Annotated in this window: 37 protein-coding genes, 1 tRNA gene, 1 pseudogene and 2 riboswitches (2 of these 41 only partly in view); of the genes and pseudogenes, 11 read left to right on the top strand and 28 right to left on the bottom strand. The window is 56.7% G+C overall.

Annotated elements, in window-relative coordinates; translation table 11 throughout:
• The 4 genes in view from GH656_RS01465 to GH656_RS01450 are tightly spaced (at most 5 nt apart) and all read right to left on the bottom strand, a layout consistent with a single transcriptional unit that may run on beyond the window.
• Positions 1–720, bottom strand: partial view of a DNA topoisomerase gene (locus GH656_RS01465; RefSeq protein WP_153074262.1) — the 5' portion only. Its footprint begins 288 nt before the window's first position; only the first 720 of its 1,008 coding nucleotides appear in the window; its start codon is at positions 718–720; its stop codon lies off the left edge, out of view.
• Between the two features lie 5 nt (positions 721–725).
• Positions 726–1,193, bottom strand: coding sequence for a hypothetical protein (locus tag GH656_RS01460; protein ID WP_153074261.1), 468 nt, complete (start codon positions 1,191–1,193; stop codon positions 726–728).
• A complete protein-coding gene (locus tag GH656_RS01455; protein ID WP_153074260.1) occupies positions 1,190–2,029 on the bottom strand; it encodes a hypothetical protein in 840 nt (279 codons plus the stop codon). The genes GH656_RS01460 and GH656_RS01455 overlap by 4 nt, the downstream gene beginning before the upstream one ends.
• Positions 2,026–6,672 (bottom strand): AAA domain-containing protein, encoded by a 4,647-nt coding sequence (locus tag GH656_RS01450; RefSeq protein WP_153074259.1) that lies wholly within the window; start codon positions 6,670–6,672, stop codon positions 2,026–2,028. The genes GH656_RS01455 and GH656_RS01450 overlap by 4 nt, the downstream gene beginning before the upstream one ends.
• A 646-nt stretch (positions 6,673–7,318) precedes the next feature.
• On the opposite strand from GH656_RS01450, the gene GH656_RS01445 reads away from it, so the two are divergent.
• A complete protein-coding gene (locus tag GH656_RS01445) occupies positions 7,319–7,777 on the top strand; it encodes a type II toxin-antitoxin system HicB family antitoxin (RefSeq protein WP_153074258.1) in 459 nt (152 codons plus the stop codon).
• A 191-nt stretch (positions 7,778–7,968) separates the two neighbouring features.
• Positions 7,969–8,238 (top strand): annotated as a pseudogene (locus GH656_RS17975) (tyrosine-type recombinase/integrase); the annotation flags it as partial.
• A 53-nt stretch (positions 8,239–8,291) separates the two neighbouring features.
• Here the strand turns inward: GH656_RS17975 and GH656_RS01435 are convergent.
• A tRNA-Arg gene (locus GH656_RS01435) sits at positions 8,292–8,367 on the bottom strand.
• Between the two features lie 406 nt (positions 8,368–8,773).
• On the opposite strand from GH656_RS01435, the gene GH656_RS01430 reads away from it, so the two are divergent.
• Positions 8,774–9,658, top strand: coding sequence for a c-type cytochrome (locus GH656_RS01430; protein WP_153074256.1), 885 nt, complete (start codon positions 8,774–8,776; stop codon positions 9,656–9,658).
• A 92-nt stretch (positions 9,659–9,750) separates the two neighbouring features.
• Here GH656_RS01430 and GH656_RS01425 read toward each other — a convergent pair whose 3' ends face one another.
• The 9 genes from GH656_RS01425 to GH656_RS01385 form a co-directional block, all read right to left on the bottom strand.
• Entirely contained in the window at positions 9,751–11,265 is a 1,515-nt protein-coding gene (locus GH656_RS01425) for a TolC family protein (protein WP_174769671.1), read from the bottom strand.
• Positions 11,255–12,706, bottom strand: coding sequence for an HlyD family type I secretion periplasmic adaptor subunit (locus tag GH656_RS01420; protein ID WP_153074254.1), 1,452 nt, complete (start codon positions 12,704–12,706; stop codon positions 11,255–11,257). The genes GH656_RS01425 and GH656_RS01420 overlap by 11 nt, the downstream gene beginning before the upstream one ends.
• A 3-nt stretch (positions 12,707–12,709) precedes the next feature.
• Positions 12,710–14,935, bottom strand: coding sequence for a type I secretion system permease/ATPase (locus GH656_RS01415; RefSeq protein ID WP_153074253.1), 2,226 nt, complete (start codon positions 14,933–14,935; stop codon positions 12,710–12,712).
• Positions 14,936–15,056: 121 nt separating this feature from the next.
• The gene (locus GH656_RS01410) at positions 15,057–18,662 is read right to left on the bottom strand and encodes a calcium-binding protein (protein WP_174769670.1); all 3,606 of its coding nucleotides are present in this window, start codon (positions 18,660–18,662) and stop codon (positions 15,057–15,059) included.
• Between the two features lie 739 nt (positions 18,663–19,401).
• Positions 19,402–19,938, bottom strand: coding sequence for a hypothetical protein (locus tag GH656_RS01405; RefSeq protein ID WP_153074251.1), 537 nt, complete (start codon positions 19,936–19,938; stop codon positions 19,402–19,404).
• 1,262 nt (positions 19,939–21,200) lie between these two features.
• Complete coding sequence (locus GH656_RS01400) at positions 21,201–21,566, bottom strand: hypothetical protein (RefSeq protein ID WP_153074250.1); 366 nt, start codon at positions 21,564–21,566, stop codon at positions 21,201–21,203.
• Complete coding sequence (locus GH656_RS01395) at positions 21,563–22,000, bottom strand: hypothetical protein (protein WP_153074249.1); 438 nt, start codon at positions 21,998–22,000, stop codon at positions 21,563–21,565. The genes GH656_RS01400 and GH656_RS01395 overlap by 4 nt, the downstream gene beginning before the upstream one ends.
• A complete protein-coding gene (locus GH656_RS01390; RefSeq protein ID WP_153074248.1) occupies positions 21,988–22,548 on the bottom strand; it encodes a hypothetical protein in 561 nt (186 codons plus the stop codon). Before GH656_RS01390 ends, GH656_RS01395 begins: the two co-directional genes overlap by 13 nt.
• Positions 22,549–23,145: 597 nt before the next feature.
• On the bottom strand, positions 23,146–25,245 hold the full coding sequence (locus tag GH656_RS01385) for a UvrD-helicase domain-containing protein (protein WP_153074247.1): 2,100 nt from the start codon (positions 25,243–25,245) through the stop codon (positions 23,146–23,148).
• A 385-nt stretch (positions 25,246–25,630) separates the two neighbouring features.
• Between GH656_RS01385 and GH656_RS01380 the strand changes: the two genes are divergently transcribed.
• The 7 genes from GH656_RS01380 to GH656_RS01350 all read left to right on the top strand — a co-directional run bounded on the left by GH656_RS01380 (position 25,631) and on the right by GH656_RS01350 (position 36,516).
• Positions 25,631–26,692 (top strand): oxidoreductase, encoded by a 1,062-nt coding sequence (locus GH656_RS01380; RefSeq protein WP_153074246.1) that lies wholly within the window; start codon positions 25,631–25,633, stop codon positions 26,690–26,692.
• A 184-nt stretch (positions 26,693–26,876) separates the two neighbouring features.
• Positions 26,877–26,979, top strand: a riboswitch (glycine riboswitch).
• Between the two features lie 44 nt (positions 26,980–27,023).
• A riboswitch (glycine riboswitch) is annotated at positions 27,024–27,148 on the top strand.
• Between the two features lie 83 nt (positions 27,149–27,231).
• A complete protein-coding gene (gene gcvT, locus GH656_RS01375; protein WP_153074245.1) occupies positions 27,232–28,350 on the top strand; it encodes a glycine cleavage system aminomethyltransferase GcvT in 1,119 nt (372 codons plus the stop codon).
• A 104-nt stretch (positions 28,351–28,454) separates the two neighbouring features.
• Positions 28,455–28,835 (top strand): glycine cleavage system protein GcvH, encoded by a 381-nt coding sequence (gcvH, locus tag GH656_RS01370; protein ID WP_153074244.1) that lies wholly within the window; start codon positions 28,455–28,457, stop codon positions 28,833–28,835.
• A 116-nt stretch (positions 28,836–28,951) separates the two neighbouring features.
• Positions 28,952–31,909, top strand: coding sequence for an aminomethyl-transferring glycine dehydrogenase (gcvP, locus tag GH656_RS01365; RefSeq protein WP_153074243.1), 2,958 nt, complete (start codon positions 28,952–28,954; stop codon positions 31,907–31,909).
• 276 nt (positions 31,910–32,185) lie between these two features.
• The gene (locus GH656_RS01360) at positions 32,186–33,187 is read left to right on the top strand and encodes an alginate lyase family protein (RefSeq protein ID WP_425495870.1); all 1,002 of its coding nucleotides are present in this window, start codon (positions 32,186–32,188) and stop codon (positions 33,185–33,187) included.
• Between the two features lie 29 nt (positions 33,188–33,216).
• Complete coding sequence (locus tag GH656_RS01355) at positions 33,217–34,605, top strand: L-serine ammonia-lyase (protein ID WP_153074241.1); 1,389 nt, start codon at positions 33,217–33,219, stop codon at positions 34,603–34,605.
• 186 nt (positions 34,606–34,791) lie between these two features.
• Positions 34,792–36,516 carry a thiamine pyrophosphate-binding protein gene (locus tag GH656_RS01350; RefSeq protein ID WP_153076507.1) on the top strand — a complete coding sequence of 575 codons (1,725 nt, stop codon included), beginning with the start codon at positions 34,792–34,794 and terminating at the stop codon, positions 36,514–36,516.
• 112 nt (positions 36,517–36,628) lie between these two features.
• Here the strand turns inward: GH656_RS01350 and GH656_RS01345 are convergent, their stop codons facing one another.
• The 10 genes from GH656_RS01345 to hemE all read right to left on the bottom strand — a co-directional run bounded on the left by GH656_RS01345 (position 36,629) and on the right by hemE (position 51,639).
• Complete coding sequence (locus GH656_RS01345) at positions 36,629–37,120, bottom strand: hypothetical protein (protein WP_153074240.1); 492 nt, start codon at positions 37,118–37,120, stop codon at positions 36,629–36,631.
• A 233-nt stretch (positions 37,121–37,353) separates the two neighbouring features.
• Positions 37,354–37,842 carry a hypothetical protein gene (locus GH656_RS01340; protein ID WP_153074239.1) on the bottom strand — a complete coding sequence of 163 codons (489 nt, stop codon included), beginning with the start codon at positions 37,840–37,842 and terminating at the stop codon, positions 37,354–37,356.
• 328 nt (positions 37,843–38,170) lie between these two features.
• Positions 38,171–38,641 carry a hypothetical protein gene (locus GH656_RS01335; RefSeq protein ID WP_153074238.1) on the bottom strand — a complete coding sequence of 157 codons (471 nt, stop codon included), beginning with the start codon at positions 38,639–38,641 and terminating at the stop codon, positions 38,171–38,173.
• A 237-nt stretch (positions 38,642–38,878) separates the two neighbouring features.
• Positions 38,879–39,328 (bottom strand): hypothetical protein, encoded by a 450-nt coding sequence (locus GH656_RS01330; protein ID WP_153074237.1) that lies wholly within the window; start codon positions 39,326–39,328, stop codon positions 38,879–38,881.
• Positions 39,329–39,414: 86 nt separating this feature from the next.
• Positions 39,415–39,789 (bottom strand): hypothetical protein, encoded by a 375-nt coding sequence (locus GH656_RS01325; RefSeq protein WP_153074236.1) that lies wholly within the window; start codon positions 39,787–39,789, stop codon positions 39,415–39,417.
• A 424-nt stretch (positions 39,790–40,213) separates the two neighbouring features.
• Positions 40,214–41,362: a branched-chain amino acid ABC transporter substrate-binding protein gene (locus GH656_RS01320; protein WP_153074235.1), complete on the bottom strand. Its 1,149-nt coding sequence runs from the start codon at positions 41,360–41,362 to the stop codon at positions 40,214–40,216.
• A gap of 89 nt (positions 41,363–41,451) precedes the next feature.
• A complete protein-coding gene (putA, locus tag GH656_RS01315; protein ID WP_153074234.1) occupies positions 41,452–45,381 on the bottom strand; it encodes a trifunctional transcriptional regulator/proline dehydrogenase/L-glutamate gamma-semialdehyde dehydrogenase in 3,930 nt (1,309 codons plus the stop codon).
• 143 nt (positions 45,382–45,524) lie between these two features.
• Positions 45,525–47,564: an ankyrin repeat domain-containing protein gene (locus tag GH656_RS01310; protein WP_153074233.1), complete on the bottom strand. Its 2,040-nt coding sequence runs from the start codon at positions 47,562–47,564 to the stop codon at positions 45,525–45,527.
• A gap of 112 nt (positions 47,565–47,676) precedes the next feature.
• Positions 47,677–50,061, bottom strand: coding sequence for a primosomal protein N' (locus GH656_RS01305; protein WP_153074232.1), 2,385 nt, complete (start codon positions 50,059–50,061; stop codon positions 47,677–47,679).
• A gap of 474 nt (positions 50,062–50,535) precedes the next feature.
• Positions 50,536–51,639 carry a uroporphyrinogen decarboxylase gene (gene hemE / locus GH656_RS01300; RefSeq protein ID WP_153074231.1) on the bottom strand — a complete coding sequence of 368 codons (1,104 nt, stop codon included), beginning with the start codon at positions 51,637–51,639 and terminating at the stop codon, positions 50,536–50,538.
• 424 nt (positions 51,640–52,063) lie between these two features.
• On the opposite strand from hemE, the gene GH656_RS01295 reads away from it, so the two are divergent.
• A complete protein-coding gene (locus GH656_RS01295; RefSeq protein ID WP_153074230.1) occupies positions 52,064–52,843 on the top strand; it encodes a transporter substrate-binding domain-containing protein in 780 nt (259 codons plus the stop codon).
• 317 nt (positions 52,844–53,160) lie between these two features.
• Here the strand turns inward: GH656_RS01295 and GH656_RS01290 are convergent, their stop codons facing one another.
• From GH656_RS01290 to atpG, 4 genes are all read right to left on the bottom strand, one after another.
• Positions 53,161–54,888, bottom strand: coding sequence for an AMP-binding protein (locus GH656_RS01290; RefSeq protein WP_174769669.1), 1,728 nt, complete (start codon positions 54,886–54,888; stop codon positions 53,161–53,163).
• Positions 54,889–55,092: 204 nt separating this feature from the next.
• Entirely contained in the window at positions 55,093–55,512 is a 420-nt protein-coding gene (locus GH656_RS01285; RefSeq protein ID WP_153074229.1) for a F0F1 ATP synthase subunit epsilon, read from the bottom strand.
• Positions 55,513–55,661: 149 nt separating this feature from the next.
• Positions 55,662–57,056 carry a F0F1 ATP synthase subunit beta gene (gene atpD, locus GH656_RS01280; protein ID WP_153074228.1) on the bottom strand — a complete coding sequence of 465 codons (1,395 nt, stop codon included), beginning with the start codon at positions 57,054–57,056 and terminating at the stop codon, positions 55,662–55,664.
• Positions 57,057–57,139: 83 nt separating this feature from the next.
• Positions 57,140–57,671, bottom strand: partial view of a F0F1 ATP synthase subunit gamma gene (gene atpG / locus GH656_RS01275; RefSeq protein WP_153074227.1) — the 3' portion only. Its footprint extends 353 nt past the window's final position; the window shows 532 of its 885 coding nt (coding positions 354–885); the start codon falls outside the window, past its right edge — the gene reads right to left on this strand; it ends in the stop codon at positions 57,140–57,142.

Here is a 57,671-nt window from a genome sequence, read left to right as displayed (position 1 = left end):
TCCTTCCCGCGCTTCGTAGGTGAGCGCGGCGAGATCGCCTTCGATCTGCAGGGTATCTAGCCAGTCAGTTGCATGGTTGGCGTGCTCGACGGACAGCCATCCGGCAAGCGCTTTGGCCGTGGAGAGTGCACCGGATTCGATGGCATCAAGGTCGTTAAGGAACTTCCGGCAAAACGCTGCGTTGAACCGCGCGGCTGAGCTTGCGCGAATTCCGGCAAGGAGCTTGTGTCCACGTCTGGACAAGCGAACATCATTCGAGCCTTCGATTAGCCCAGTCTTCAGCAAATTCTGCGCGTGCCTTGCATAAGTCGAAGGGCGTCCAAGTCCAGCCTTCTCCATGTGGACGATGAAATCCCCAAGGCTCAGCTTCATCTGGGCGACATCAGCATAGCCATGCCAGACGAGTGTTGCCTCGCCCGGGTGGATTTCACCGGGCCCTGGCGAGGGTAAGCCGGTTGATGGCAATGAGATATGGGCAAGGGACGCTACAGCCCGCCAGCCAGGTTCTAGTGCCAAACGCGATTCCGCACCAAAGAGCAGGCTTCCTGCTGCTACGAGATAACGGGTGACTTGCCAGACGGGCGGCTCACTCGCGTAGCCATCCATCATGTCGTACACCACGGTGAACACTCGACGAGTAGTGGCATCGAAAGCCGCCAGCTCAGGGGCATCCCGCGCGACGTGCGGCAGGATCATGGGATGTGGATTAAGCGTACCCATCAGCTTCAGTCTTTGGGTGGGATGTGACTGATGTTCTCGTGCAAACCGGTGCGAATCTGCTCAAGGCGCTGGTCGCGTGGCACGGCATCGAGAAGATATTGAACCAGGCTAAGCATCGCTTCCCAATCCGGTTCGGCTTGCGTGCGCCAAATCTTGCTCCAGCGAAAATCCATCTCAGTGGTGTACCGGGCATCGGTGTGTATCTGGTCGATTAGGAAATCCAGGTAGCGCGCGTAGGCAACCACCATGCCGGTGTCATTCCAGTTTCGGGGCACAGGTGGACACGCCTGCAAGTGCGTCTCAAGCACATAGATCCATTGATCCAGCGGCCCAACTGACAACGAAGCCGGTGAATATCCAGCGGCTATCGCACGCTTCGCCTCGTTCTGCTGCATCTCTTTGAGCGCAGACTGCAGCAGGACAAGGTGCTCACGCAAAGAGTCCGCGCTTTGGGCAAGAGCTTGAGCGCTCACGATTGATTCCAGGCCGAACGTTGGATCGGAATAAAAGCGAAGAAGGTCTTGGCCTCAGGCGAGGTATCTAACCGGCGTGCATCTACGATCAATTGTTCTGCACCGCCAGGGAAGTAATGTCCAGGTGCCATGCTTGATTGAGGCGCGGTCTGCCCATACAGCCCATCACGAAAGATGCTGCGAACAGGCATCGGCAAATCGCCCAGCCTGAAAGCAACGTAGCCGCCATCGCCATTCCACGTGCCGGGAATAGCGCACGACGAGCGCCAGTGAGCTTCACTGTGAGGAATCGGCCCGATGCCCCAGAAGTCACCGCCTATCTTGTTGCAGGTAAAGGCAGTGCGGCCATCTTTCTGCGGCGTGTAGTTCGCGCCAATGAAGCGCCATACCACGGTGTCATCAGAGAGTTCCTGTGCTGAGCGAATGTTGTGCTGGAACGTATTGAGCAAACGCTCGTGCACATCGCCTTTGCGCTTGGGATCATCAAAACGAAACAGGCTACGCATAGCCTCAGAAGTTTCATTAACGCTGGAATCGAGCGCAAACGAATACACCGGCACGCTGCCAGCTTGTGCACCCGGTTCAGGAAACCCGCGCAGGGCCGCGTCATCATCGTGAATGAACGCATCCCTCACTTCGGCAAATTTCTCAGGGGAAACATAGGCCCGCACGAGAAACTCCTTGCCAGGATTCGCGGCAGCAAAAGCATCACGCCTGTGGCGCTCACGGGCAATGACGCGTGAGCGAAGTGGCTCCGGCAGGTTGGCAAACGCAGCGCGAGGCACATCGCCGAGTGTTGTCCCCTCTGTGCGGGGATAGCTGACAAGACCGTTCATGCGTTGTCTGTGCCTTCGACTTCGACTTCGTCTTCAGATTGGCTAGCGTCTGGCTCACCGGTGTAAAGCACCTGCAGGACATCCATCGCCTGGGCGGGTTCCAGATGCAAATCATCGACGAGGCGGCGCAGCACCTCGGCCGTGGTCGTTTGAGGGGCATCTGGCTCTTCCCACGTAAGAGAAATTGCCTCGACCTCAACGCTCATTCCAGCAGCAACTCCCGTGTGACTCGACAGGTTCCCGGCAGCGGGAATGCCGCAAGCCTGGCCGAGTGGCTCGTCATTATCCAGACGTACCAGGCGAACCAGACCATCGCGCTCAGGAAGCGACACGTCAATGGCTTCGATCTTTCTCGGCGCAGTGCGCTCGATCTCCAGATGATCAATTTCATCGAGCAACGCGGAAGAAACACGGCCGCTGCGCGTGCCCGTGGCCGCTTCAATCTCACGTGCGATATAAGCGTCCGCGATCGCACGGGAAAGAGCGGCACGCACGCGTTGCGGATCAACCCCCATCGAACCGAATGCCATTCCCTCTCGCATCGCCTCGGGCGACATCGCATAGAAGCGCATGCGCCTGAAGACGGACTGAGCCACATCGGGAAGCGATTTCCGCGCGAGATCCATCACATGCCAGGCGATCGCCTCGCCTTCGCGGTCGTCGTCTGTGGCAAGCCAGATCTGGTCGTAGTGGCGCGGGCCGTAACCGGTAAATGCCTGCAACGCAGCAAGCAGCGTTTCGGCGTTCGGCTTTGGCGTCCACGATGGCGTGCCGTCTGCGCGAATATCGACTTCGCGCAAATGGCCCCCCGTGGAAATACCTTGAGCGAGAAGACCAAAGGCTTGCTGCACCAGCGGGACCTTCGACGGGCTTTCAAGCACGACAAGATCACGCGGATAAAGCCTCCAGCCATGCTCGCGTAGATAGCGGCCGAGTACCCCGCCCGGGAGCATGCCGCGTTTCAGGATCACATCGGGATGACCGAAAGCGATGAAGCTGTGCTTCGCTCGGGACACAGCGACGTTGAGCATGGATTTCTTGCGATCAATAAACGCGGACTTGCCTGTTCCGTCGTTAACGGCCGAGAAGATCACCACCTCTTTTTCGGCACCTTGCAAAGAATGGACCGTGCCGACCACCATCGTGTCATCGGCACTTTCGCGCGAAACGCTGGCCGTTTCAGCGGGTGCGGCATTGGCGGGCTGCTTCGGGTCCTGGACGTTTAAACCCAGTTTGCGTAGTTCGGTACGCAAGCGGGCAACCTGCGCGCCATACGGTGCAATAACGGCAACGGCCCGCTCAACCTTGCCGTAGCGCCTGGCGATTGCAGCGCCATTTTCCTTGAACCAACCAACGATGGCGTCGACCTCAGCGAGGTTGACCTGGCTATCGTTCGACGGCGTCTGCCTGCCCACTACAGCGACAAAACCCATTGGCGGCAGTAATTCCTCATCGGCCACAGCCTCTTCCGGCGAGCGGGCAAAACGTTTGGCATCGGGAATCATCGGCACGAGCGGATCAATCGCGCCATAAACCAGTTGATTGCAGAACTCGATGATCGTCTTGCGGCAACGATAGTGATACTTGAGCATGACGCCGAAGCGACCCTGCTCAACGTCTTCGTGCCGCGCCGCCGCGTACTGGGTAACCGCCATGAAGTTGCCACGCTCCACATCCAGATGATCGCGCTCATGCACGTTCGTCAACGCGTTGAGATCATGGCGATGGCGCAAGTCGAGGTTGCTACGGCGATCGACTTCGACGACAGGTTCGAGTTGCTCTACGTCACCCACCACCAGCGCCCGGCGAGCCAGACCCGCGATTGGCACAGCAAGATGGGGCGGCACCTGGCCCGCTTCATCAACGATCAGCCAATCCGCAAGCTGCGTTAGATAACGTGGGCTCGTATTCGCATCGAGATAGAGCGCCAGCGCAGGAATTGTCTGGACCGTAGCGACCGTCACCGGCGACAACATCGCGGCACGTTCAAGCGCCACACGCAATTCATCCTCGGGCCTGTCCGGCAGAGGCTTCGATGCCTCCTCTAACCAGCGCGCTTCCCAATAGCGCATCGAGAGATGAAATGCTTCATAGCGCAGCGTGAGATCGAGCACACATTCGATCTGATGACGCACCTTCTCAAGGCTCTCGGGATTGTCAGGACGAGCGTCACCCAGGAGTGTATGAAGCGTTTTACCAAGAGCGAATATCGGCGTACCGTCAAACGGCGACGACTGATGCTGTTTAAAGCCCGCAGTAAACGCGTCAGAGAAGTCCTTACCGCGATGCCTGCGCGCGAGTTTCCCAAGATGACTGAGCGTTTCATAAAACTGATCTGCGTCGGCCAAGCGTTCGGCAAGGCCAGCGAGTTGGGCATGACGAGTCTTTTCAACCAAAGTGCGCAGGCTCTGCCAGCGGGTCCATCGCGCACGCCGCGCTTCCAGCGCACTGATCTGCTCGCTCAGAGAGCCGAGCCGCTCAGCGCCCGCTTTAACGAGCGCAATCCGGTCCGTGGCGGGGATCGTGCCGGGATCAAGATCAATCAGGATCCGGCGCAAACGCGTGAGGAGATTAAGCTCACGCGTGTACGACGCGCGCCAGGTACGAGGGACGATTTTCTCGATCAGACGATCAATCAAGGTCTCAGCAGGAGGATTGAAGAGCGCGGCAAGCAAGGCCTTGATGTTTGCACTCGTATTCGACATGCGCTCGATATCGAATGAGAGTGACTGAATCTCGCCAGCACGATCTTTCGGTAGCGGGCGTGACAAACGGGTCCGACGCTGGGTGGCGCGGTAAAGATCCGTAAAAGCCGCACGCGATAGCGCGCTATATAGCTGGTCGGCAAGATCCAGTGCCTCACCAAGAAACCCCTTCGCACCGACCAGTTGCATGACCCGGGTACGCAGGTATTTCGCAGGGGTTGTCGCCGTCGTTTTACCCAACGCAGCAAGCCAGGCATCGAAGCATTCACGAAACTGAGCAACGAAAGGCCGGATCTCTTCGGCTGTGACCATAGACAAGCCGTGCTCGTCGCCGCCGATTTTTGCCAGTCCAGACACGATGAGTGCCGGATCGTACAAACGGCCGCGCTTGACGAGTTGATACGGAATGCCCGACGAATTCTTGAGCTTTGAAGCAGACGGGAAAAAGGAGCCATACGCCGGAAAACCGTCGATCCAGCGGCGTTCGATGCTGACAGGCACCTCCGGCTTGTACAGGCGCTCGTCATCGCTGAACGCCTTGATCATGTTCGTCGTTGCCTGATTGGTCTGACTGGCAGCAAGCACGACGCAAGGCTTTTCATTGAGAACAGACTGGACAACGAAAGTGGCAATCACCCCCTGGAGCATCGACGTTTTGCCCGTGCCTGGTGGCCCTGACACTGCGATGGCGTTACCGTCTCTGGCGAGCGTCGTTTGCCATAACGCAAGTCGTTGCGTCCGGTCTAGACCGAAGATGCCACCCATGTGACCTGTGTGCCGCCCCCGTGCATTTTGGCTTTCGCCCGAATTCCAGCGCACACTAGGACGCGAATGCTGCAAGCGTGACGTGGCCTCGATCAGCTGTTCAAGCAACGCAGGCGGCTCGGACGTATCGAGCAGTTGGTCCACGAACGAGACCAGACGGCGATTCGCGGGCGGGATAGCGGTGTAAGGCGCAACACCAAGAAACTGCAGACGGTTATTCCGCCTGCCTGGACTCTCCCAGCTCAGATCAACCAGATCGCGTGGCTCCTCATCCTGATAGCAGCGAAATTCTTCATTCATGCGCGCCCAGAACAATGCCCAATTTGAGGCGGCAGGTTTATTCGGCAAAACTTCGGTATCCGATTCAATGTTGACGGCAAGATCATCGGGATCAGTTGACTCACCAGTAGAGCCATCGTCCTCGTTTTTGTTCTTGTCCTCCTCCGCGATATCCGCAGTGGCACTTGCGAGCGCATCTTCTTCGGTCGCGGTAAGCATGCGCCCAAGGCGCGGCGCACGAGCTTCACGATCAGGGGTGGACAGATTGCGGGCGTTGATGATGATCGGCAACGGCTGACCAGACAGCTCACCGGTATCGGGATCGAGGATGGCCGGCAAACCACAAACGACACGCTGGATATCCTTCTCGTCCTTCTTATATTCGTACCCGAGCAAAACCAGAACCGGTGCACCAGACGGGAGAGCAGCATCGGCATTCGCACTGGACGCAGCCTGGGCGGCTTGTTCAGCGGCGTCTTCGATGTCTTTCCATGCGGGATCGTTTGTCCTGGTGGTGGCTAGCGGGATACGGCCAGCGGCAAGCTTTCCAGGAGGCAAGAACGCATTCTGCGGTCCAAACCAGGTTTTGCGCGTACCGACGAATTGGGCAAGGCCATCGAGATCAAGAAATCGCAAGGAATCCCGATAATATCCAAGCCATTGATTGATTCTGCTAGTGACAATTTTTGTTTCCTGCCGACGCTCCCGAACCAGATCTTCATCACGCTTTAGGCAAGACAGACCGAACACCTGAAGCTCACGAGAAGCAGACTTGATCTTGTCGAGGTCGAGATAGCTTCGGTTCTTCCCATCCTCGTGTGGTTGCTTGACGATGTAGTGACGCAGACGAGTCCAGGCTGGCGTATCGAGATAATCGAGCAGGGCAAGAGGCATGGCGTAACGAGTGACAAGGCTGAAGAACAAGACCTGAATGAAAGGAGCGGAAGAGCTTTGAGCTTGTCCCCGAAAAACGAATCTATTACTGAATGGGTAAGCTCAATCAAACTTTTGATGCGCTCTTCGTCCCATAGCCAACCGCACTGAAAGTCGGGCAATTGAAAATCCCCTGTCATTATCGGCAAGCGGCGCCTGCATGGAGATTGAATTAATTTGCAATGCGAAGATGGCCATAGCGATAGATGGAATCTTAAGAGGCGATTTATTTTTAGGATTTACTGCGAATATTAGTTAATTGATAGCATGATGATTAAGATATTTCCGACACGGGCAATAGGAAGGCTTATAGATTATTTATCTTGCCACGATTGAATTTTAAATAGTACTTTTTCTGTTCTTAGCGCGCCATTTCGATTCGTCCGGCTTCTTTCAAAATAACCTTTCAAATCAGCGTTTTTCGAGGTTACCAATTCGATTTTTTAACTAACTAACGAATGAAGCACCGCGTCGGTAAGTGATACGCCAATTGCGTGCGCGAACTGTCTGCTACATCGTTCATGGCTGCAAGCGCTTCATGGATGAAGAATATTGCAAAGGGCAATCGGTTCGTTTTGTTATTCGTTAGTTTTGTTAATAGATATTGATGTTTTTTTCCTTTCCGCTTGGACTCGGCGCATGGCAAATTCGACGCATCAAAGCCGACAGCGCGAGCGAAGCCCACGGGCGAGGAGGGGACTGCGATTTTGCTGCTGTGGTGGCTTACGCTACGACCTTGAGCCCACGGGGGAAAAGGCCGAATTCCAGACTCGGGAATAAAGGTTATCTGGCGCGGGTCGAGTTTGATCCACGCGACAATATTTTCGTAGATCAAGTACTGGCCGTGGCAGATCGCATCAGCTTTCACGGCGAGACCGTGACTGAGCTAACGACCGATTTCCATCAGGCAGTCGATCACTCTCTTGAGGACGGTGCGAAAACCGGGCGTGCGGCGCAAAAACCAGCATCAGGCAAGCTGATGCTGCGGATTCGTCCTGATGTGCATGCAGCTATTGGCATCGCAACAACCGCAGCAACCGCAGCAGAAAAAAGTATTAACCCGTGAGCTGACGAGGTACTGGAGCACGCATCGCACGCTTAAGCGATTCCTCATTTGCGATGCAAAACCGCGTAGTTACGCGGTTTTTTTAATCGATTTCCGGTTCGGCAACGTGTTTTTTTCTTGGGTGGTTATCAGTGGAGTCTCGTAATCGTTAAATCGGCTTATCTCTTCTCTAAGCCACTCATTAAGCTCACGAAAGCGTGTCCGTATATCACGGCAAGCCGGTCACCGCCGCATGGAAAAAGACGTTAAACCACGCAGGTATCCGCGATTTCCGCTGGCACGATCTGCGCCACACGTGGGCAAGCTGGATGTGCAGCACGGCACACCGGTACAGGTACTCAAGGAGCTTGGGGGGAACGCTAGAGATGGTGCAGGGGTATGCGCACCTGTCAACCGATCACCTGGCGCAGCGGGTGCAGCCGATGACAATGCCAGCTATACCGAAGTTAGCTGCAGTTTAGGTGTATTCGATGGGAGCGGGAACGGATGAAATCGCTGAAAGCCTTACGGCTATTGGTGCGCCCGGCTGGGATCGAACCAGCAACCCCTGCCTTCGGAGGGCAGTACTCTATCCATTGAGCTACGGGCGCTTCAACACGAAGGCGCTGCGATCTCAACGAAAGCAGCGCCCAGCGAGACCGGAAGGATACCCGGTTTCAATGCACTCGTCCACCGCCCCCCTGCGGCACGCCCCATCTCCGGCTAGCAGCCAGCCAGACGATCAGCGAAATGCGGGTAAACGCCTGCTGAAGAGCGAATCGTCACACTCGCCGCCGCTCAAACGTCCGTCTATAATCGTCCCGGCAGTTCGCCAGAGAGCGGCCAGCGGCAGTCAGTTACAGCCTCAGTTACAGCATCACTCAGCCCGCTGCTACAAGAATCAAAAGTAAAAAGCACCAAAAAGCACCAGAACCAGAAAGCGCATCACTAAGCCGAACAGGTCGTTGCCGTCACGCTGAACCGCTCGCCACAATACCCACGGGAGACGAGACAAGCATGAGCGAAGCTCCACACGGAATGCCGATCAAAACCCCTGCACAGCTCGTCGCTGCGATCATCGCGGGCTTTGCCATTCCCATCATCATCATCGTGCTGCTCGCGTACTACGTCGATAACTCGACGCGGGTCGGCGCAGGTACCGACAGCCTGTCAAACGCGGAAGTTTCTCAGCGTATCGCGCCGCTAGCTCAGGTTGCGCTGCGTGATGCCAACGCACCGCCGGTCTATAAAACCGGCGAGCAGGTTTATCACGCTGTCTGCGCCACCTGTCATACGGCCGGCACGGCGGGTGCGCCCAAATTCACCAGCGCAACAGATTGGGCACCTTATCTCGCGTCGGGCTTCGACACGATGTGGCGCACGGCTCTCGCAGGAAAAGGGGCCATGCCCGCGCGTGGCGGTACCAGCCCAGATGACTACAGCGATCACGAAATCGGGCTCGCGGTGGTTTATATGGCAAACAACGCTGGCGCTAAATTTACCGATCCTCCTGTGCCCGCCGCTACGCCGCACACTGAATCAACTGCGGCCGCGGCCCCTGATGCGGGGGCGTCAAGTGCTCAGGCAGCAGCCATGGCGGCCATCGCCAATGTGGCCCAGGCACCCTCACCCTCTGCCGTTGCCAGCAACAGTGCGGATGCGGCGCAAGCGGGCAAGGCGCTCTATCAGCAAGTTTGCCAGGTGTGCCACGCGGCCGGTGTGCTCAACGCGCCAAAGTTCGGCGATAAAGCAGCGTGGGCACCGCGTCTGAAAGAACCTATGGAGACGGTCTATAACTACGCGCTGCATGGCAAAGGTGCGATGCCGCCCAAAGGGGGCTCCGGTGCCTCGGATGCCGATGTCAAAGCCGCCGTTGATTACATGGTTGGCGCAGTTAAGTAGCCCGTATCAAATCACCTGAGCGCTATCTGGTTTACTGACCAGGCTCAATGACCCGCTGCAATGTCTGCGCTGCAGCGGGTTTTTTATGCGGATTATCTTGCGCTGATGGTGTCGGCATCAAGGCTGGCACGTGTCAACTGCCCGAGGCTCGCGGCCAGACTCAAGCGGGCCACCTGCCAGTCTGCTTCAGCGGCAATGCGTTGCTGACGCGCTTCCACCAGTGAGTCTTGTGCGCGCAACAGCTCGGTCATGCCCGCCACTCCGGCGTGGTAACGCGCCCTGGCGGCGGCAAACGCCAGCAGCGCGTTCTCTAGCAAGGCCTCGGCTTGCTGAAGTGTCTGTACCCCGGCATCGACCGCGTTATAACTTTTCCAGATGTTCAGGACAACCTGCTGCTCGGTTCCGGCAATGTCAGCTTGTTGCAGACGTATCTGCGCTCGGGCTTCGCGGCTCCGGTACATCGAACTCCAGCCTTCAAAAAGCGGAATGTTGATCCGCACCCCGACGTAGCGGCTGCGCGAGCGAGTCGTCAGGCTGCCACTTTCTCCCTGGCTGGCCATCGGGCGATAGCTGTTCGAGACTCCGCCCTGAAGTCTCACGCTGGGTAGCGCTTGAGCCCGCACGCTCGCCAGCGATGCCTCTGCGGCATTTAATTCCGCTCGGGCGGCAAGCAGCTTTGGATGATGCGTGCGCGCTTCTTCAAGCAACGCGCCAATTGTCTGCAACTGAACTTTGGGCTGGCGCGCGAGGCTCGGGGTTTCAGTCAGTTGCAGCGGGGTGCCGGGATCAACCCCGATGTCGATGGCCAGTGCGCCCTGTGCTTCCGCGAGGGCTGTCTGCGCCTTGATTCGCGCGAGCTTCGCCTCGTTAAACGCGGTGCGTGCCTGTAACGCATCCGCCACTGAGGCCACGCCAGATGTCATGCGTGCCTCGGCTGCCTGCAGACTTTGCTGTGCGTTGTCCTCGGCTTGCCGTGCTGCGCTCGCCTGGGCTTGCGTGGTGAGCACGGCAATGTAATCCCGCGCCGTTGTATACAGCACGTCGAGCGTCGCGGCATTCAACGAGTGATTCGCCGCATTCAGCAGCGCCTGGGTTTTTCGCACTTCGGCTGAACGGGCACCGAAATCGAAGAGGACCCATTCCAGCGAAAGCTCAGCGGCGCGGCTGGTGCCGTGATACGACGAATTCGGTGTCCAGCGGCTTTCCGCTGAAGTTGTGGCCTGGTTCAGCGAGCCGTTTAGCACGCCAGCGAGTGTCGGCAGCATCGCGCCCCGGGCCTGTCCCACGCGAGCAGCCTGAACCTGGGCACTGGCCCAGGCGCGGCGAGTCTGCGGGTGATGGCACAACGCGCGGTCGGCGGCTTCTTCAAGCGTGATGGCTGAAGCGGGAGAGTCGAAGCTGCATGGAGTGATGCCGCTTGTCTCTGGCATCAGCGCAAACGGTGGCGGTGCGGCAAGCTCGTGAACACTGGCCAGTGGATCAAACTCCTCGAAAGACAGCGCAGCGTGCACGCCACCCGCAACCCATAACAAAGACACGCTCAGGCAGCGGAATAACAAACGGGAGAGCACGCGAGAGAACAAGCGGGGAATCAGCTTAGCGTTCATGCAGGCTCTCATTGACGTGCGTCAGCAGCGGGCTCATGAAGTATTCGATCAGGCGGCGCTTGCCGGTTTTGATTTCAACGCTCGCGGCCATGCCCGGCGTCAGCTCGACTTCCTCTCCATCAATGTGCATCGTCGCTTGGGGCAGCTTCAGGCGCACGGCGTAAATCAAACCGCGCTTTTCGTCTTCGATGGCGTCATGCGACACGCTGAGCACTTCGGCTGGCAACGTGCCGTAACGCGTATACAAAAACGTTTCTATCTTGGCTGCTGCGTTCTGCCCCGCCCGCACAAAACCAACATCGCGGTTCTCCAGGAAGGCTTCGATTTCAGCGGGGCGATCGCGTGGCACCACCACCATCAGCGGCTGTGCGGCAGTCACGACACCGCCCACGGTGTGCACAGCAAGTTGCTGAATCGCGCCATCGACGGGTGCCTTGAGCGTCATAAAACGGTCGTGCGCATCGGCCTTGATGAATTCCTGACGCAGTTCAGCGGCTTTTTGCGCTGCGCTGTTCAGGTTGTCGAGCATCGTGCGGCGAGTGGTCGCAACTAGTTCATCGTGCTGGCGGCGGGCGCTCATCATCGCGGCCTGGATTTCTCCGGTTCGGCTTTTTTGCGCGGCTAATTCGCCCTCCTGCTCAATCCGTGTTTGCTGTTTCTCCAGATACTCATGGCGGGAAACATAGTTTTTGGCCGCGAGATCATTCAAATCACCCTCACGGCTGCGCGCTATTTTTAGCGTTTGCTGCAACCGGTTAATCACCGCGCCCACGGTTTGCAGCTCGGCGCGGTTACGGGCGATCTCCGCATCCAGACGAGCCACCTTCGAGCGGAACTCACCCAGCTCACCTTCGAGAAAACGCTGTTCCTGGGCGATACGTGCCGCGCTGGGCACAAGCGCAGCCGGGACGTCATCTTCAGCGCGCGGCGCTTCAAGCTGCGGGGTCGAGCCGGACGCGATCCCCGCCAGCACCGCCCGGGCACGCATCGCGGCAAGCCAGCTTTCGGCCCAGTCATCGCGCAGACGCAAACGGTCTGCGGCTGAGGCAGTCGAATCAAGTTCAAGCAGGACGTCACCGGCTTGCACCAGTTGCCCATCGCGCACGTGAATGGCGGTGACCTTCGCGGTTTCGATTGACTGAATGATCTTGGCACGGCCATCGGGAACAATCTTGCCGTCAGCCGTGGCCACGATGTCGATCTTGCCGAAGATCGCCCACAGCACGGCTAGCACTAGTAAGGCAAGCAGCATGCCCATCGCCACCCGGGGCAACGGTGAAACCGGCGTGCGTTCCAGCGCGAGTGCAGCCGGTAGAAACTCAGCTTCGTCCGGGTTCCACAGAACCGGGTTCTTGTCGCGTGTGTGCCATGCGTCGCGCAGCACACGGCGATACTGCCCGCACATTTCGCGTGCGGCGCTCAACCAGAGAGAAATTCGCATGATTCAACCACCCTCCTGCAAGCTGCACAGCCGTGCATACGGACCGCCAGTCGTAATGAGGTATGCGTGAGGCCCTTCTTCAACCAGCTTGCCGCGCTCCAGCACGATGATGCGATCGGCGTGACGCACGGCTGACAGACGGTGTGCGATGACCAGCACGGTGCGGTCTTTGCTGATCGAGCGCATGTTGTCCTGCACGATGCGCTCAGACTCATAATCGAGCGCACTCGTGGCTTCATCAAAGATGAGAATGCGCGGATTGTTAATCAGCGCCCGCGCGATGGCGATGCGCTGCCGCTGCCCGCCCGAGAGTGTCGAACCATGTTCACCGACCAGCGTGTCATAGCCTTGCGGCAGCTCAGAGATGAAATCATGTGCTCCGGCGAGGACGGCGGCCTCCATCACCTCTTTGAGCGGCGCACCTGGATCAGTCAGCGCGATGTTGTCGCGGATGCTGCGGTTAAACAGCACGTTTTCCTGCTGCACCACGCCAACTTGACGCCGCAGCGAAGCAGCATCGACCAGCGCGAGATCATGGCCGTCAATCGCCACTCGGCCGCTCTCCGGCACATACATGCGCTGCACCAAACGCGCCAGCGTGCTTTTTCCTGAACCAGACTGGCCCACGATCCCCAATACCTCGCCCGCCTTCACCGACAGATTCAGGCCGCTCAAAACAGGCGGGCCATCCGGGCGATAGCGAAAAACTACGTCATCCAGATCAATTTTTCCGACTAGTGGTGGCAGCGAGGTTTTCGCATCTTGCGTTTCGGTTGGAGCATTCAGGATGTCGCCAAGACGCGCGACCGAAATACCCGTTTGCTGGAAATCAGTCCACAGTTGCGCGAGCCGCATGATCGGCCCGGCCACCTGGCCGGAAAGCATGTTGAACGCAATCAACTGGCCCACCGTGAGCTTGCCTTCGATCACCAGCCGGGCCCCCACCCACATCAACGCGACTGTGACCAGCTTGCTAATCAGGTTGACGCCACCGCTTGCCCAGATGCCCACAGTCGCCGCCCGAAAGCTCGCGCCGATATATGCCGCCAGTTGGTTCTCCCAGTTGCGAATCCAGTGCGGCTCGACGGCCATGGTTTTCACCGTGTCGATACCACTAACGGTTTCAACCAGAAACGCCTGATTCTCCGCGCCACGCGCGAATTTTTCATCCAGACGCCGCCGCAAAACAGGCGTGCACGCAACGGACAAAATCACGTAGCACGGCAATGAGATCACCACGATGAGCGTCAACCAGCCGCTGTAATACAGCATCACGCCGATGAATACGACCGAGAACAGCAGATCCATCACTAGCGTGATCGCGTTGCCAGTGAGAAAGCTCCTGATGTTTTCCAGCTCGCGCATCCGCGCGACCGAATCACCCACCCGCCGTGCCTGAAAGTACGCGATGGGCAGCTTCAGCAGGTGACGAAACAACAGCGCACCGAGTTCGACGTCGATACGGCTGGTGGTATGGGAAAACACATAGCTGCGCAGCGCGTTGAGCGCGACGTCAAACAGCACGACAACAAATAGCCCGACGGTAATCACATCGAGCGTCGTTAAGCCACGATGCACCAGCACCTTGTCCATCACCACCTGGAAGAACAGCGGTGTGATGAGCGCGAGGATCTGGATGAAGAACGAGACGATCAACACTTCGGTCAACAGCGTGCGGTACTTCATCAGCGCCGGGATAAACCAGCTGAAATCGAACTTCGCTATTGAGTCACGCATCGTCGCGCGCGAGGTGAACAGAATCAGGTTGCCTTCACAACCTTGCCAGAAGGTGTCAAACGGAATCGAATCCTGATCGGACATGCTGGGCTGATAAATCAGCGCGGCGTCTTTATCAAGTTCGGTGACGATAAAGAACGTGTTGTCTTTGGCGACTGCGATGGCTGGGAGCGCGATGCGGTTGATGCGCGAGCGGCGCGCTTTAACCAGCCTCGCGCTTAGGTCTAACGAGCGGGCTGCGAGCAGAAGCTGTTTGCAATCGAGGGGTTTGATGCCGGTTTTGAATTCGTGGGCGATCTGGTTAATATCCGCCGCAACGCCGTGAAAGCGGGCCACAGCAACAAGACAGGAAAGCCCTGTGTCGTCGCGGTGATCGTAATGGGCTTTGGTGTTAGATGACGGATCAGGTGGTGAGCCGGGCTGAATTGATAGAGGAAGGTTTCCCCTGGAAGCCCCGCCAGATGCGGTGCCTGGTGTTGTCTCGTTGTGCATTTTTTCTACTGCCTGACTACGTTATTGCTGAACTAATTCATATAAACGCCGGATACGTGCGGAACGATGCCCACCGTATCCGGTGTAAAGAACTCGCCTGCTTTGGTTGTCTGTGATTGCGTTAGCTGATATTCGATGCGATCAACGGTGGTGCAAAGAGCGCTGTTTCGCGCGGTTGTTCGCGGGTGGTAGTGGCAGCCGATGGCGTGGCATACGCGCGCAATAGTCCCTGACACATGGCTTCGGCGTCTCTTTCAATTTTGCTGTAGGCCGGTAGAACGGGGGACTTGGGTAAGGCGTCGGCGGCGGCTTCGGCAATCCCCGACGACTTGCGCGAACTCCACGGCAGCGGTGCAGTGCCGTCGGCATAAAACGATTCTTCGCCTGCGCGCTTCCCGCCTGCCGCGTAGTACTTCTTCCACATGTGGCCAATCGGATCGTGCAGGTGCGCGTTCTCTCCTGCAGCCCAACCCATCAGGCTTCTGATTTGCGGCGTGCGTGCGGATTTCTCGGCGATTGTCTGTTTGTCCCAGATCGTGCCGTCCGCGAAGACGAACTGTTCGATGCCTTTGACGTACTCGTCGTTGTGCTGGACCAGTTGATCGATGATTCTGAGTTCGGTATGCGAGCCGTCAATCTTGATCACGATGTTGCTGGTGTATAGCTCGCGGCTGACGGTGAGGTCCTGCGGACGGATGTCGGCGTCGAAGCGCACCACGTCGATGTAGCGCTTGTCGAAGTCGTAGCCTTCTTCAATCGTGTTATGGCCTGAGCGGCGGCCGTGGAGGTAGGTGTCGTTGCCTGCGCCGCCTGCGAGGGTGTTGGTGCCGGAGCCACCGTCGAGGGTGTCGTCGCCGTTGAAGCCGATTAAGAGGTCGTCACCTGGGGTGCTTTTTAGCGTCATTAACGCGACTTCGTTCTTGCTCCAGGTTGTGCCGTTGGCGAACTTGAATTGTTCGATGGCTTTGATGAACTCCTCGCGGTGTTGATCTAACTGGTCCTTGATACGCAGCACGTTTGTTGCGCCTTTGATCGTTATCAGCAGGTCCTTGCTTTCACCGTCGCGCTTCACCATCACATCTTCTGGCAGGACGTCAGTGTCGAACTGCACGACGTCGTTGTAGCGTTTGTCGAAGTCATATTCTTCGCCAATGACGTCGTTGCCCGAGTTGCGGCCGAACAGGTAGGTGTCGCTGCCGTTGCCGCCATAGAGACGATCGTTGCCTGCACCGCCATCCATCAGATCGTCGCCGTTGAAGCCTATGAGAAGGTCGTCACCTGGGGTGCCTTGTAGCGTCATCAACGCGACTTCGTCCTTGCTCCAGGTTGTGCCGTTGGCGAACTTGAATTGCTCAATGGCTTTGATGAACTCCTCGCGGTGTTGCTGTAACTGGTCCTTGATGCGCAGCACGTTTGTTGCGCCTTTGATCGTTACCAGCAGGTCGTTGCTCTCGCCGTCGCGCTTCACCATCACGTCTTCTGGCAGGACGTCAGTGTCGAACTGAACGACGTCGTTGTAGCGTTTGTCGAAGTCATATTCTTCGCCAATGACGTCGTTGCCCGAGTTACGGCCGAACAGGTAGGTGTCGCTGCCGTTGCCGCCATAGAGACGGTCGTTGCCTGCGCCTCCGTCCATTAGATCGTCGCCGTTGAAGCCTATGAGAAGGTCGTCACCTGAGGTGCCTTGTAGCGTCATCAGCGCGATTTCGTCCTTGCTCCAGATCGTGCCGTTGGCGAACTTGAATTGCTCGATGGCTTTGTAGAACGTCTGACCAAGCTGCCGTAACTGCTCGCTGATACGCAACACGTTTGCCGAACCCCTGATCGTTACCAGCAGATCGTCAGTGCTGCCATCCCGCTTTACCGTCACGTCCTCGGGCAGAACATCTGCATCGAATTGAACAACGTCTTTGTCCCTGTCGCTGAAATCGTAGTCTTCAAAGAGGGTGTCGTTGCCCGAGTTACGGCCGAACAGGTAAGTGTCGCTGCCGTTGAAGCCATAAATCACATCATTGCCTGAGGTGCTTTTTAGCGTCATCAGCGCGACTTCATCCTTGCTCCAGATCGTGCCATTAGCGAACTTGAATTGCTCAATGGCTTTGATGAATTTCTCGCCAGACTGGTACAGCTGATCCTTGATACGCAGCACATTCGTCGCACCCCTGATCGTTACCAGCAGATCGTTACTGTAACCATCCCGCTTCACCATCACGTCTTCAGGAAGCACATCCGCATCGAAGTTCAGTACATCGACGTCGTCTTCATAGAGGTCATGTTCATCATTGATCGTGTCGTTGCCCGAGTTGCGGCCAAAGAAATACTGATCGCTGCCCGTTCCGCCGTTCAGCTTTTCATCGCCGCTAGTGCCCAGCAACAAGTCATCACCCGCGCCACCCGTCAATCGGGTGCTGCCTGCGATGCCCAGCAGAAGATCCGCGCCAGCCCCACCCTCGACGTCGCCCGCGCCGTAATGCACACCCACCGCCGCCAACGCGGCACGCAGCGCCGCCGAATCATGCGCGGCGACGTAGCGCTGTAAATGCGCTTCCAGCGCGAAACCGTTCGCCCGCCAGCCCTCACCGTGCTGCCGGATCAATTCGGTCATCAGCAGCGCCGTTTCTATCGTGCCGACGCGCCCGGATGCTGTCTGCAACAACGCCACCATCCCGCTGAAATCCATGCTGACCCGGCCGTTTGCGTCAAACCGGTAACGGATCGCATCCAGATACGGCTTCCACGTGGTCTGCGAGGCCACTGCCACGTACACCGAGTGCACCAGCGTTTCCCATGCCCGCTGGATCTGCCGGAAACGCTGGGGGCTCAGTATCACGACGCCGTCACCGCGCGCGTCCAGCATCGTGCCCGCCATCTTTTCCAGCACCGTCAGACGGCCTGCCCATTCTCGCGTAGCGTTTTCACCCACCAGCCGGCGCTGGCCAGCCGCTTCCATCGTTTGCGTGGTCGTCATGCTTGACGTCGCCACCCACGCCTTCAATAGCGACTCGATCAGCGCATGCTGTTCAGTCGTGGTTTTTACTGCGGCCACCTGCCGGAGCAGCGTGCGCAGTGCCGCGCCCTCAGCCGTCTCCATACTCGCCGCCTGCCACAGGTCGCGCACATTGCCCGCCCCGTTGATGTCTGGTAACGCAGTCACGTCGCCGCGTAACGCAATCGTCGTGTCGAACTTTTGATGCAGCGTGTCCTGGCCAAACCATACTTCGAGCATTTCTCGTTCGGTATGTTTGCCATCTACGATCTGTATGAAGCTGCCTTTGCCGCGCACCATGTTGCCGTTTTCCAGCGTGCGGATGGTGCCGTCCTTGCTTAAGCGGATTTCGACGATGCCTGACTGGTCTAGTGTCAGCAGTTCGCCCTGCTGGGTCATGCCGTCGCTGTTGCCGTCGCGCCAGATTTTTAGTGAAGACCAGATCGCATCGTGGCGGTCGATCACGCCGTCTTTATTGCTGTCGTATTCGCGTAGCGCGTCGAAACCGTTGGCGGCGAGCATGCCGTTGGCGAGTTTGGTGAAGTTGCTGAAGAGTTCCGCGCCGGTGTCGATGGCGCCGTTGTTGTTGCGGTCAAGGACGAGAAAACCGTCGCCGGTGGTGATCCAGCCGGTGTGGGTGCGGCTGCCCTCGCCTGCGAAGTCGAAATGGGCGCTGGACTGGTCCACGCCGGTGGTGTGGATGCCGTCGCCGTTTAGATCGAGGATTAGGGGGTCGATCATGCCCAAGCTAGGGACGAGAATTTTGAAGAAATCGGTGATGCTTTGGAGCGGACCAACCAAGGCATTCCAAATCTGCCGGCCAAGATATGCACCCACTGCCGAACCAGCGATAGCGCCTACTGCGCCACCAATTGCTACCACTATGGCAAGCGGTACACCCGCAAGAGATACGCCCAACCCAGTCGCCAAGGCAGTACCAAACACAGCAAAAAGACTAGCTCCCGCAGATGCCGCAGGAAACGAACCAACGATACTTCCAATTGTTTCTGCAACCTTTCCCCAATCACCAGTTCGCCGGGCATTTTTAATGTCTGTCCCTAGCGTAATACCATCAACCAGCATTCCAACACGATTCAATGCGGCGCGAGCTACTGCTGCCCTCATACCAATAGCGAGCGCTCGACCATGATTTTCAATCGCTTCCCGTCCACGAACACGTAGCGTGATCACGCTGTCCAGAACCGTTTTCGCAACCTGTATAACAATTAGCCGCTCTTCTTTTGTGGAAGCTCGATGAGCTATATCAAGCAGCCTGCGACCAAAGTCGTCGGCTGTGCCCAACATTTTTCGCCCCAAGACTTCATATTCGCCCGCAGTAATATTTTTATCTTTCACTATACGATCATATATTTGATCCAATCCAGCACTTGCAGCCGTCCAAATATCCGAAAAGTTTTCTCCAATAAATGAAATTACTCCATCTGAAATAGTTATATCCACTACACCATTCGAATCAGATTTATTTGCGTCCATGGAAAAAACTCCTTAGGTAACAATGTAAAACAAGAAAAATTCCCAACCATGTCATCCAGCACGCCACAAATACTCCACCAGACAATAACGCGAGGGCAACTCTATATTTCAACGCAAGAATCAGCCATTTTCCAGCACCGACATTCAATGGCGAGCCTGAAGTTCCAGCCAAAAATAAAAGCACCCCCAAAATTATAAAAGGGTACACTTTTAATTCTCGCCCAGATTTTCCGATTCGCTCACGGACCTTTCCATCTCTAACATAAAAAACATACATGACCACAGCTCCAATCATGCTGCTCCAATATGCACTACTCAAACCAAGAGTCAAAGCAAAGGGAAACTCGGTTAACATTGAGTAAGCTTTAATTACCGGAACAATTTGACCCACAGTATAAAGCTGTCGTGCCAACAGGTCATTAGGCATCCGATCCGGGGATAAAAGAGAGAAAAAAATTGGTATTGAAACAAAAAAGCTAAAATTGAATTTCCAGAAATTTTTTTGACTTATTTTAAAATTCACAAAAACACCTCTCACATTTATACTTTGATTAAATGCTCCAATAAAACTGGCAAATTGAGAGTTGGCATATTGTACCCATGCACAAACTCAAAGCCCTATGACATCCAGCACCGCTTTTAAAGAAATGCCGATAATTTCTGTGGAATTATTTGCCACATTATCCACAATAGCATTCAAGCCTTCTTGTGTTAAAACTGTCACTTTTTATTTTCCGAGTCAAAAAAATAAAACCTCCCTACCGAAATAAGTATCGCCCAAACCATGTATTTCCACCAAAATACCCCGGCACACCTATGGCTATACCCAACCGACTAGATGTGACTAGACGCAAAGCTCCTGATGCAAGTGGCGGCTGCGCAATGCACCAAGCCCCTGCCACAAAAGCACACATATACATGACGGCAAAAAATTTTTTGCTTTTCCCTACTCGGATATAAATTCAGTGTCAATTGGCTCTTTATATCTTCAGAAACATTAAATATTCCAGCAAAAAATCCAAGGCATATGGCTGGACCATAAGTTATTGCTACCGTACAAGGATAATTGCTCTGCATACCAAATATCCAAACAATCGGAATAGATCTAAAAAATCGACATGCTCTATTAGCTGAGCTATCGCCATCACTTATGTTAGCAGGAGATGCGGTAGCGACAATAATCAACTAGGCCGATTTTATATTAAAAATATTCCGTGCAAATTCGATGCGAAAAACCGGCTTTATTACCCAATATATTTTATGTTGATCCACATCCCCTCCAAATACAGAGTCAAATTTCTCCACATCCCCCAAAAATCTCCAGGAGGAATATTTTTCCTTTAGCCACAACAAATCTTATAGCCGACACAAATTGCGCTTTTGAGTGAACAACAAATCTCAATCCTTGCCTACTCCCTCCGCCCCTCAAGAATCGTAATTCTTACACGAAAAATTCACCATCCAAACAATTAAATTCGTTATTGACACAATTTTACAATTGGCGAATTTTTCAAAAATCGTCTGATATCTTTATCTCTATGATTTTATTTAAAAAATACATCTCAATATTTTAAGCATAAGAATTATCTTATCGGCGTAATAACATTTGAATTATGCATTTTGCATACAAACCTCTGGCGCAACGACTATCGCTTTTAGCAAAACAGGCAGAGTTTGATTCCAGCTTATGTCTTGCCCGGGCAGTCCGTCGAGACATCCGCCGCGCATCGTGCGCTGCTTGTTTCTCACCCCGTCAAACGGCTTGTTCAATCGGATGAAGCGGCTTCAGTCTGCAGCCGGTACTAACCCGCATCCAGAACCCTCAGCCGTCTCCATACTCGCCGCCTGCCACAGGTCGCGCACATTGCCCGCCCCGTTGATGTCTGGTAACGCAGTCACATCGTCGCGTAACGCAATCGTCGTGTCGAATTTTTGATGCAGCGTGTCCTGGCCAAACCATACTTCGAGCATTTCTCGTTCGGTATGTTTGCCATCTACGATCTGTATGAAGCTGCCTTTGCCGCGCACCATGTTGCCGTTTTCCAGCGTGCGGATGGTGCTGTCCTTGCTTAAGCGGATTTCGACGATGCCTGGCTGGTCTAGTGCCAGCAGTTCGCCCTGCTCAACTAGTTGACCAACTGACTCGCTCAACCTAATGCCGCACGGGCCGCAGCTGCACGTGTCAGCGAAATTACCGATTCGGCATGCTTCGCATACGCTCCACTACCCCCACTATTCAGTCTCGCAATCCCTTCACGCATTGATTCCGCTGTATACCGGAGTATTGTCCGGACCTTCTCCGATTTGGCCTGATTCGCTATTACAACAATCCTCTGCTGATATTTCTCCATGGCAGATGCCATTTTTTGCCCAAGAGCGTCATATTCCATTTTTGCGACTATCTCCCCCCGGGTCACTCGCAATAGAACTTCATCCGCCCCACCACTAACAGAGTCCCATATCGTACCCACGGTATCATTCCGCAGAAATTCAATAGCCGCCCTAATATCACTATCAGAAACTAAAACTGGAGTGCGATTATTCGTATCCCCCGTCAAAAACGCCTCATCTGTTATCGTTGCCATATGCATCTCCTTGCATAATATTCGATTGCATAAAAAAACATAACCGACGCTATCAAATTAACATACAACCACCCTCCTGATATCAGCGCCAAACAAATTCTTGACTTCGTCGTCAACCCAAACAACCAATAAATCGATTTATTTACATCATCCTTGTCCAAAAAAAATCCTGCCAATATCACAGTCAAAACAATCCCTGACCACCTCGCTCTCGAATCAAATTTAGTAGCCCTCTCTTTCATTACCGGATTAATCGTACTAGTCAGATAAATTAAAAAACCTCCTCCCCACCCAAGCCAAAATGCAGCGCCATAGCTAACAAGCAACGCAAATGGAAATGATGTTCGTCTTGAATATTCTTCAATTCGGGGAAACATCAATCCCATTTCCGATAGCCAGCTCGCCAAACTGCCACCCGGAATTTCATCAGGGAAAAATAATGCGGCCACAATAATTAAAAACAATGAGAACCAGCCCACTTTCAAAAACATCTCTCGATAAAACTCGAGGGGCTTCTCCCTTATTTTCATTAGCTCACTGAATTTCACAAAACACCTCACCAGAACATGGAAATACTTACACCCAACAAGAAGATTTTCCAGTCACCAAAGACCAAGCCACCCAGAAAATTACTCTATCATCCGAAGCACATCTATTTGACGCATGCAAAAACCCTACACGCGGCGAAGTCACTTAACGTCGCCACAGATATTTCCTTACGCAACAATCAAACACCAAAATAAATCCAGCGAAGCCAGTAAATTTATAAAATAAACTCCACCGGAAAATATTCCCAACATGACCTTCTATTTCGCCATCATAGAAAACATCCAAAAAACACCCCCCACCAAAAACAACACCCCCCAAACCCTTACCGCGCAATCATATTCAAAACACCCATCCCGATATACACCCGCATAAAAATTACTCCACAAACAAAACACCATTCACATAATGCATACAGCCTAAAAAAAGCAATGCGCAACGACCTCGCCGATATCAAAACAAAAGCGTTTTAATACCGGCAAGCGTCTTACCAGGAGGGAGAGAAGGAGGAGGAAAGGAGGAAAGAAAACCCATCAAACAACACCGCGCACCGCATTGCTGTTTTCCAATGCGCGGCTAATACCGTCTTTATCGGCCACTCAAGGCTTCTGCAACAACGCCTTCAAACTGGCTAACCGGTCTTTGGGCGACATCGGTGCTTCATCAGCGGTGGGGGGTGGTGCGTCATCCAGACCCATCTCGGGAATAAACCGGGACGGCTCGCACACGACGGTCTCGCGCGCCCGTTTGCGTTTCTTGCACCAGTTCACATGCAAGCTGCGCTGCGCCCGTGTAATGGCGACATACATCAGCCGCCGTTCTTCTTCGATGCGTGCGTCATCAACGGGGGCGTCATCCGAGCCGCCACGGTGCGGCATGATCCCTTCTTCAATACCCACTAAAAACACGTGCGGATATTCGAGCCCTTTCGATGCGTGCACGGTCGAAAGCCTGACGGCGTCGGGATCTTCTTCCTTACCTTCGAGCATCGACATCAGCGCCACGGTCTGAATCAGTCCGAGCAGGTTCTTGCCGGTGTCCGCCAGGCCGTCGGCATTGTCAAAGCCGGTCGCTTCATTGCCTTCTTCGGCATCGGATAGCGCTGCCTCGGGTTTAGTCCCTTTGCGTTTGAGCCACTCCAGAAACTCCAGCACGTTTTGCCATTTCGACTGCGCCTGGCGTTCGTCAAAGGCGTCGTAGAGATATGCCTCGTAATGAATCGCGTCCATCAGGTCGTTCAGCACGGTGGTCGCGGCGTCTTTGTCGGCGCGCTCGGTCAGGCGCTGCATGAAGTCGCAAAAGATGCGCAGTGGCTCAACCTGGCGTGCAGAAAGCCGGGCTTCAATGCCGCCCATATACACCGCTTCAAACAGCGAAACCTTTGCCTGGCCAGCGAACGAGCCAAGTGCTTCAAGTGTGGTATTGCCAATGCCCCGGCGTGGCGTGGTGATCGCGCGGATAAAGGCGGGGTCGTCGTCGGCGTTCGCTATCAGCCGCAAATACGCGCAGATGTCCTTGATCTCCGCACGGTCGAAAAACGATTGGCCGCCGGACAGCACATAAGGAATGCGCTCGCGGCGCAGCACTTGTTCAAAGATGCGGGCCTGAAAATTGCCGCGGTAAAGAATCGCGTAATCGCGGAACTGGGCGCGTCGCTCGAACTTGTGGGCGGAGAGGCGGAACACGACGGATTCGGCTTCGTGTTCTTCGTCGTTGCAGGGGGTGACGGTGATGCTGTCGCCCATGCCGTGTTCGGACCAGAGTTTCTTTTCGAAGAGCTTGGGGTTGTTCGCAATCACGTTGTTCGCGGCGCTGAGGATGCGCACCGTCGAACGATAGTTCTGTTCGAGTTTAACGATGTGCAGCTTCGGAAAATCTTTGCCTAGCTGGGCGAGGTTTTCTAGCGTCGCGCCGCGCCAGCCGTAGATCGCCTGGTCGTCGTCGCCTACGGCGGTAAAGGCTGCGCGGGGTCCGGCCAGTAGCTTGAGCAATTCGTACTGGCAGGTATTGGTGTCCTGGTACTCGTCGATCAGCAGGTAGCGCAGCCGGTTTTGCCAGCGTTCGCGCACGGCTTCGTTTTGCGCGAAGAGTTCAGCGGGCAGCCGGATCAGGTCGTCGAAATCCACCGCCTGGTACGCATGCAGGGTCGCCACGTAGTTGCGATAGACGATTGCGGCCTGGTGTTCGTCTTCGTTAGCCGCGATTTTCATCGCTTCGTCGGGCAGCACGAGGCCGTTTTTCCACAGCGAAATGATCGACTGGATCTTGCGGATCAGGCCTTTGTCGGTGGTGCCGATCTGCTCCTGGATCATGCCGAAGCAGTCGTCGGAATCCATGATCGAGAACTGTGGCTTAAGGCTGAGATGTTCGGCTTCCTGACGCAAAATCTGCACGCCGAGTGAGTGGAAGGTGCACACCGTCAGCTGATTCACGGGCACCTTGCGGCCTTCCTTACCGGGTGTGGTCAGGGTTTTGCCTTCGAGCAGCTTGCCGATGCGTTCGCGCATTTCTGCGGCGGCCTTGTTGGTGAAGGTCACGGCGGCAATGTGACGAGGCTCGAAACCGCGCGCTTCAATCAAGTGCGCGATCTTTTGCGTAATCACGCGGGTCTTGCCGCTGCCAGCGCCGGCTAATACCAGGCATGGGCCATCGAGATAACGCACCGCTTCGTTTTGAGCGGCATTCAGGCCTGCGGACATCGTTTGTCTTGATTCGGAAGTAATGAGGGAATGGAGTGGCGACGGGTGGGTGCGTTACCGCCTGGTCCGGCTGAAGCGCCGGATCGGTGCCGCATCTGAAACTAAAACTAAAACTGAGCGGACCAGCGGCTCGCGCTATGCCAGCGAAGCCGCTCTAAAACAGCACCGGCAGCACAAAAAACACCGCGCTGACCAGCGCGCAGCGGGCGATGTTAACACGGATAACGGGGCATTCTGGCCTCATGCAAACAGGGTTCAATCGCCTTTCTCCGCCCGTGGCGGCGGGCTGCGTGACACAATGGCGCGCCTCGCTCGGCGTCCCCTGGCGCGGCAGTTTTTCTCAACGAAATCAATTTGGTCAACGCCATTCAACGGGAGAAAGCGCATGTCGTCACCGCTCAAAGCAGGGCTGCTGGGCTATGGATTTGCTGGGGCGACATTTCATGCGCCGGTGCTGGCGCACAGTGGCCGCACCACGTTGACGGCTATCGCTACGGGTCAACCGGAACGTGCCCGCGCGGCTTATCCGCAGGCGGCGATCGTGCCTGATCTGGAGGCGCTGCTGGCACGCGATGAAATCGACTGCGTGGTGCTCGCTACGCCCAACGACACGCATTTCGCGCTGGCTCGGCAGGTGCTCGAAGCGGGCAAGCATGTGGTGGTCGACAAACCCGTCACGCTAAGCGCGGCTGAGGCGCTGGCGCTTGCCACGCTGGCGCAGCAGCGTGGGCTGCTCTTCGCGCCATTTCACAACCGGCGCTGGGATGGCGATTTCCTGACGGTGCAGGACGTGCTGGCCAGTGGCGTGCTGGGGCGGCTGACGCATTTCGAATCGCATTTCGACCGGTTCCGCCCATTAATCAGGCCGCGCTGGCGTGAAGAGGCTTCGCGGGGTGGTGGTCTGCTGTTTGATCTGGGGCCGCATCTGCTGGACCAGGCGCTAGCGCTATTCGGCCCGCCTGCGACGCTCAGTGCATCGGTCAAAGCTTGGCGCGATCATGCGCAAGCGCCGGATTATCTCCATCTGCAACTGGGTTATCCGGACTTCGAGGTGCTGTTGCATGCCAGCGCGTTAACCGCGTTGCTCGCACCGCGCTTCACGCTGCATGGCACGCGTGGCAGCTATCTCAAGTACGGCCTGGATACGCAGGAAGATCAACTGAAAGTGGGCCTGCATCCAGGGCTGCCAGGGTTTGGCGAGGGCAATCTGGCGGGACGCCTGCGGGTGCTCGAAGGCAAGCCTGGCGCGGAAACCGAGGTCGAGCGTGAGTGGCCGACTCATCCTGGTGCCTACGTCACGTTTTATCGCGCGCTCGCGGCGACGCTTCAGGACGGTGCGCCGTTCCCAATCAGCGCGCGTGATGCGGTCGATGTGATGAGCCTGATTGAGCTAGCCCAGCGCAGCGAAAACGAAGGCAGACGTCTGCCGTTCGAACGGCTGGTTTAAAGCAAGCGGATTTAAAACAAGCGACTCCAGTCATGCCACTCATCTGAACGGCTGAAAGGCCACTTCAAGCGCTTGGCAACGCTCGCGCTGAAGCGCTTTTGCACCTTGCCCAAGGCATTTTCAAGATTGACCTGATTGCCGTGAAAGCACCATTTGACAAGCCTTTTGGGCTGGCGTACATTCGCCGCACGCGTCGGGAGAGCGTGCTGGCCGCAGTCATTTTTATGGGCCACACCGCCGAAGGGGCACACCCAAAAACTCTCAGGCAAAAGGACCGGCCGCGTCGAAAATCCCTCTGGTCACCCGTTCATCCGGTTACATCAGTCCCGGTTTTTCGCACTCTGGAGAGCGGCAGTAGCCATCGGTTTTCCCGGCAGGCTGCCCACCGAAGGGGCGCGCGTTTTACCGCATCGCGGTCAGCGCAATCTCTCAGGTATCGAGGACAGAGGGGCCCATGCCACGCCCTGCTTGCCCGGCCACGCGCCGTGTGATCGCGCCATGCATGGTCTTCCCTGTTACGCGTCACCCCTGAGGCCCCGATGACTGAACTCAAACACACCCCGCTGCATGCCACGCATCGCGCGCTCAACGCGCGCATGGTCGATTTTGGCGGCTGGGACATGCCGGTCAATTACGGCTCGCAAATTGACGAGCATCGCGCTGTGCGCACCGATGCAGGCATGTTCGACGTCTCGCACATGTGTGTGGTCGATTTCACTGGCACCCGGGTGCGCGCGTTCTTCGATTACGCACTGGCCAATCACGTCGCCAAGCTGCAAACACCAGGACGGGCGCTGTATTCATGTCTGCTCAATCCTGAAGGCGGGGTAATCGACGATCTGATCGTGTATTACTTCGGCGAAGATCACTTCCGCCTGGTGGTCAATGCGGGCACCGCTGAAAAAGACCTCGCCTGGTTTAATCATCTGAATGCGGATGGCGGCTTCGAGCTGACCATCACGCCGCGCCGCGATTACGCGATCCTCGCGGTTCAGGGCCCCAACGCCCGCGACAAAGTCTGGCAGGCCATTCCTGATGCCCGCACCGCCACCGAACCCCTCAAGCCCTTTTATGCCGCGCGCGTCAACAGCGCAGCGTTTGGCGAACTCACGCTCGCGCGCACCGGATACACCGGCGAGGACGGTTTCGAAATCATCGTCCCGGCCACTCAAGTGGTTGCGTTATGGCAGGCGCTGCACGTTGAGGGCGTGCGGCCAGCGGGCCTTGGCGCGCGCGATACGTTGCGGCTTGAGGCGGGCATGAATCTCTACGGCCAGGATATGGACGACAGCGTGTCGCCACTCGATGCGGGCCTCGCATGGACCGTCGATCTCACCACGCCGCGCCACTTCGTGGGCCGTGAGCGGCTGGAAGCGGATGGCAGCCGCGCCGCCTTTGTCGGTCTGATTCTGCAAAAGGAAAACGGTAAAGCGGCTGGCGTGCTGCGAGCGCATCAAAAAGTGCTGACGCCCCACGGCGCTGGCGAAATCACCAGCGGCACATTCTCGCCAACGATGCAGGAATCCATCGCGTTCGCTCGCGTGCCAAAACAAGTTCAGCCCGGCGACTTAATCCAGGTGCAGATCCGCGACAAGGCACTGCCTGCGCGCGTAGTTAAACTGCCGTTCGTGCGCCACGGCAAGGTGCTCGCCACCTGACTCAGCGCGCGCCTGATGCGCGTCCGGGCTCGCGTCATGCATCCACATCACGCTGACACGCCGTGCCGCATTCCCCTCCCCATTACTTTGCACAGGAGCATCACATGAGCATTCCGGCCGATCTGAAATACACCGAGTCCCACGAATGGGTTCGCACCGAAGCCGATGGCACGCTGACCATCGGCATCACCGATCACGCGCAGGAAGCGCTGGGCGATATCGTCTTTCTTGAAGTGCAAGCCCTGGGCAAAACCGTGACAGCGGGCGATACCGTTGCGGTGATCGAGTCGGTCAAAGCTGCCTCCGATATCTACGCGCCAGTGTCGGGCGAAATCATCGAAGCCAATAACGCAGTAACCGAAACGCCTGACAGCGTGAATAACACGCCTTACGAAAGCTGGCTGTTCAAGATCAAGCCTGCCGCTGGGGCCTCGCTTGAACGCCTGATTGACGCTGCGGCGTACACCAAGGCTATCGGCGCGTAACGCGCTGTCACCCCCGCGCCCGTTTCAACCGACAGGTGCGGCGCGCGTCAAACCATACCTCCCAGGTCTGCCAGGCCTGCCTGATTTGACGCGCGCCGCACCGCCAGGAACACATCATGAAGCTCGAACACCCGGATCAACTGATGAATCGCACGCCTGTCTCCCTGGCCACGCTCGAAGTGCATGACGCCTTCGCGGAGCGCCACATTGGCCCGGACGCCACCGGCCAGCAAGCCATGCTCGACACACTCGGCTTCGCCTCGCGCGCCGCGCTGATCGACGCTGTGATTCCCCAGGCCATTCGCCGCCACGAAGCATTGCCGCTTGGGCCCTTTGCCCAGCCTAAAAGCGAAGCCGAAGCGCTCGCGGCGCTGCGCGAACTGGCGGACCAGAACCAGGTGTTCCGCTCCTACATCGGCCAGGGTTATTACAACGCGCACACGCCTGCGGTGATCTTGCGCAATGTGCTCGAAAACCCCGCCTGGTACACCGCATACACGCCCTACCAGCCAGAAATCTCACAAGGCCGGCTCGAAGCATTGCTGAACTTTCAGCAGATGATCGTTGACCTGACTGGCCTGTCGATCTCCAATGCGTCGCTGCTCGACGAAGCCACCGCTGCCGCTGAGGCGATGACCCTGCTGCAGCGTGTCGGCCAGCCCAAATCGAACGTGTTCTACGTCGCTGATGACGTGCTGCCGCAAACCCTCGAAGTGCTGCAAACCCGCGCTCGCCCAGTCGGTATCGAGATCGTCACGGGCCCTGCTGAAGCTGCTGCCAGCGCCAACGCGTTTGGCGTGCTGCTGCAATACCCGGGGGTGTTTGGCGACGTGCGCGATTACCGTGCGCTGACCGATGCAATCCATGCCGCAGGTGGCCACGTAGTGGTGGCCGCCGACTTGCTGGCCCTCACCTTGCTCACGCCGCCAGGCGAATGGGGTGCAGACGTGGCTGTGGGCAACACCCAGCGCTTCGGCGTGCCGGTGGGCTTTGGCGGCCCGCACGCGGCGTATCTGGCGGTGCGTGATGCATTCAAGCGCCAGATGCCAGGGCGGCTGGTGGGTGTCACGGTCGATGCGCAAGGCAACCCGGCACTGCGCCTCGCGCTGCAAACCCGCGAACAACATATCCGCCGCGAAAAGGCGACGTCGAATGTCTGCACCGCGCAAGCGCTGCTGGCGATCATGGCCAGCATGTATGCGGTCTATCACGGCCCGAACGGCCTCAAGACCATCGCGCAACGCACCCACCGCATGGCCGCGTTGCTCGCAGCAGGGGCAAAACAACTGGGCTATGCGCTGCTCAACGAAACCTTCTTCGATACCTTGACCTTCGAAACCGGTGCGCGCACCGAAGCGCTGCACACCGCCGCGCTGGCGCACCGGATCAACCTGCGCCGCATCAGCAGCACGCGCGCTGGGCTGTCGCTAGACGAAACCACCACACGGGGGGACCTCACTGCATTGCTCGCGGTATTCGCCCAGGCAGCGGGCGCAGCAGAGGTGCCCTCCATCACTGAGCTCGACGCCCAGCTCAGCGCCAGCGACGCCAGCAACATGAACGGCGGCAGCCACGCCATCCCCGCTGCGCTGGTGCGCAGCAGCGCGTATCTGACGCATCCGGTATTCAATCGCCATCACTCTGAAACCGGCATGCTGCGTTATCTGCGCAGCCTCTCCGACAAAGATCTGGCGCTCGACCGCTCGATGATTCCGCTCGGCTCGTGCACGATGAAGCTCAACGCTACCTCGGAGATGTTGCCAGTCACCTGGCCTGAGTTCGGCCAGATCCATCCGTTTGCGCCCGCCGCGCAAACCCTCGGCTACCGCACGATGATCGACCAGCTTGAACAGATGCTGGTCGCAGCCACCGGCTATGCCGCCGTGTCGTTGCAGCCCAATGCGGGCTCGCAGGGCGAATATGCTGGCCTGCTCATCATTCATGCGTATCACGCGGCGCGTGGCGAAGGCCATCGCAACGTCTGCCTGATTCCCGCCTCCGCGCACGGCACCAATCCAGCTTCGGCACAAATGGCTGGGATGCAGGTGGTGGTGGTGGCGTGCGACGCCAATGGCAACGTCGATCTCGATGACCTGAAGGCCAAAGCCGCACAGCATGCCAGCCAGCTCGCGGCCATCATGATTACGTATCCATCGACGCACGGCGTGTTCGAACAGAACGTGCGCGAGATTTGCGACGTAGTGCATGCGCATGGCGGCCAGGTGTACGTCGATGGCGCAAACATGAACGCGATGGTCGGGCTTACCGCGCCAGGGCAATTCGGCGGCGATGTATCGCATCTGAATCTGCACAAAACCTTTTGTATTCCACACGGCGGTGGCGGCCCAGGCGTTGGCCCCGTGGCAGTCGGCCCGCATCTGGCGCAGTTCCTGCCGAACCAGGCATCGAGCGGCTATGAACGCGCGCCGCAAGGCATTGGCGCAGTGTCAGCCGCGCCGTATGGCTCAGCGTCGATCCTGCCCATCTCGTGGATGTACATCGCCATGATGGGCGCGAAAAATCTCACCGCGGCCACCGAGATCGCCATCCTCAATGCGAACTACGTCGCGCAGCAACTCGCGCCGCACTATCCGGTGCTCTACGCAGGGCCAGGCGGGCTGGTCGCGCACGAGTGCATTCTCGATTTGCGCCAGATCAAGGAAAGCAGCGGTATTAGCGTCGATGACGTCGCCAAGCGCTTGATGGATTACGGTTTTCACGCGCCGACGATGAGCTTCCCGGTGCCTGGCACGCTGATGGTCGAGCCCACCGAATCCGAATCGAAAGAAGAGCTGGACCGTTTTATCGAAGCCATGATCTCGATCCGCAACGAGATCCGCGCGATTGAAGCAGGCACAGCCGACCGTGAAGACAATCCGCTCAAGCACGCACCGCACACCGCCGCAGTCGTCGTGGCGGATAGCTGGACGCATGCGTATGGGCGAGAAACAGCGGCCTATCCGCTGCCCGCACTGGTCGGCAGAAAATACTGGCCGCCGGTAGGCCGCGCCGACAACGTGTATGGCGACCGCAATCTTTTCTGTGCCTGCGTGCCAATGGCGGACTACACCTGAGGTCTTCATCACGCTCACACCCGTGCCGCTAAATTGAGCGGCACGGGGTTGCGCAGGGTGCCCATGCAACCGGCTAACATCTCACACCGAATCAGCCCAACCGAGAAACAGCGCATGGCGCGAAAGGTGCGAATGATGCAAGGCCCAACCCTGATCCCCATCCCAATCTCCTCACTCAACTTGATTCAGCGCTACTGCAACACGCTGGCCCGTCCGGCTGGTCTGGCGCTCACTGCCGCAGCGCTGCTGCTGGCCACGTCCCAGGCTGGAGCCGCGATGAATTTTTGCGCGGCTCCAGCGCTGCAAACCAGCGAGCGCACCAATGCTGACCCCGGCGTAAAAGCACTCGTCAGCAACGTGCAAGCGCACCTCAACGACGCACCACGAGCCGTGGCCCGGCTGCATACGCAAGGCTTGCTGCCCCATGAGCGGATGTATGACCAGAGCGTCGAGGCCGAACAAGACCTTGATTTGCTGCGCGATGCCGCGCTCGCATGGCGCGCGACCAGTGACGAACGCTATCTGGCACTGGTTGACCGATTGCTGTTCGCTTGGGTCACCACGTATCAGCCATCGTTCAATCCTGTCGACGAAACTCATTTCGATGGCCTGATCCTTGCCTACGACATGACCGCAAGCGCATTGCCCGTCAAAACACGCAATGCGGCAATGACGTTTCTCAGCAAGCTGGCCAGCGGCTATATCGCGCAAATCGACGCGCAGCCACGCCCGCTCACCGGCACCTGGCGCAACAACTGGCAAAGCCATCGCATCAAGCTGATCTCGATGGCAGCGTTCACGCTGGATAACCGCAAGATGATTAATGCGGCGCAGCGCCTGTTCACTGAACATATCGGCGACAACATCGCGCCGGATGGCGCCACCGTCGATTTCACCGAACGCGATTCGCTGCGCTATGTCACCTACGATCTTCAACCGCTAGTCATGGCAGCGCTCGCGGCACGGCGGCATAACCGCAACTGGCTGCCGCTGAGCACCGCCAGCGGCGCATCGTTGGCCGATGCGCTGAACTGGCTCACGCCCTATGCCCTCGGCACGAAAAGCCACGATGAATTCGTCCACTCCTCCCTGCCGCTGGACACCCAGCGCCGTGAGGCCGGCTTGCCTGGTTACACCGGGCCGTGGGAGCCGAAAAATGCAACTGAACTGTTTTATCTCGCCGCGCGGTTAGAGGGGCGCTACACGCCCATCGCACTGCGTCTGGCACCTGCGCCGCCTGCATGGCTCGCGGTGTGCCTGCCGTTTACCGCGCGTTAATTTCCCTTTGCTTTTTTGCAGGAACCGTTATGGCAGTCAGTGTGTTCGACCTTTTCAAAATCGGCATCGGCCCGTCCAGCTCGCATACGGTCGGACCGATGCGTGCTGCGCTGATGTTCGTCCAGGGGCTCGAACGTGATGGGCTGCTCGCGGCCACCGCCAGTGTCAAGGCGGGGCTGTACGGCTCGCTCGGTGCCACCGGCAAGGGCCATGGCACGGATCGTGGCGTGATGCTCGGCCTGCTCGGCGAAGCACCTGATAGCGTCGACCCGGACACCATCAATGCCAAGCTCGCAGCAATCCTGGCTCAACGTCAGCTGTCCTTGCTGGGCATGCATCCGGTGCCCTTCGTCGTCAAGGAGCACATCGGCTTCTATCGCCAGGCGCTAGCCGATCATCCCAACAGCATGAAGCTGCACGCGTTCGACGCCCAGGGCGAGACGCTGCGTGTCACCACTTATCTGTCAGTCGGCGGCGGTTTTATCGTGACGGCAGGTGCGCCCAATACCAAGGTGCTCGATGCGGTGAATCACCTGCCCCATCCGTTTTGCAGCGGCGATGAACTGCTGGCGCTGTGTCATTCAACCGGCAAAAGCATCGCGCAACTAATGTGGGAAAACGAGCGGGTCTGGCATAGCGAAGAAGAAACCCGCAGCGGGCTGCTGCAGATCTGGGAAGTCATGCAATCGTGTGTCGCGCGTGGCTGCGGCATCGGCAACCCCGACGCCGATGGCACGCTGCCGGGCCCGTTTCAGGTGAAGCGCCGCGCGCCGCAGTTGTACCGCGCGCTGCTTGGCAACCCGGAAGGCGCATTGCGTGATCCGCTGTCGATGATCGACTGGATCAACCTGTATGCGATTGCCGTCAATGAAGAAAACGCCGCAGGCGGGCGGGTCGTGACAGCGCCCACCAACGGCGCGGCCGGCATCATTCCGGCGGTGCTGCATTACTACACCCGCTTCATGCCAGGCGCGACCTCACAAGGCGTGATCGACTTCCTGATGACCGCCGCCGCGATTGGCATTCTGTACAAGCTCAACGCGTCGATCTCCGGTGCGGAGGTGGGTTGTCAGGGCGAGGTGGGTGTGGCCTGCTCCATGGCAGCAGGCGGACTTGCCGCCGTTATGGGTGGCACACCGAAGCAAGTCGAAAACGCCGCTGAAATCGGCATGGAACACAACCTCGGCCTGACCTGCGATCCGGTCGGCGGCATGGTGCAGATCCCCTGTATCGAGCGCAACGCGATGGCCTCGGTCAAAGCAGTCAACGCCGCACGGATGGCGCTGCGCGGCGACGGCAGCCACTACGTCTCGCTCGATTCCGTCATCAAGACCATGCGCCAGACCGGCGCGGACATGAAAACCAAGTACAAGGAAACCTCGCGCGGTGGGCTCGCGGTAAACATCGTCGAGTGCTGACGTGTTGCAACGCTGACGCGTGCCAGGTACGTCCGGGTATGTCCAGGTGTGTCCGGGCGTTCAAACACCCGCCGCACCATGGGCCATGTGACCATGACACGCGCAGCACACGCAACCATGCACCACCCGCTAGCCAGCCGTCCGGGAACCCACATCGACATCGCTATTCACGGAGACCGTTTCGCCATGCCGCAGCTCAACGATTCCATTAGCACTAGCACTCCCACCCCTACCACCGGCGCACGACTGCTTGTCGATGCGCTGCTGACGCATGGCGTCGAACGCGTGTTCTGCGTGCCAGGCGAGAGCTTTCTTGCCGCGCTCGATGCGTTGCATGACGAGACCGCGCGCATCCAGACCATCGTGTGCCGTCATGAAGCAGCGGCCGCCAACATGGCGGAAGCCACCGGCAAGTTGACCGGCCGCCCCGGCATCGCATTCGTCACACGTGGGCCGGGAGCGACGCACGCGTCAATTGGCGTACATACGGCGTTTCAGGATTCGACGCCGATGATTCTGCTCATCGGCCAATGCGCGCGCGACCATCTCGACCGTGAGGCTTTCCAGGAGATCGACTATCGCCGCATGTTCGGCCAGATGGCGAAATGGGTCGCGCAGATCGACGATCCGCGCCGCGTGCCCGAGTATCTGAGCCATGCATTTCACGCAGCGACCTCCGGGCGGCCTGGCCCGGTCGTGCTATCGCTGCCGGAAGACATGCTGAGTGATCCATGCCCAGCCGTGCCAGGCGCACCGGCTTACCAGCGCGTCGCGGCCGCGCCAGCCAACGCGCAGATCGAGCGGCTGCAACAACTTCTCGAACAAGCTCAGCGGCCAATGGTGATTGCGGGCGGCAGCGGCTGGACACCCGAGGCCAGCGCCAACCTGCAACGCTTCATCGAGCACTGGCAGTTGCCGCTGGGGCTCGCGTTTCGCTTTCAGGACACGCTCGATAACGAACATCCGAACTACGCCGGTGACGTTGGCGTTGGCATCAATCCCGCGCTGGCACAGCGTATCGGCCAGGCTGACCTGCTACTGGCACTCGGCCCGCGGCTCGGCGAAGCGACCACAGCGGGGTACACGCTGTTCGGCATTCCAAAGATGAAGCAAACGCTGGTGCACGTGCATCAGGGCGCGGAAGAACTAGGACGGGTCTATGCCGCAGACCTGCCGATTGTCTCGGGCATGCCGGAGATCGCGGAGCGTCTCGCCGCGCTCCGTCCGTCAACGCCCCCCGTCTGGGCAGGCCACGCTGACGAAGCCCATGGCGCCTATCTTGAGTGGCGCACGCCACGACCGATTCCGGGCGAGGTCCAGCTTGGCGAGATCATCCAGCAGCTACGCGCGCGGCTGCCACTGGACGCTATCGTGACCAACGGCGCGGGCAACTACGCGACCTGGCTGCACCGGCATTTTTCCTATCGCCATTTCCGCTCCCAACTCGCGCCAACCAGCGGCGCGATGGGCTACGGCGTGCCCGCAGCCATCGCCGCGAAAGCCCAGCATCCCCAGCGGATGGTGGTGGCACTGGCTGGTGACGGCTGCTTCATGATGGCGGGCCAGGAACTCGCCACGGCCATGCAATATGGCCTGGCGGTGCTGTTGATCGTGGTGAACAACGGCCACTTTGGCACCATCCGGATGCATCAGGAGCGGCATTATCCAGGGCGCGTGCATGGCACCGGACTGACTAATCCCGACTTCGCCGCGTTTGCCCGCTCGTTTGGCGCGCATGGCGAAACGGTGGAGCATACGGCTGAATTCCTGCCCGCCTTTGAGCGCGCAGTCGCAGCTCAACGCCCGGCGCTGATTGAGATTCGCCTGCCCCAGGAAGCGAGCACGCCAGCGGCCACGCTTGAACAGGTGCGTGAACAGGGACGCAAAATGCGCGCAGCGGCTGGACGCTAAAGCGGGCACGAGCACGATTGCGGGTATCCCGCTGTTAAAAAAGCCGTAGGTGATTCATCGAGATGAATCACCTACGGCTTTTTTAAATTGTTTGTTTATCGAAATATAAAAATCAGGCCTCAGGTTCAAGCGGCATATTTTCTAAATCTCTTGTCCCAGAGAGATAATTTTTAACCAAAACCATGCTCCCCCCAAAAATAGAACACACCCCAAAACCAATTCCCACACCACCCAGATTCATCATCCATTTCAAAGGCGCACTCAGACATGCAGCATCATCAGCCTCACTCGATTCGCTCCACGAAAGAGATGATGCGGAAGAAGCCGAGGAAGCGTCAGATGTGCATGGAGCGGCCCTGGAAATTAAAATTTTGTCTGCTATCAGGGTAGCGATACCGGAAATAAATAAAAATGCACCAAAAGATATTATTACCATTGCAGCTTTAGGCTTACCCGGATTGCGCATTTGCCTAACATTTCTTGCTTCATTATTGACGATTAAGTTTCCGCCGGGCTCATTATCCTGAAGTCGGACACCCGGCTCTCCATTAGCATTTGTAGAGAACGTTACACTTATAGTTGCACTTCCATTGCCCACTACCACAATTTTCTCTCCTGATATTTTTTATTTGAACCCCTTGGCAAGCTAAATTTGCCAGACAACTACTGTCTCACCAAATATGGCGCATACGGGAGTCGTCATCACCATCAGCCGTGAATTCCGCGCCTACTAAAGAAAACGAGATTCATTTTATAAAATATATCGCTTGCAATACAAAAAGCCGCGCGCTATTCGTTATGTATGAATATGCACGCGACCCAGCTTATTACGATGTTTTAAACATTACTTTCATTGATTGAAATATTTTTTCCATCCGATTTCTCACCAGCCCTTAAATTTACAACATCACCGCTACCACTGGGAGCTTTATCCTTAATGATCAACGGCGTTTTTTCGTCAATATTCAACATCCTTGCGATACTGCTACATGCAGTCCATACACCACCTACAACTACTAACCCCATACCGACAAGCAACCCTGCCATCCCAGCTTCGAAAAAGGCTACTGGATGTTCGCTTAAAATATTATCTGTACCAGAAGCTCTATAATTGTCTTCCAATCCTCCGACGATCAGCATTTCAGTCGCGGATAGCAAGGAAAGAGCCACCCCCCCAATACTCATCTTAGCCGCACCACTCACACGACCTGTTCCCTCTGGAGAACCTTGAGAAATCTTTTTACCTCCCCAGCACCCAGTTGAATTCTGACTGATTTTCGGTTTAACCTGAGGTACACCTTGTTGACTGCCGACTCTGTTTACCATGAAAAAATCTCCCGATTATTAAATAATATAATGATATTTTTAACAACAAAATTTCTCGTTTCCCGGCAGCATATCCAGACAGCACTACGCCCTCTATTTTCATTCACAGCATCACAATCTGCTACAGACCGCACTACCCAGGCCATTTAAGTAACAACGCTCAACAAAACGTTCCTTTCCTGCGACGCCAATAATTACCTGCTTCCAGCATGAAATTAAATATCCCAAAACATACAAGCAACAGAAATCCATCACGCCGATTTTAGTATTTTCACGTGTTTTATATAACAATACCGCTTATTTTTTTACGTTAAAAAGAACTTCCATACTACTCACTCAACAAATCATCCTCCGAATCGCTATCTAACATTTCCCCATCGAATATCCCAAAATCTCTATTTTCGCCATTGCTATCAATATTGGGCTGCGCCAATTCACCATCTTTCTGCTGCCCCGCTGCATTACCACCAGACCACAGCAGACATTGATGCATAAGAAAAATCGTACTTGTGAGAAGGATAACTACGGCCGTGATTTCTAAACGGTAACGCTGAAATTCATCCGAATTTTTATGATTCTGGCCGGGCTCATTAGAACTGGCAAAAACCCTGCTCGCCACAGCAATCGCTAAAGTTGTTACACCAAGGCCCACGCCGCCAAGGCCTATTGCAATGGGCAGGTGGGAGGCTTTATTTTCTTTCGGCTTATCCAGGGAATATTGATTTTTATTGCCCTGACCAGCGACCCCGAATTTATTATCTCCCTGACCACGCGCTGCATTTGTTCTATTAGAAATCACGCTTATCCTTTAAAAATTTTAATTATTTAAATCTCTCAGGCACCGCCCAAAAAAACAAACAATCTTCTGCAAAGAAGTTAAATCACCAAAGCAACGTATTCCATTGATTCATTTCAATACGGCACCAGCAGCGTTCATCCTAAGTAACCCGCTCCCAAAAAACGTTCCACATCGCAAAATTTTATGAACACCCGCGGTGCCGCTACAACAGATCAGATAATCCTCCTACGCTTCTAGCTATACATTGCTGCCACGCAGGAAAAATTTTTTCTGAATTTCCTGCTGCAGGCAAGACTCCAGACAACCCTTCAAGAACCAAAGCGCTAATGGAATGCACCCCGAGATTGCCATTCCAATAGCGGCCACTTTGATCGCCATAAAATGGCCGCCCATAATCGTATTCATGCAATCCTTCACATTTTCGCCATCAAGCCCCTGGCAATCCATTTTCGCACGCTCTGCGTAAACATCCAGGCAGATCCCAATTACCGTGATGGCAAAAAGCGGAATCAATACGCAACAGGCCCTTGCCAAAGTTGCAGGTGCAACCACCTTTCTCTCCTTTGGCTCGCCACTTTCCGTCAACAATGAACTGGTTTCTGTCATACCAGAATTAATCAACAAATTATCATCGTTAAATTCAATATCCTGCATCAAAATGGTATCTTTACCAGCAACAGCACTCATAATCCCTCCGCCCACCTAAAACAAAACATATTCAAAATTAAAAAACACATCCATCCGCTGAAAAACCCAGCGCCGCCATTACGGAGTTAATTATTCAAATCACCGCTTGTCATATAGCGATCGTAGCCTTGCTTCACTAAAAGCCAAAAACCCGCCATGAACGAAACCATCCCTACCGCCCCAACCATTTTAAAAGAACCTGCCGCAGCCTGATTCAAACATGCACGCTGCTCATCCGGATCAACCATCGAGCATTGCCGCGTTTTAAACGCACACCAGATATTCACTGTCACACCTAATGCCATTAAACCAGCGCCAGCCAAAACTGCTCTTTGTGATTTTGACAACGTAAAATCAATACTCCACGAACGCCCTTCTTTTTTTATAAGTGGAGAATTTTCAGTTACCGGCGGATTATTTTTTGAAACGTTTAAAACGCCATCTTTATTTGCAACAAGCATTACAACTCCATCAAATCACCAACATAAAATTCACTGAATTTACTAATATATTTATCTATACCAGCGGCACGTCCTGGCGTAAAACCTTAAATCAGCATCTGCTTTTACCTATTACCAAAGTTACTTTTAGTAACAATTCGCAAAAAATCGTTCCGCAACGATTATCTGGCCAGCGGCCGAAGTCAAACATCCCTCTTTTGCACTTGATATAACCAGCGCCCCTTCTATCGAGATCACATCTCATACGCACAGCCCCCCCCTCAACAAGCCACGTACCCAGAAAACAAAAACCCCCGCCAGCAGCACCAGGCCACTGACGGGGGTTTCCAGACAGACCAAAACAAACCAAAACCAGCTTCCAGCGACGCGCTCGCGCCAAGTCAAAACACTCAAACGCAGCGCGCCAGCAGCCTGAATGGCTGGCTTACTTGCCGCCCACGCTTTGCAGCGTTGTCCACTTGCCATCCACGACCTTGTACAGCGTGATGCCACCGTGCTTCAGGTCACCCTTGGCGTCATACGACAGATGCGTCGACGTCACCGAAGGCATATCCGTCTTGGCAAGGAACGGCAGGTACTTGGCCGGATCCGTCGAGTTCGCTTTCTTCATCGCGTCGAACAGCGCCATCGCACCGTCATACGAATACGGCGAATACGTCTGCACGTCCTCATTGAAACGCTTCTTGTACTTCGCTACGTAGGCTTTGCCACCAGGCATTTCGTCGAGCGGCAGGCCTGCCAGCGAAGCCACCGTGCCATTCGCCGCATCCCCGGCGATCTTCAGGAAGGTCGGCGTCTTCACCATTTCGCCGCCCATCAGCGGTGCCTTCACACCCAGCGTCTTCATCTGACGCACCATGGGTGCCGCTTGCGAATCCGCGCCACCGTAATAGATCAGATCAGGGTTCACGGCCTTCAGCTTGGTCAAGATCGCCTTGAAGTCGACGGCCTTGTCATTGGTGAATTCACGGTCGACGATAGTGCCGCCTGCCGCTTTCGCCGCTTTTTCGAACTGGTCAGCCAAACCCTGGCCGTAAGCGGTGCGGTCATCGACAATCGCAATCTTCTTCATTCCCAGGTTTTTCACCGCGAACGTGCCTGCCACCGCACCTTGCTGGGTGTCGGAAGTCATCATGCGAAACGTGGTCTTGAAGCCTTGCTGGGTGTATTCCGGCGCTGTCGCCATCGCCAGTTGCGGAATGCCTGCATTGGCGTAAATGCGTGAAGCCGGAATCGTCGTACCCGAATTGAAGTGGCCCAGCATGCCCTTGATGCCGTCATCCACCAGCTTTTGCGCCACCGTCGTGCCCGTGCGTGGGTCAGCCTGGTCGTCGGCTGAATTCAGCACGAAGCGCACCGTCTTGCCGCCGATCACTGGCTTGGTGGCATTCATGTCTTCAACCGCCAGCACGATGCCGTTCTGGAAGTCTTTGCCGTAATGCGCCTGGGCACCCGTCAGTGGGCCAGCCACGCCAATCTTGACGTCTTCGGCCTGCTGCGCATGTGCTGCGCCCGACAACGACAACATGGCGGCCAGCGTAGCGCCGGCGAGCTTTTTCATTGTGTGCTGCATGGTTTCTCTCCTTGATGCCAGTTTTAGATGGAGCAGCCTCGGCCTCACCGTAGCGCTTCCGTTGTTTTGAATGGACCCATGAGCCAGGCTCAACCGATCGTCATCAAATTTGCATTACCACCTGCTGCTGCTGTATTCACGCTAACCGAACGCTCCGTCAGCAAGCGTTCCAGCGCGTAATCCTCCTCCCCGCTTTCCAGCGCCCGTGCGGCGATCCCCTGCACCGACACGATCGGCCCAGCGCGTTGCGCGACTTCTCTGGCTAGCGCCAGCAGCTCGTCACTATCGCCTTCAAACAGAACCGCATCGAACTCGGCCTCCGGCTGCTGGCGCACGCTGGCGTAGCGCTTGAGCGATGCAGGCAATGCCTGCACCAGTTGCTCGCCGGGCGCGCCATCGAACAACGCGTGGTTGCCGGTGGCCAGCGCCGCAGCCAGTTGCAGCCGCGCGCCCGTCTCGGTTGCCGGAACGCACAGCACCGTCCCGCGCGGGCCCAACGTGTAAGTGTTGCGCTCACCGGTAGGCCCTGACAAAACCGCGGTTGCCCCAGCCAGACCAAGCGTGCGGTACGCCTCGCAACGCGCCGCCAGTTCAGGCTGCTGCTGCGCGTTGAGCCAGTCACGCAGGGCGGCCAGCGCGGCTGACGGATTGTCGCTGTTTTCGCCTGCTTGCGGTATGTCGCCCACCAGCGTCTGGGCCAATGAAGCGGGCAAACCAGCGGGGCGTTTTGCCAGCAAACGTTGCAGATACAGCGCGCCACCTGCCTTCGGCCCCGTGCCCGACAAACCCTCACCCCCGAACGGCTGTACGCCGACCACCGCGCCAATCACATTGCGGTTCACGTAAATGTTGCCCACGTGAGCGCGGCCAATCACATGAGCGATGGTCTCGTCGATCCGGGTGTGAATGCCGAGCGTCAAGCCATAGCCCGTTGCACGAATCTGCTCCAGCAGCGCGTCAAGCGCGTTACGGCGGTAACGCACCACGTGCAGCACCGGGCCAAACACTTCGCGCTTGAGTTCGTCGATGCTATCGAGTTCGATCAGCGTGGGCGGCACAAAAGTGCCGTGTGCGCAGCGCGCGGGCAACGGCAACTGAATCACCTTGTGGCCTTTTTCGCGCATCCCGGCAACGTGTACGTCGATGCCCTGCTTCGCCTCGGTGTCGATCACTGGCCCGACGTCGACGGATAGCTGGTCCGGGTTACCCAGCGCCAGTTCGTTCATCGCCCCCGCGAGCATTTCAAGCGTGCGCTCAGCGACATCCTCTTGCAGGCATAGCACCCGTAACGCCGAGCAGCGCTGGCCAGCGGAATCGAACGACGACTGCAATACATCCGCGACGACTTGTTCAGCCAGCGCTGACGAATCGACAATCATCGCGTTCTGCCCGCCGGTTTCCGCGATCAGTGGAATTGGCTTGCCGTCCACATCCAGCCGGAGCGACAAGGTTTTGTTAATCAGTCGCGCGACTTCGGTCGAGCCGGTGAACATCACCGCGCGCGTGCGCGGATCGGCCACCAGCGTTGCGCCAACGGTTGCACCATCGCCTGGCAGCAATTGCACCGCCCCCGCAGGCACACCTGCCTCATGCAGAATGCGCACGGCTTGCGCCGCGATCAACGGCGTTTGTTCAGCAGGCTTGGCCAGCACCGTATTGCCGGCAGCCAGCGCCGCCGCTACCTGACCGATGAAAATCGCCAACGGAAAATTCCAGGGGCTGATACACACCACTGGCCCGAGCGGACGATGCGTATCGTTCGAAAACTCCTGGCGGATCTGCATCGCGTAGTAACGCAGGAAGTCCACGGCTTCGCGGATCTCGCCCACCGCATTCGGCAACGATTTGCCCGCCTCACGCACGATCAAGCCCATCAGCGTCGGCATCTGCGCTTCGAGCAGATCAGCGGCGCGGTTCAGGCAATCGGCACGGGCATCAACCGGCGTTGCCTGCCAGATCGGCGCGGCGGCCACGGCCTGCGCCAGTGCAGCGCTAACGTGTTCGGCGGAGGCTTCAGTAACGATGCCCACCAGATCGCGCTGGTCAGCCGGATTGCGCACCTCGCGCGCCACGCCACCGGCGATCTCGTCACCCTCGAGCATGGGTGCAGCGCGCCACGGATGATGTGCAGTCACAAGCAACGCGGACGACAACGATGCCAGGCGATGTTCATTAGATAAATCGAGGCCCATCGAATTGGCCCGCGCCTCGCCGTACAACTGGCGCGGCAACGGAATCTTCGTGTGGGGCGCACCGAGCGGGGTAATTTTCGACGCCTCTTCCACCGGGTCCGCGATCAGATCCTTGATGGCGACATCCGGATCAGCGATGCGATTGACGAACGACGTATTCGCGCCGTTTTCCAGCAAACGCCGCACGAGGTAAGCCAGCAAAGTTTCGTGCGTGCCGACTGGGGCATACACGCGGCACGGACGGTTCAGCTTGTCGCGCCCGGTGACTTCTTCATACAGCGGCTCACCCATGCCATGCAGACACTGAAATTCATACTGGCCAGGGTAATAATTTTGTCCTGCCAAGTGATAGATCGCGCTAAGCGTATGGGCGTTATGCGTGGCGAACTGCGGATACACCGCATCGGTCGCGCCAAGCAGTTTTTTGGCGCACGCGAGGTAGGACACATCGGTGTAAATCTTGCGCGTGTACACCGGATAGCCTTCGAGGCCGTCTACTTGAGCGCGCTTGATTTCAGTGTCCCAGTACGCGCCCTTCACCAGCCGCACCATGATCCGGTGACGGCTGCGGCGTGCGAGGTCGATCAGGTAATCAATCACGAACGGGCAGCGCTTCTGATACGCCTGCACCACAAAGCCAATGCCATTCCAGCCCGCGAGTTCGGCGTCGAAACACAGCGCTTCAAGCAAATCGAGCGAGATTTCGAGGCGGTCAGCTTCTTCGGCGTCGATATTCAAACCGATGTCATAACGGCGCGCGAGGATCGCCAGCGCGCGCACACGCGGCAGCAGCTCGTTCATCGTGCGTTCATGTTGTGAGCGCGAATAACGGGCGTGCAACGCCGACAACTTGATCGAGATGCCCGGGCCTTCGTAGATTCCCCGTCCGCCCGCCGCCTTGCCAATCGCGTGGATCGCCTGTTCGTAGGAGAGGTAATAACGCTGTGCATCAGCCTCGGTGGTCGCAGCTTCACCGAGCATGTCATACGAGTAGCGGAAGCCACGTGCTTCGTATTTACGGCTGTTCGCCAAGGCTTCGGAAATGTTTTCGCCGGTGACGAACTGTTCGCCCATCAAGCGCATCGCCATATCGACGCCCTTGCGAATCAGCGGCTCGCCGCCCTTGCCGATCATGCGCGTCAGCGCCGACGACAAACCGGTTTCGCTATTGGTCGTCACCAGCTTGCCGGTAATCATCAAGCCCCACGTAGCGGCGTTGACGAAGAGCGACGGGGCGTGGCCAACGTGCGATTTCCAGTCGCCCTTGCTGATCTTGTCGCGGATCAATGCGTCCCGGGTGGCGCGATCGGGAATGCGCAGCAGCGCCTCGGCCAGGCACATCAACGCGACGCCTTCCTGGCTGGATAGCGAGAACTCCTGAATCAAGCCATCAACACCACCACCCGAGCGCTTGCCGCGCAGCGTTTCAACCAGCTTGCCCGCCATTTTCTGCACATCGTCTGCGATGGCGGCAGGCAAGCGCGCCTGGCCAGTCAGGAAGGGCACGCATTCGGGCTCAGGACGGCGGTAGGCCGCCGTGATGGCGGCGCGCAACACCGATTGCGGCTGCACGTTCTGTGCGAATTCGAGAAACGGATGGGGCGCGCTGTCTTCTTCGGCCTCAACAGTGGCGCTATCGGCCAGATCGGCAACGCCCAGATGACTGGAGAGTTCAGCGGGCAACTGGCCATGCTCGATCTTTTCCAGGTAGGCGAAGATCGCCTGCTTGATTAGCCAGTGCGGGGTGCGTTCGATACGCGTCGCGGCATCTTTGAGCCGCGTGCGCAGGAGATCATCTACTTTGACGCCAAGAGTGGTACTCGCCATATTTCCTTCTATTTGCGGCAACCAGGCCGCGTCGGTCAGAGACTAAAAATTATGGCGATCCTACCTTTCTCAAAAAAAAGGTGCAACCGCTATGAAAACGGGTTGCACCTTTTGGGAGCCCTTTATTTGACGCAGGGTAGCGCTTAATCCAGTGAGATCGACATGAACTCGTTTGAGTCGGTGTTTTCCCTGGCTAAGTTGGAGGTACTACCTGACTGTGGGCTAACGACGTTTTTGTTCACGCTAGAACGCTGGTCATTTAGCTTGTAGGTTTGCGCGACGCTCCCCGGACCCTTCTGGGCGATATCGATAAAGTGCTGAGGGGCCAGCGTCTCCTGCATCAAGAAAGTACCGTCCGCGGCCCGGGACCGATTCAAGCCATGAATTTTCTCAAGCCTCTCGTCGATTTTCTTCCGGGCATTTTCCCGGTCGTTGAATTTGCGATTCGAGCGATCATTCCATACAACGTCTGCATCCGCAGATCGAATCAGACAACTGACAGAAAATTCATCCTGATTTATCAGCGTTTGCAGCAAATTGCTGGAGAAACCATTTTTCTTTGCAAGCGCGGCGGGGGTTTCTCCGTTTTTATTAACGAGATTAATCTGGGCACCCGCCTTAAGCAGCAGAATTGCATTACTTGCCAGCCCCCCACTCAGCGCAAGATGCAAAGCGGTATTGCCATCATCATCCTGAATATCCAGATTTGCACCATACCGGATAAACTCCAGCAACATATTACTTAAATTTTGACTGGCGTAATGCAACCCAGTGCGGCCTTTATTATCGTCCTTTGCATCGACATTGATAATATCACCCAGCCGCTGAATCCCGCTTCTCAACCCAGCAATCAGAGAATTAAATTTTCTTTGCCGGCTAAGGTATTCCGCGTTACCAGAACAGCACAGCCACTCGATTATTAAATCTCGACAATTTATAATATTTTCATCTATCGCCAAAATAGCCTTCCACTCAAGCAAAATCTCCGCCATCGAGACTTCCGCAGTTCTGAGTGCTTCTATTTCGTCGTAAAGATTATTTAACTCCTTTACACATAACCTACTCTCTTTATTTTTTTTGTTAATCTCCTCCTCGCATCTTTCAACCTCACCACGAATAATCTTCAGCTCCACGTCCATTTCCGCCATGACCTGTTCAACATCATAGCGAGACGCACCTAAAACACGGATAACCGGCCGTTCAACCACCGTTTTTTCGATATTGGAACTTGCATCCGTGCTGGATAAAGATTTTACGACCTTTATTTCCTCCCTAAACCATAAGTTATAAACTGATGAAATTAAATTGACATCGCTCCCATCTAGCATTTCTCTCAAACGACGGCAATTGAACAGCTGCAATTCTGCGCAAGCCGAATCAAAACGCAAACTGTCTACCAGCAGAAAGTCTTTCGGTCTAACTTTTGAAATGACCATTTTTATATTAGGCCGCTGCAAATCGTGCCTCAAACATGGCGGCTCGCCCAATATCCGTCTGCGCTCCGCTAATTCTGCGGCATCAACTTTCTGCAGCGCCTGCTGCTTCTTTTTACCTTCAGATTTTGCCTTATTTGTTTCGAATAAGTCTGGAATCAGCGAATCATAATCAAAATCCGACTCATTGCAATTAATCAGAATTGGATTTTTTAATAATTCTGCACTTTGGTAACGATTGCCAAAACGCTCTAACTTTGGACTTGAGAACGGGGAATTTCGACTTGAACTTGACAATGGAGAGCCATCAACACCACTCAAAAATGAACTCGATGAATCCAGTGAACCTGACAGCCCTCCGTCAAAATCGGACTGGGATAAATCAGCACTGCTATTAAGACTAGGCCACCCAGGGAGCGGAACACTCCCATCAGAATCAAAAGATGCTTTCAGACCGCCAGGCACTCCATTATTTTTAAACTCCTGATCCAGCGCTCTTGATTCGTAACTTAACAAGTCATCCCGCGGCTCATCTATGACAGCATTCGGATTAAAGAAATGCACCATGCGAGCCGAACCGTTAACTAATAAACCATGTTGAATACTCGATTGATAAGAAGACAGACCAACTCTGCCTTTATAGCCCCCTCCATCCACTTCATCTTTATACCTCCTACCACCTTTATACGCCTCATCACCTTTATACGCCCCATCACCTTTATACGTCCCATTATTTTTAACGGAATACATTCTTCACCTCGAAAAAATGATTAACTAATTATTCAATTAGCCATCTTAAAATTAAATTTCGATTAGCAGCCAACCACTTCACAACGGTATTTCCCAAAAAATTCTGTTTCGATTAAATATCTAGCGGATCCACTTCCAGATTCCAGCGCAACACACCTTTTTGCCGGCGCAAACCAGGTTGCCATGCTCGCAACGTGGCCTGCAATGCTGCCCGTGAAGCACTTTCAATCAACAATTGCGCACGGTGTACATGCATCACCTTGACCACCGTGAGTGGCACCGCGTCGTACACCGTCATTCGTTCAGCCGAGGGCAAGGTCTGCAGTGCCAACGCCGCTTGTTGCAAGAACTCCAGCGCCGCTTCCAGCGTGCGTCCTTCGGCACGCAACAATGCCTGATAAACAAAAGGCGGTAAATGGGCATCGCGCCGTTCGGCCAGTGTTGTGTGGGCAAAACCAACATAATCGTGGCGCACCAGCGCGTGATACAGCGCATGCCGTGGATAGCGCGTCTGGATCAACACCTCGCCCGCAAGGCCGGAGCGGCCTGCGCGGCCGCTCACTTGCATGAGCTGCGCAAACAATCGCTCGCTGGCACGAAAGTCGTGCGAAAACAACGCCGTATCGGCGTTCAGCACGCCCACCAGCGAGACACGCTGAAAATCATGCCCCTTCGCAATCATTTGCGTGCCGACCAAAATATCCACTTCACCAGCATGTACATCGGCAAAAAGCGCCTGTGCGCTGCCCTTGCGCCGCGTGCTGTCCGCGTCGATCCGCAACACTCGCGCGCCAGGCACAGCCCCGGCGAGCGCTTCTTCGATACGCTGCGTGCCACGGCCAAGCGGCGCGATATCGACATTGCCGCACTCCGGGCAAGCATGCGGAATGCGTGCTTCCCAGCCGCAATGGTGGCAACGCAGCGCCCGTTCCGGTTTGTGCAGCACCACGTAGGCACTGCAACGCGGGCAGCCCGCCACCCAGCCGCAGGCATCGCATGCCAGTTGCGGCGCATAACCACGCCGGTTGAGAAAGACCAAGCTTTGCTCCCCGCGCTCCAGACGATTTTTTAGCCCGGCAATCAGCGGCCCGGACAAGCCTTCTACTGACGCTCGCCCGCGCCGCCGCTCTTCTTCCAGATCAACCAGCTTCACCTCGGGCAAAACGGCCTGAGCCACTGCCCGGTGCGTCAGCGTCAGCCGGACATAGCGGCCCTGATCGGCTTGCCACCAGCTTTCCAGCGAAGGCGTCGCCGAGCCCAGCACCACGGGAATCCCCAGTTGCCTGGCACGCCACACAGCCAGATCGCGGGCGGAGTAACGCAGCCCTTCTTGCTGCTTATAAGCCGGGTCATGTTCCTCATCGACGACGATCATCGCCAACGCGGGCAGCGACGCCAGCACCGCCAGCCGCGTGCCCAGCACGATGCGGGCACGGCCAGAATGCGCGGCGAGCCAGTGACGCGCCCGCTCACCTTCGGCCAGGCCGCTATGGAGCGTAACAATCGCATGCTGTTCAAAGGCGGCAAAACGGGCGCGGAACGCGGCCTCGAATTGCGGTGTGAGATTGATTTCCGGCACCAGCACCAGCGCCTGAGCCTCGGGCCGCTCTTCAAGGAGATGCGCCAACGCCCGGAGATACACCTCGGTCTTACCGCTGCCGGTCACGCCATACAGCAGGAACGGGGCGAACTGGCGTGCACTGCGAATTGCCTGCACAGCGTCTTGCTGCTCATCGGTCAACGCCGGCCAGGCGGGCATACCGGAAACGTGGGCGCGTATGGTGTTTTGGGTGTTTTGGGTGTTTTGGGTGTTTTGGGTGTTTTGGGTGTTTTGGGTGTTTTGGGTGTTTTGGGTGTTTTGGGTGTTGGTGGCGGTGGCGGCCGCAGTAGAAGCAACCAAGGCTACAGGTGCCTCCCATACCGTGGATGCCGCACACGCTTCGGCCAGTTCCAGCTCAATCCAGCCCTGCGCCTGCCATTCGGCGAGCGTCGCTAACGCCTTCGGATGCAGCGCACGCGCCTCAGTGGCCGTCAGCACCATTCGCTCCACCAGAGCGGCAGCCAGCCTGCGTAACGCACGTGCCCGAGGCGGCAAGGCATCTGGCAACACAGCAGCCCCGGCCTCCAGCAGACGATAACGCTCGGACGGTGCCAGCAACCGCGCCCAGCGCGACGAATCACGCAATGCTTGGGGCAACGCAGGCAATGCCACTTCGCCGCGCCCCCGCTGGTAGTAATCGGCGGCAAACGTCACCAGTCCAAGCCATTCAGCAGAGAGCGCCGGACAGGCCAGACACAGGTTGCTAACCGCCTTCAGCCGCTCCGGCGCAACCTCGCTGTGAGTAGTCACTTCGACAATCAGGCCGACAATCTGGCGCTTGCCGAACGGAACTTCCGCCAACATGCCAGGCGTGGGAGCCAGCGCTGCATCACAGCGGTAGTCGAAAAGGGTCGGCAGCGGATGATCCAGCGCGACGCGGACGAAGACGTGACTCACGTGTGAATCGGTGCAGATAAACCGACGAACCAGAGCGCTGGAAAGGGATACGGCGTCGGGGCAATCGAGCCACTGAAGTTAAAGTAAAACATCACTTTCGCCGCTAAGTTTTGGATTCGGCAGAACAAAAATGCGCCGCCGTCGTGCCTGTGGATAACTTTGTTGAAAACTACATCTCAATCGCCCCGAGGCCTCATAAAAACGGTATTCGAAGCAGTTTCGTCAAGATTTGTGCCACAACCGGAGCGCCTTGTCAGTCAAGGCGCAATCCGTATATCAGAAATTTTCGCAAGCACATTTTGTCAACTGAAAGCTCTATTGCGTCGCAGCGAGAAAAATGTGCATAAGTCAAGTCTTGACAAGTGCCGAAGCCCGTTCCAGCAGGGAATTACCCCGTCTGATCAGGCCCGCACGGGGGAAATTCAGACGCTGGGCTCGCCGCGCAGCAACAAATAGCCCTATGCAATCTGGGGGCTATACAACAGAAGGAATTTCTGCTGCACGAATCGTCCGGCTATGGCGATGCACTTCATCGACCAGTTCGGCGACATGCTCCGGCGGCGTGAACTGCGAAATACCGTGCCCCAGGTTAAACACATGGCCCGGATGATTGCCGTAACTATCGAGTACCGCACGCGCTTCGGCACGGATGACAGCAGGCGGGGCGAACAGCACCGATGGATCAATGTTGCCTTGCAGCGCGACACGCCCACCAGTCCGCTCACGGGCCTGCGCCAGGTTGACAGTCCAGTCGAGCCCCACTGCATCAACACCCGTCGCGGCAATCTCTTCCAGCCAGAGCCCACCGCCCTTGGTGAAAGTAACCACCGGCACCGGCTCACCGAGATGCACACGCTTGAGCTGGCTCACCACCCGTTCGATGTAATGCAGCGAGAAGCGTTGATAAATACCATCCGCGAGCGCGCCGCCCCAGGTATCGAAAATCATCACCGCTTGCGCGCCCGCTTCGATTTGGGCGTTTAGATAAGCCGCCACCGACTGCGCATTGATTTCAAGAATGCGGTGCATCAAATCGGGGCGGGCATACAGCATCGACTTGACCGTGCGGAAGTCGTCCGATCCGCCCCCTTCAACCATGTAACAGGCCAGCGTCCACGGGCTGCCGGAAAAGCCGATCAACGGCACCCGCTGACGACCCTGGGCATCGGTCAGCGCGCGGCGGATTTCGCTCACGGCATCGGTGACATAGCGCAGCGTGGCATCCATATCCGGCACGGCGAGACGCGCAACATCGTCCTCGGTACGCACAGGGCGCGCGAATTTCGGCCCTTCGCCAGCGGCAAAATCAAGGCCGAGGCCCATCGCATCTGGAATCGTCAGGATGTCTGAAAACAGGATCGCGGCATCGAGCGGAAACCTCTCTAGCGGCTGTAACGTGACTTCGGTGGCGTAAGCGGGATTTTTTGCCAGATTGAGGAAGCTACCGGCACGGCTGCGCGTCGCGTTGTATTCCGGCAGATACCGGCCGGCCTGGCGCATGAGCCAGATCGGCGTGTAATCGGTTGGCTGGCGCATCAGCGCACGCAAAAACGTATCGTTGAGAAGGGTGTGGGACACGATGGAAGCGCCAAAAGACAAAGCGGCATTTTACCGGACGCCACCTGGTCACTCAGCCTAATCTGGCCAGCGCGGCAAAATCTCGCGGCACGCGCTAGCCAACGGTCCTGTTTCATGAAGATTGTCTGGCTATCATCCTGGTCGTTTGTCGTTCGACATTTGCCCTTCGCCCTTCGCCCTTCGCCACTCGCCACTCGCCACTCGCCCTTCGCCCTTCGCCCTTCGCCCTTCGCCACTCGCCACTCGCCCTTCGCCCTTCGCCCTTCGCCCTTCGCCCTTCGCCCTTCGCCCTTCGCCCTTCGCCCTTCGCCCTTCGCCACTCGCCATTCGCCATCCAGCCATTCACCAGCGCTCAGCCACCTCACCCCACAATGGCTGAACTACCGGCTCTACCCACCCTGTTTCCCATACCCACTGGAACACCATGAACCTGCCCGCTCTCACGCTCATCCTGACGCTGACCCTACCAGGTGCCGCCAGCACCGCACTGGCCCAAGCCGCACCCTCCAGACTCGACACCGTGCTGACTCGTGGCACCTTGCGCGCCTGCACCCCCGGCGATTACAAGCCGTATTCGTACCAGCGGCCAGATGGACAATTTGAAGGGATTGATATCGATATGGCGCAATCGCTCGCCCAGTCGCTGGGCGTCAAGCTGAGTTACGTCAAAACCAGTTGGAGCAACCTGATGAGCGATTTCGCCGCGCAATGCGACATCGGCATAGGAGGGATTTCAACCACGCTCGAACGGCAAAAACAGGCGTTTTTCACGCAACCGTATGCCATTGACGGCAAGACCCCCATCGTGCGTTGCGACGATCTCAGCCGTTACCAGACACTCGAACAAATCGACCAGCCCGCGACACGCGTGATTTTCAATCCAGGCGGCACCAATGAACGCTTCGCCAAACAGCACTTTTCGCGCGCAGTGCTGACGATGTATCCAGATAACGTGACGATCTTTGGCCAGATTCTTGCGGGCAAAGCAGACGTGATGGTGACCGACTCATCCGAAACCCGCTTGCAGCAAAAACTCCATCCCGGCCTGTGCGCGGTCCACCCGGAGCAGCCGTTCCAGTACGGCGAAAAAGCATGGCTGCTGCCACGCGGCGATACGGTGTTTCAGCAGTATGTGGATCAATGGCTGCATCTAACGCGCGCCACAGGTGAGTACCAGACGATCTCGGATAAATGGCTCCGATGACCCGGCACGCATACAGGCCCCAAACAGCCGAAACGCCTTTACGGACGGGCGTTACAACCTGAAACACTTTGTTACTTTGGACACGCAACAATTCGACCACAATGCATCCCGACGGTTTCAACACAGATGTGACCGGGCCTCTCAAGTTGTTGCCCTTTTTTACAGACAAGGGACATCTCTGCTGGAACCGTTGTTTCTCTTTCAGCCAGTTCCACCTTTGGTCTCCTCGCGCTAACCCCGTAGCGTGTGGCTTAAGCGGGCTCCAGGCCCGCTTTTTTTCGTCCGCGTTTTTTCCAACCTTTTGTCCACCGCCTGAACTAGCCCTTCTTCAAAGCCCGCACCATCTGCTCGCGCATCACGAATTTCTGTGCTTTGCCGGTCACTGTCATTGGCAACTCTTCGACAAAGCGAATGTGCTTTGGCACCTTGTAATGCGCAATCTGGTCACGACAAAATTCGCGGATCTCGTCAGCACTGGCCTGCTCGCCCGGACGCAACACAATCCACGCACAAACCTCCTCGCCATATTTCGGATCGGGCACGCCAAACACTTGCACACTCTGGATCTTCGGATGCCGGAACAGAAACTCCTCGATCTCCCGCGGGTAAATGTTCTCGCCACCCCGTATCAGCATGTCCTTCAGACGGCCCACGATATTGCAGTAGCCGTCAGCATCAAGCGTCGCCAGATCGCCGGTATGCATCCAGCCATCAATGATGCTTTCGCGCGTTTTTGCTGCATCGCCCCAATAGCCCAGCATGACGGAATAGCCCTTGGTGCATAGCTCGCCAGTCACACCCACCGGCACAATGCGGCCAAGCTCATCGACAATCTTCACTTCCAGATGCGGCTGAATCCGTCCCACTGTGGTGGTCCGTTTATCCAGCGGATCAGTAGTGGAGCTTTGAAATGAAACCGGGCTGGTCTCCGTCATGCCATAGGCAATCGTGATTTCGGCTAAGTGCATCTGCGATACGACCCGCTTCATGGTCTCGATGGGGCACGGCGACCCCGCCATGATTCCGGTACGCAGGCGCGAAAGATCGTAAGTAGCGAAGTCGGGATGATCCAGCTCCGCGATGAACATCGTCGGCACGCCATGCAACGCTGTGCATCGTTCTTCGGCGACCGCGGCGAGGGTCGCAGCAGGATCGAACGCCTCGCCCGGAAACACCATGCCCGCCCCCACCGATACACACGCCAGCACCGCCAGCACCATCCCAAAGCAGTGATAGAGCGGCACAGGGATGCATAGCGTGTCCTGTTCGCTCAGCCGCATCGCCTGCGCGATAGAACGGGCGTTGTTGACGATATTGCGGTGAGTCAGCGTCGCGCCCTTCGGGTTGCCCGTGGTGCCGCTGGTGAACTGGATATTGACCGGCTCATCACAAGCCAGTGCTGCACTAATCGCGTCAAGCTGCGCCATATCGAGCGTCGTCCGGCCCTGTTCCATCACCGAGGCAAACGACAACATGCCCGGCATTTGCGCCTCGCCCATGCAAATAACGGTACGCAGATCCGGCAGACGCGCAGCATGCAGCTCACCCGGCTGAGCCTGTGCCAGCTCCGGCGCAAGCTCTTGCAGCATCTCCAGATACATCGACGATTTAAAGCGCTCTGCCGCGATGATTGCCTTGCAGCCAACAAGCTTCAACGCATATTCAAGCTCAGCCAGCCGGTACGCCGGATTAATGTTCACCATCACCGCGCCGATCTGCGCTGTAGCGAATTGCGTGAGCAGCCATTCGGCCCGGTTAGGTGACCAGATCCCCACCCGGTCACCCTTCACAATGCCCAGCGCAATCAAACCCGCCGCCAGCAAATTGATTTGCTCAGCCAATGCACGCCAGCTCCAGCGAATCCCCTGCTCACGAAACACGACCGCTGAACGCTCAGGAAAACGCTGTACGGCACTGCTGAACAACTGTTCTACGGTCTGCTCGCTTAACGCGACCCGCGTCGAACCCCGCACATAAGACAGGCCATTTTTTGGCGCAATCAGCGCGCTGTTGTCAGCATCGCCTGCGGGTATCTGCATTGCCATGACGTTCTCTCCACGAAGCGAATTTTCCCGGTGCGCGCCTCATCTCTGGCCACGCGGCTCACTGGCATCCCGCATCGGCCACAGAACCAACGGCCGGATAGCGCAAGGCATGATTCTGAGTTGCTTTCCGTAAACGTCAAGAGTGGTCAAAAAAAAAGCAGCCCGAAGGCTGCTTTCGACATCTGCTTGTGACCGCTTCTGCTGCTATCCGCGTAACTTGCGCAGCCGCTGGATCGCAGCGAGCTGGGCTGTTGCATACGCGAGTTCTGCCTGAGCAGTTGCGTATTCGAGGTCTGAGCCTGTGTTCTGCAACGCCTCTTCGGCACGCTTGCGCGCTGCTTCGGCCTTTGCTTCATCCAGATCTTTGCCACGAATCGCGGTATCGGCCAAAACCGTTACCACACCCGGTTGAACTTCAAGAACGCCGCCCGCGACGAACACAAACTCTTCGTCGCCGTTTTCAGCTTCAATCCGCACCGCACCCGGACGAATACGCGTAATCAGCGGCGTATGGCCGGGCAAGATACCGAGTTCGCCTGCTTCGCCGGGAAGCGCGACGAATTTCGCCTGGCCAGAGAAGATCTGCTCTTCAGCGCTGACGACTTCTACTTTGATTAATGCCATATCGACTCCTGTCGAAGAGTGTTGGCGCTTGAACGCTGACGCTCCTCGCATGCAAAACGGTTGAACATGATGCGTTAGGCGCGGGACTGTGCATGACTTGTTAAAGCGCACACAGCAAAACCCGCGCCGCGTTGCTATCAGTTAAACCGTTACTGGATCTTCTTGGCCTTTTCAAAGGCTTCGTCAATCGTGCCGACCATATAAAAGGCCTGTTCCGGCAGATGATCGCATTCACCTTCAACGATCATCTTGAAACCACGGATGGTTTCTTTCAACGGCACGTACTTGCCTGGCGAACCCGTAAACACTTCTGCGACGTGGAACGGCTGCGACAGGAAACGCTGAATCTTCCGCGCACGCGCCACCGACAGCTTGTCTTCTGGCGACAGTTCATCCATACCCAGAATCGCAATAATGTCGCGCAATTCCTTGTAACGCTGAAGCGTTTGCTGCACACCACGCGTAATGGCGTAATGCTCTTCGCCAATCACGTTCGGGTCGATCTGGCGCGAAGTCGAATCGAGCGGATCAACTGCCGGGTAGATACCCAGCGAAGCGATGTCACGCGACAGCACCACGGTTGCATCAAGGTGACCGAAGGTGGTAGCAGGCGACGGATCGGTCAAGTCATCCGCAGGAACGTACACGGCTTGCACCGAAGTAATCGAACCCGTTTTGGTCGACGTAATACGTTCTTGCAGCTTGCCCATTTCTTCAGCCAGCGTCGGCTGATAACCCACCGCAGACGGCATCCGGCCCAGCAACGCGGAAACTTCTGTACCGGCCAGCGTGAAACGGTAGATGTTGTCGACGAAGAACAGCACGTCGAGACCTTCATCACGGAAATGCTCAGCCATCGTCAGACCAGTCAGCGCGACGCGCAAACGGTTACCCGGCGGCTCGTTCATCTGGCCATACACCAGCGCGACCTTGTCGAGAACGTTCGAGTCTTTCATCTCGTGGTAGAAGTCGTTCCCTTCACGGGTCCGCTCACCCACGCCTGCGAACACGGAATAACCACCGTGTTCTTTAGCGATGTTGTTGATCAGTTCCATCATGTTGACGGTCTTGCCCACACCAGCGCCACCGAACAAACCAACCTTGCCGCCCTTGGCAAACGGGCAGATCAAGTCAATCACCTTGATGCCGGTTTCGAGCAGTTCCGTCGACGGCGACAGCTCATCAAACGCCGGTGCCTTCTGGTGAATCGAACGAACCTTGTCGCTATTGATCGGACCAGCTTCGTCGATTGGGCGGCCCAGAACGTCCATGATCCGGCCCAGTGTCGGCTTGCCAACCGGCACGCTAATCGGCTTGGCGGTGTTTTTCACCACGAGGCCACGGCGCAAGCCGTCCGAAGCGCCCAGACAGATGGTGCGTACGACACCATCGCCCAGTTGCTGCTGAACTTCGAGAGTCAGCTCAGACCCATCAAGAATCAGCGCGTCGTAAATTTTGGGCATGGCTTCACGCGGGAATTCCACGTCGATCACCGCGCCGATGCACTGTACGATCTTGCCTTCTACCAAAGCAGTAGTACTCATCGCGTTTCCTTTAGATACTCAATTCTTCACTCGCGCAAAGGCGCAGTTTCGAGGCATATGCCCACTTGTTCGCGTCGAGGCGGTTAAACCGCAGCGGCGCCACCGACAATCTCTGACAGCTCTTTCGTAATCGCGGCCTGACGGCTCTTGTTATACACAAGCTGCAATTCGTTAATCACTGTCTTGGCATTGTCCGACGCCGCTTTCATCGCCACCATCCGGGCCGACTGCTCTGACGCCATATTTTCCGCAACGGCCTGATACACCAGCGCTTCAACGTAACGCACCAGCAATTCGTCCACCACGGCCTGTGCGTCCGGCTCGTAGATGTAATCCCATGACGTGCGCGGCGTAACACCCGCTTCGTCTTTGGTCTCAAATTCGTCAGCCGACAACGGCAACAGTTGTTCGATCACCGGCTCCTGCTTCATCGTGTTGACGAAACGTGTATATGCCAGATAGACCGCTGAAACCTTGCCTTCCGAATACAGGTCAAGTTGCACCTTGACCGCACCAATCAGCTTTTCGAGATGTGGCGTATCACCCAGATGCGCGACATTCGACACAACCTTGGCACGCAAGCGGTTCAAAAACCCCAGCCCCTTGCTGCCAATT

This window comes from Paraburkholderia bonniea (assembly GCF_009455625.1).
Taxonomy (GTDB): Bacteria; Pseudomonadota; Gammaproteobacteria; order Burkholderiales; family Burkholderiaceae; genus Paraburkholderia; species Paraburkholderia bonniea.
Note: the sequence above shows the minus strand (reverse complement) of the source record. Positions and strands in the feature narration are given on the sequence as shown.

What these genes read in the sequence shown, in the direction of transcription:
- GH656_RS01355 (WP_153074241.1), top strand. Translation starts at nt 33,217, where the DNA reads ATGGCAGTCAGTGTGTTCGACCTTTTCAAAATCGGCATCGGCCCGTCC.
- GH656_RS01360 (WP_425495870.1), top strand. Translation starts at nt 32,186, where the DNA reads ATGAATTTTTGCGCGGCTCCAGCGCTGCAAACCAGCGAGCGCACCAAT.
- GH656_RS01320 (WP_153074235.1), bottom strand. Translation starts at nt 41,362, where the DNA reads ATGCAGCACACAATGAAAAAGCTCGCCGGCGCTACGCTGGCCGCCATG.
- GH656_RS01420 (WP_153074254.1), bottom strand. Translation starts at nt 12,706, where the DNA reads ATGCGAATTTCTCTCTGGTTGAGCGCCGCACGCGAAATGTGCGGGCAG.
- GH656_RS01385 (WP_153074247.1), bottom strand. Translation starts at nt 25,245, where the DNA reads ATGTCCGCAGGCCTGAATGCCGCTCAAAACGAAGCGGTGCGTTATCTC.
- GH656_RS01395 (WP_153074249.1), bottom strand. Translation starts at nt 22,000, where the DNA reads ATGGCAACGATAACAGATGAGGCGTTTTTGACGGGGGATACGAATAAT.
- gcvH (WP_153074244.1), top strand. Translation starts at nt 28,455, where the DNA reads ATGAGCATTCCGGCCGATCTGAAATACACCGAGTCCCACGAATGGGTT.
- GH656_RS01330 (WP_153074237.1), bottom strand. Translation starts at nt 39,328, where the DNA reads ATGAGTGCTGTTGCTGGTAAAGATACCATTTTGATGCAGGATATTGAA.
- GH656_RS01415 (WP_153074253.1), bottom strand. Translation starts at nt 14,935, where the DNA reads ATGCACAACGAGACAACACCAGGCACCGCATCTGGCGGGGCTTCCAGG.
- GH656_RS01325 (WP_153074236.1), bottom strand. Translation starts at nt 39,789, where the DNA reads ATGCTTGTTGCAAATAAAGATGGCGTTTTAAACGTTTCAAAAAATAAT.
- GH656_RS01295 (WP_153074230.1), top strand. Translation starts at nt 52,064, where the DNA reads ATGAACCTGCCCGCTCTCACGCTCATCCTGACGCTGACCCTACCAGGT.
- GH656_RS01310 (WP_153074233.1), bottom strand. Translation starts at nt 47,564, where the DNA reads ATGTATTCCGTTAAAAATAATGGGACGTATAAAGGTGATGGGGCGTAT.
- GH656_RS01290 (WP_174769669.1), bottom strand. Translation starts at nt 54,888, where the DNA reads ATGGCAATGCAGATACCCGCAGGCGATGCTGACAACAGCGCGCTGATT.
- GH656_RS01380 (WP_153074246.1), top strand. Translation starts at nt 25,631, where the DNA reads ATGTCGTCACCGCTCAAAGCAGGGCTGCTGGGCTATGGATTTGCTGGG.
- GH656_RS01445 (WP_153074258.1), top strand. Translation starts at nt 7,319, where the DNA reads ATGTTTTTTTCCTTTCCGCTTGGACTCGGCGCATGGCAAATTCGACGC.
- gcvP (WP_153074243.1), top strand. Translation starts at nt 28,952, where the DNA reads ATGAAGCTCGAACACCCGGATCAACTGATGAATCGCACGCCTGTCTCC.
- GH656_RS01450 (WP_153074259.1), bottom strand. Translation starts at nt 6,672, where the DNA reads ATGCCTCTTGCCCTGCTCGATTATCTCGATACGCCAGCCTGGACTCGT.
- atpD (WP_153074228.1), bottom strand. Translation starts at nt 57,056, where the DNA reads ATGAGTACTACTGCTTTGGTAGAAGGCAAGATCGTACAGTGCATCGGC.
- GH656_RS01350 (WP_153076507.1), top strand. Translation starts at nt 34,792, where the DNA reads ATGCCGCAGCTCAACGATTCCATTAGCACTAGCACTCCCACCCCTACC.
- GH656_RS01425 (WP_174769671.1), bottom strand. Translation starts at nt 11,265, where the DNA reads ATGAACGCTAAGCTGATTCCCCGCTTGTTCTCTCGCGTGCTCTCCCGT.
- GH656_RS01285 (WP_153074229.1), bottom strand. Translation starts at nt 55,512, where the DNA reads ATGGCATTAATCAAAGTAGAAGTCGTCAGCGCTGAAGAGCAGATCTTC.
- GH656_RS01340 (WP_153074239.1), bottom strand. Translation starts at nt 37,842, where the DNA reads ATGGTAAACAGAGTCGGCAGTCAACAAGGTGTACCTCAGGTTAAACCG.
- GH656_RS01430 (WP_153074256.1), top strand. Translation starts at nt 8,774, where the DNA reads ATGAGCGAAGCTCCACACGGAATGCCGATCAAAACCCCTGCACAGCTC.
- GH656_RS01410 (WP_174769670.1), bottom strand. Translation starts at nt 18,662, where the DNA reads ATGATCGACCCCCTAATCCTCGATCTAAACGGCGACGGCATCCACACC.
- GH656_RS01455 (WP_153074260.1), bottom strand. Translation starts at nt 2,029, where the DNA reads ATGAACGGTCTTGTCAGCTATCCCCGCACAGAGGGGACAACACTCGGC.
- putA (WP_153074234.1), bottom strand. Translation starts at nt 45,381, where the DNA reads ATGGCGAGTACCACTCTTGGCGTCAAAGTAGATGATCTCCTGCGCACG.
- gcvT (WP_153074245.1), top strand. Translation starts at nt 27,232, where the DNA reads ATGACTGAACTCAAACACACCCCGCTGCATGCCACGCATCGCGCGCTC.